The sequence below is a fragment of the Pseudomonas rhodesiae genome, assembly GCF_007858255.1.
Taxonomy (GTDB): domain Bacteria; phylum Pseudomonadota; class Gammaproteobacteria; order Pseudomonadales; family Pseudomonadaceae; genus Aquipseudomonas; species Aquipseudomonas rhodesiae.
Genome location: NZ_VFEU01000007.1, coordinates 224,716 through 280,736, shown reverse-complemented (window position 1 = coordinate 280,736; position 56,021 = coordinate 224,716). Strand labels below are relative to the sequence as shown.

57 protein-coding genes and 1 pseudogene (2 of these 58 only partly in view) are annotated in these 56,021 nt (G+C 63.7%); 47 read left to right on the top strand and 11 right to left on the bottom strand.

The window, feature by feature from the left end; genetic code table 11:
• The 4 genes from FIV35_RS13690 to FIV35_RS13675 all read right to left on the bottom strand — a co-directional run.
• On the bottom strand, positions 1-181 hold the beginning of the coding sequence (locus FIV35_RS13690) for an ABC transporter permease (protein ID WP_034096712.1). The gene continues 599 nt to the left of window position 1, outside the view; 181 of the gene's 780 nt are visible here — the first part of the coding sequence; its start codon is at positions 179-181; its stop codon lies beyond the left edge, outside the window.
• Positions 178-1,110, bottom strand: a complete 933-nt coding sequence (locus FIV35_RS13685; RefSeq protein WP_034137625.1) for an ABC transporter ATP-binding protein — start codon at positions 1,108-1,110, stop codon at positions 178-180. Before FIV35_RS13685 ends, FIV35_RS13690 begins: the two co-directional genes overlap by 4 nt.
• A gap of 134 nt (positions 1,111-1,244) precedes the next feature.
• Positions 1,245-1,862, bottom strand: coding sequence for a glutathione S-transferase family protein (locus FIV35_RS13680; RefSeq protein WP_034137624.1), 618 nt, complete (start codon positions 1,860-1,862; stop codon positions 1,245-1,247).
• A gap of 44 nt (positions 1,863-1,906) precedes the next feature.
• Positions 1,907-2,566 carry a transglutaminase-like domain-containing protein gene (locus FIV35_RS13675; protein ID WP_034096709.1) on the bottom strand — a complete coding sequence of 220 codons (660 nt, stop codon included), beginning with the start codon at positions 2,564-2,566 and terminating at the stop codon, positions 1,907-1,909.
• A gap of 192 nt (positions 2,567-2,758) precedes the next feature.
• Between FIV35_RS13675 and FIV35_RS13670 the strand changes: the two genes are divergently transcribed.
• Both FIV35_RS13670 and FIV35_RS13665 read left to right on the top strand, forming a co-directional pair.
• Positions 2,759-5,206: an acyl-CoA dehydrogenase gene (locus tag FIV35_RS13670; protein ID WP_034137623.1), complete on the top strand. Its 2,448-nt coding sequence runs from the start codon at positions 2,759-2,761 to the stop codon at positions 5,204-5,206.
• A gap of 74 nt (positions 5,207-5,280) precedes the next feature.
• Positions 5,281-5,688 carry a PA2817 family protein gene (locus FIV35_RS13665; RefSeq protein WP_034096707.1) on the top strand — a complete coding sequence of 136 codons (408 nt, stop codon included), beginning with the start codon at positions 5,281-5,283 and terminating at the stop codon, positions 5,686-5,688.
• Between the two features lie 26 nt (positions 5,689-5,714).
• Here FIV35_RS13665 and FIV35_RS13660 read toward each other — a convergent pair whose 3' ends face one another.
• The gene (locus FIV35_RS13660; protein ID WP_034112741.1) at positions 5,715-6,647 is read right to left on the bottom strand and encodes a LysR family transcriptional regulator; all 933 of its coding nucleotides are present in this window, start codon (positions 6,645-6,647) and stop codon (positions 5,715-5,717) included.
• 89 nt (positions 6,648-6,736) lie between these two features.
• On the opposite strand from FIV35_RS13660, the gene FIV35_RS13655 reads away from it, so the two are divergent.
• The gene (locus FIV35_RS13655; protein ID WP_034137664.1) at positions 6,737-7,363 is read left to right on the top strand and encodes a serine-tRNA(Ala) deacylase AlaX; all 627 of its coding nucleotides are present in this window, start codon (positions 6,737-6,739) and stop codon (positions 7,361-7,363) included.
• A 31-nt stretch (positions 7,364-7,394) separates the two neighbouring features.
• Here FIV35_RS13655 and FIV35_RS13650 read toward each other — a convergent pair whose 3' ends face one another.
• Positions 7,395-8,969 carry an alkaline phosphatase D family protein gene (locus tag FIV35_RS13650; RefSeq protein ID WP_034137622.1) on the bottom strand — a complete coding sequence of 525 codons (1,575 nt, stop codon included), beginning with the start codon at positions 8,967-8,969 and terminating at the stop codon, positions 7,395-7,397.
• Positions 8,966-9,520, bottom strand: a complete 555-nt coding sequence (locus FIV35_RS13645) for a GNAT family N-acetyltransferase (RefSeq protein WP_034096704.1) — start codon at positions 9,518-9,520, stop codon at positions 8,966-8,968. Before FIV35_RS13645 ends, FIV35_RS13650 begins: the two co-directional genes overlap by 4 nt.
• 190 nt (positions 9,521-9,710) lie before the next feature.
• On the opposite strand from FIV35_RS13645, the gene FIV35_RS13640 reads away from it, so the two are divergent.
• The 6 genes from FIV35_RS13640 to FIV35_RS13615 all read left to right on the top strand — a co-directional run bounded on the left by FIV35_RS13640 (position 9,711) and on the right by FIV35_RS13615 (position 16,922).
• Positions 9,711-10,118 (top strand): ExbD/TolR family protein, encoded by a 408-nt coding sequence (locus FIV35_RS13640; protein WP_034096703.1) that lies wholly within the window; start codon positions 9,711-9,713, stop codon positions 10,116-10,118.
• 2 nt (positions 10,119-10,120) lie between these two features.
• Entirely contained in the window at positions 10,121-10,846 is a 726-nt protein-coding gene (locus FIV35_RS13635) for an energy transducer TonB family protein (RefSeq protein WP_034137621.1), read from the top strand.
• Positions 10,847-10,870: 24 nt separating this feature from the next.
• Positions 10,871-13,150 (top strand): TonB-dependent receptor, encoded by a 2,280-nt coding sequence (locus tag FIV35_RS13630; protein ID WP_034096701.1) that lies wholly within the window; start codon positions 10,871-10,873, stop codon positions 13,148-13,150.
• A gap of 18 nt (positions 13,151-13,168) precedes the next feature.
• The gene (locus tag FIV35_RS13625) at positions 13,169-13,816 is read left to right on the top strand and encodes a MotA/TolQ/ExbB proton channel family protein (RefSeq protein ID WP_034112732.1); all 648 of its coding nucleotides are present in this window, start codon (positions 13,169-13,171) and stop codon (positions 13,814-13,816) included.
• Between the two features lie 53 nt (positions 13,817-13,869).
• Positions 13,870-15,087 carry a phospholipase D-like domain-containing protein gene (locus tag FIV35_RS13620; RefSeq protein WP_034137620.1) on the top strand — a complete coding sequence of 406 codons (1,218 nt, stop codon included), beginning with the start codon at positions 13,870-13,872 and terminating at the stop codon, positions 15,085-15,087.
• 95 nt (positions 15,088-15,182) lie between these two features.
• A complete protein-coding gene (locus FIV35_RS13615; protein WP_034137619.1) occupies positions 15,183-16,922 on the top strand; it encodes a dipeptidase in 1,740 nt (579 codons plus the stop codon).
• Positions 16,923-17,426: 504 nt separating this feature from the next.
• Here the strand turns inward: FIV35_RS13615 and FIV35_RS13610 are convergent.
• Positions 17,427-17,927, bottom strand: coding sequence for a DUF305 domain-containing protein (locus FIV35_RS13610; protein WP_003098996.1), 501 nt, complete (start codon positions 17,925-17,927; stop codon positions 17,427-17,429).
• A 450-nt stretch (positions 17,928-18,377) separates the two neighbouring features.
• Between FIV35_RS13610 and FIV35_RS13605 the strand changes: the two genes are divergently transcribed.
• The 11 genes from FIV35_RS13605 (at position 18,378) to FIV35_RS13555 (ending at position 28,688) form a co-directional block, all read left to right on the top strand.
• Positions 18,378-19,124 (top strand): hypothetical protein, encoded by a 747-nt coding sequence (locus tag FIV35_RS13605; RefSeq protein WP_003098991.1) that lies wholly within the window; start codon positions 18,378-18,380, stop codon positions 19,122-19,124.
• Positions 19,125-19,242: 118 nt separating this feature from the next.
• Positions 19,243-19,455, top strand: a complete 213-nt coding sequence (locus FIV35_RS13600; protein WP_003090093.1) for an AlpA family transcriptional regulator — start codon at positions 19,243-19,245, stop codon at positions 19,453-19,455.
• Positions 19,456-19,497: 42 nt separating this feature from the next.
• Positions 19,498-20,373: a ParA family protein gene (locus tag FIV35_RS13595; RefSeq protein ID WP_003098988.1), complete on the top strand. Its 876-nt coding sequence runs from the start codon at positions 19,498-19,500 to the stop codon at positions 20,371-20,373.
• Positions 20,357-20,626, top strand: coding sequence for a hypothetical protein (locus FIV35_RS13590; protein ID WP_003050422.1), 270 nt, complete (start codon positions 20,357-20,359; stop codon positions 20,624-20,626). The genes FIV35_RS13595 and FIV35_RS13590 overlap by 17 nt, the downstream gene beginning before the upstream one ends.
• Entirely contained in the window at positions 20,619-22,298 is a 1,680-nt protein-coding gene (locus tag FIV35_RS13585; RefSeq protein WP_004350508.1) for a ParB family protein, read from the top strand. The genes FIV35_RS13590 and FIV35_RS13585 overlap by 8 nt, the downstream gene beginning before the upstream one ends.
• 14 nt (positions 22,299-22,312) lie before the next feature.
• Positions 22,313-22,873 (top strand): DUF2857 domain-containing protein, encoded by a 561-nt coding sequence (locus FIV35_RS13580; protein ID WP_003090097.1) that lies wholly within the window; start codon positions 22,313-22,315, stop codon positions 22,871-22,873.
• A 3-nt stretch (positions 22,874-22,876) separates the two neighbouring features.
• The gene (locus FIV35_RS13575; RefSeq protein WP_003116837.1) at positions 22,877-24,115 is read left to right on the top strand and encodes an STY4528 family pathogenicity island replication protein; all 1,239 of its coding nucleotides are present in this window, start codon (positions 22,877-22,879) and stop codon (positions 24,113-24,115) included.
• A gap of 429 nt (positions 24,116-24,544) precedes the next feature.
• Positions 24,545-25,336: a PFL_4669 family integrating conjugative element protein gene (locus tag FIV35_RS13570; RefSeq protein WP_003098981.1), complete on the top strand. Its 792-nt coding sequence runs from the start codon at positions 24,545-24,547 to the stop codon at positions 25,334-25,336.
• Positions 25,333-25,860 (top strand): DUF3158 family protein, encoded by a 528-nt coding sequence (locus FIV35_RS13565; protein ID WP_003098978.1) that lies wholly within the window; start codon positions 25,333-25,335, stop codon positions 25,858-25,860. Before FIV35_RS13570 ends, FIV35_RS13565 begins: the two co-directional genes overlap by 4 nt.
• A gap of 73 nt (positions 25,861-25,933) precedes the next feature.
• Positions 25,934-26,374: a single-stranded DNA-binding protein gene (locus FIV35_RS13560; protein WP_003098976.1), complete on the top strand. Its 441-nt coding sequence runs from the start codon at positions 25,934-25,936 to the stop codon at positions 26,372-26,374.
• Positions 26,375-26,657: 283 nt separating this feature from the next.
• On the top strand, positions 26,658-28,688 hold the full coding sequence (locus tag FIV35_RS13555; RefSeq protein ID WP_003116834.1) for a DNA topoisomerase III: 2,031 nt from the start codon (positions 26,658-26,660) through the stop codon (positions 28,686-28,688).
• 723 nt (positions 28,689-29,411) lie between these two features.
• Here the strand turns inward: FIV35_RS13555 and FIV35_RS13550 are convergent.
• Positions 29,412-30,047, bottom strand: coding sequence for a cation efflux transmembrane domain-containing protein (locus FIV35_RS13550; protein WP_003098972.1), 636 nt, complete (start codon positions 30,045-30,047; stop codon positions 29,412-29,414).
• Between the two features lie 411 nt (positions 30,048-30,458).
• On the opposite strand from FIV35_RS13550, the gene FIV35_RS29775 reads away from it, so the two are divergent.
• The gene (locus tag FIV35_RS29775) at positions 30,459-30,668 is read left to right on the top strand and encodes a sterol desaturase family protein (protein ID WP_014747696.1); all 210 of its coding nucleotides are present in this window, start codon (positions 30,459-30,461) and stop codon (positions 30,666-30,668) included.
• Positions 30,669-31,128: 460 nt separating this feature from the next.
• On the opposite strand, the gene cadR is transcribed toward FIV35_RS29775, so the two are convergent.
• Positions 31,129-31,527, bottom strand: a complete 399-nt coding sequence (cadR, locus tag FIV35_RS13535) for a Cd(II)/Pb(II)-responsive transcriptional regulator (RefSeq protein ID WP_003098965.1) — start codon at positions 31,525-31,527, stop codon at positions 31,129-31,131.
• Here cadR and FIV35_RS30455 point away from each other — a divergent pair.
• The 26 genes and pseudogenes from FIV35_RS30455 to FIV35_RS13405 all read left to right on the top strand — a co-directional run.
• A pseudogene (locus FIV35_RS30455) lies at positions 31,526-31,852 on the top strand (heavy-metal-associated domain-containing protein); the annotation flags it as partial. The gene cadR and the pseudogene FIV35_RS30455 sit on opposite strands and share 2 nt — an antisense overlap.
• A 33-nt stretch (positions 31,853-31,885) precedes the next feature.
• Positions 31,886-34,531: a heavy metal translocating P-type ATPase gene (locus FIV35_RS13530; protein WP_425311436.1), complete on the top strand. Its 2,646-nt coding sequence runs from the start codon at positions 31,886-31,888 to the stop codon at positions 34,529-34,531.
• Between the two features lie 3 nt (positions 34,532-34,534).
• Positions 34,535-35,035: a signal peptidase II gene (gene lspA, locus FIV35_RS13525; protein WP_034137618.1), complete on the top strand. Its 501-nt coding sequence runs from the start codon at positions 34,535-34,537 to the stop codon at positions 35,033-35,035.
• A 342-nt stretch (positions 35,036-35,377) separates the two neighbouring features.
• Positions 35,378-35,683, top strand: coding sequence for a hypothetical protein (locus FIV35_RS13520; protein ID WP_223656317.1), 306 nt, complete (start codon positions 35,378-35,380; stop codon positions 35,681-35,683).
• A 337-nt stretch (positions 35,684-36,020) separates the two neighbouring features.
• Positions 36,021-36,233: a hypothetical protein gene (locus FIV35_RS13515; RefSeq protein ID WP_003116833.1), complete on the top strand. Its 213-nt coding sequence runs from the start codon at positions 36,021-36,023 to the stop codon at positions 36,231-36,233.
• A gap of 21 nt (positions 36,234-36,254) precedes the next feature.
• Positions 36,255-36,647, top strand: coding sequence for a hypothetical protein (locus FIV35_RS13510; RefSeq protein ID WP_003098949.1), 393 nt, complete (start codon positions 36,255-36,257; stop codon positions 36,645-36,647).
• A 213-nt stretch (positions 36,648-36,860) separates the two neighbouring features.
• A complete protein-coding gene (locus FIV35_RS13505) occupies positions 36,861-37,598 on the top strand; it encodes a DUF5983 family protein (RefSeq protein ID WP_003098947.1) in 738 nt (245 codons plus the stop codon).
• A 96-nt stretch (positions 37,599-37,694) separates the two neighbouring features.
• Positions 37,695-37,973: a hypothetical protein gene (locus tag FIV35_RS13500; protein WP_003108989.1), complete on the top strand. Its 279-nt coding sequence runs from the start codon at positions 37,695-37,697 to the stop codon at positions 37,971-37,973.
• A gap of 287 nt (positions 37,974-38,260) precedes the next feature.
• Positions 38,261-39,073: a hypothetical protein gene (locus FIV35_RS13495; RefSeq protein ID WP_006226009.1), complete on the top strand. Its 813-nt coding sequence runs from the start codon at positions 38,261-38,263 to the stop codon at positions 39,071-39,073.
• A gap of 141 nt (positions 39,074-39,214) precedes the next feature.
• Entirely contained in the window at positions 39,215-39,568 is a 354-nt protein-coding gene (locus FIV35_RS13490) for a DUF3085 domain-containing protein (RefSeq protein WP_006226010.1), read from the top strand.
• Positions 39,569-39,934: 366 nt separating this feature from the next.
• Entirely contained in the window at positions 39,935-40,864 is a 930-nt protein-coding gene (locus FIV35_RS13480) for a DUF3577 domain-containing protein (protein WP_006226011.1), read from the top strand.
• 58 nt (positions 40,865-40,922) lie between these two features.
• Positions 40,923-41,612 carry a DUF3275 family protein gene (locus FIV35_RS13475; RefSeq protein ID WP_006226012.1) on the top strand — a complete coding sequence of 230 codons (690 nt, stop codon included), beginning with the start codon at positions 40,923-40,925 and terminating at the stop codon, positions 41,610-41,612.
• 94 nt (positions 41,613-41,706) lie between these two features.
• Positions 41,707-42,033: a hypothetical protein gene (locus FIV35_RS13470; protein WP_006226013.1), complete on the top strand. Its 327-nt coding sequence runs from the start codon at positions 41,707-41,709 to the stop codon at positions 42,031-42,033.
• Positions 42,034-42,135: 102 nt separating this feature from the next.
• Complete coding sequence (locus FIV35_RS13465) at positions 42,136-42,477, top strand: hypothetical protein (protein WP_006226014.1); 342 nt, start codon at positions 42,136-42,138, stop codon at positions 42,475-42,477.
• A 104-nt stretch (positions 42,478-42,581) separates the two neighbouring features.
• Positions 42,582-43,232: a hypothetical protein gene (locus FIV35_RS13460; RefSeq protein WP_008266552.1), complete on the top strand. Its 651-nt coding sequence runs from the start codon at positions 42,582-42,584 to the stop codon at positions 43,230-43,232.
• Between the two features lie 64 nt (positions 43,233-43,296).
• The gene (locus tag FIV35_RS13455; protein ID WP_003124464.1) at positions 43,297-44,406 is read left to right on the top strand and encodes a DUF6094 domain-containing protein; all 1,110 of its coding nucleotides are present in this window, start codon (positions 43,297-43,299) and stop codon (positions 44,404-44,406) included.
• 50 nt (positions 44,407-44,456) lie between these two features.
• Positions 44,457-44,777 carry a hypothetical protein gene (locus FIV35_RS13450; RefSeq protein WP_003098896.1) on the top strand — a complete coding sequence of 107 codons (321 nt, stop codon included), beginning with the start codon at positions 44,457-44,459 and terminating at the stop codon, positions 44,775-44,777.
• Positions 44,778-44,866: 89 nt separating this feature from the next.
• Complete coding sequence (locus tag FIV35_RS13445; protein WP_003098895.1) at positions 44,867-45,172, top strand: hypothetical protein; 306 nt, start codon at positions 44,867-44,869, stop codon at positions 45,170-45,172.
• A 136-nt stretch (positions 45,173-45,308) separates the two neighbouring features.
• Positions 45,309-47,588: a helicase-related protein gene (locus FIV35_RS13440; RefSeq protein ID WP_003098893.1), complete on the top strand. Its 2,280-nt coding sequence runs from the start codon at positions 45,309-45,311 to the stop codon at positions 47,586-47,588.
• A gap of 138 nt (positions 47,589-47,726) precedes the next feature.
• Positions 47,727-48,326 carry a PFGI-1 class ICE element type IV pilus protein PilL2 gene (gene pilL2 / locus FIV35_RS13435; RefSeq protein ID WP_003098890.1) on the top strand — a complete coding sequence of 200 codons (600 nt, stop codon included), beginning with the start codon at positions 47,727-47,729 and terminating at the stop codon, positions 48,324-48,326.
• Entirely contained in the window at positions 48,323-48,967 is a 645-nt protein-coding gene (locus tag FIV35_RS13430; RefSeq protein WP_003098888.1) for a hypothetical protein, read from the top strand. Before pilL2 ends, FIV35_RS13430 begins: the two co-directional genes overlap by 4 nt.
• A 12-nt stretch (positions 48,968-48,979) precedes the next feature.
• Positions 48,980-49,717: a TIGR03759 family integrating conjugative element protein gene (locus FIV35_RS13425; protein ID WP_003098886.1), complete on the top strand. Its 738-nt coding sequence runs from the start codon at positions 48,980-48,982 to the stop codon at positions 49,715-49,717.
• A complete protein-coding gene (locus FIV35_RS13420) occupies positions 49,699-50,289 on the top strand; it encodes a transglycosylase SLT domain-containing protein (RefSeq protein WP_003109780.1) in 591 nt (196 codons plus the stop codon). Before FIV35_RS13425 ends, FIV35_RS13420 begins: the two co-directional genes overlap by 19 nt.
• A complete protein-coding gene (locus FIV35_RS13415) occupies positions 50,286-50,834 on the top strand; it encodes an integrating conjugative element protein (RefSeq protein ID WP_003109779.1) in 549 nt (182 codons plus the stop codon). Before FIV35_RS13420 ends, FIV35_RS13415 begins: the two co-directional genes overlap by 4 nt.
• Positions 50,835-50,838: 4 nt before the next feature.
• Positions 50,839-53,031, top strand: coding sequence for a type IV conjugative transfer system coupling protein TraD (gene traD, locus FIV35_RS13410; protein ID WP_003116813.1), 2,193 nt, complete (start codon positions 50,839-50,841; stop codon positions 53,029-53,031).
• Complete coding sequence (locus FIV35_RS13405; RefSeq protein WP_003109778.1) at positions 53,028-53,777, top strand: TIGR03747 family integrating conjugative element membrane protein; 750 nt, start codon at positions 53,028-53,030, stop codon at positions 53,775-53,777. The genes traD and FIV35_RS13405 overlap by 4 nt, the downstream gene beginning before the upstream one ends.
• Before the next feature lie 40 nt (positions 53,778-53,817).
• Here FIV35_RS13405 and FIV35_RS13400 read toward each other — a convergent pair whose 3' ends face one another.
• A protein-coding gene (locus tag FIV35_RS13400; RefSeq protein WP_003116812.1) for an AAA family ATPase crosses the window boundary here: on the bottom strand, positions 53,818-56,021 show its 3' portion. It continues 421 nt past the right edge of the window; 2,204 of the gene's 2,625 nt are visible here — the last part of the coding sequence; the start codon falls outside the window, past its right edge — the gene reads right to left on this strand; its stop codon occupies positions 53,818-53,820.

The following is a 56,021-nucleotide window of genomic DNA, read 5'->3' as shown; positions in this document are numbered from 1 at the left end:
AGGTGAAGCCACCCATGTCGCCGATCTGCCGACCGATCAGGTTCCCGAAGATTACAAAGTACAAGACCATGGTGATTGCAGGCGGCAGCAACGTCTGCGGCCAGATCCGGGTAAAGCGCTTCACTTCGCGATAGACGATGGTCTGCAGGGCGACGAGGTTGGGTTGCAGTTCGGAACTCATACCGCCACCTTCGCCAGATTTTTCTCCACCAGGGACACGAACAACTCCTCAAGGCGATTGGTTTTATTACGCAGGCTCAGCACTTCGATGTTCTGGGTCGCCAATTGAGTGAACAGCGCGGTGATGCCCATGGCTTTGTCCACCTGGACTTCCAGGGTATGGCTATCCACCAGGCGGCAGGGGTAGCCGAGCAGTTGCGGTGCGACGGTCAGATTGTTCTTCAAGTCCAGCAGGAACGTTTCCACATGCAACTGGCTCAGCAGGTTACGCATGCTGGTGTTCTCGACGATGGTGCCGTGGTCGATGATGCCGATATTGCGGCAAAGCTGCTCAGCCTCTTCCAGGTAGTGGGTGGTGAGGATGATGGTGATGCCCTTCTCGTTCAGCTCGGTGAGAAAGGTCCACATCGAACGCCGCAGCTCAATGTCCACGCCGGCGGTGGGCTCATCGAGGATCAGCAGGCGCGGCTCATGCACCAAGGCGCGGGCGATCATCAAACGCCGCTTCATGCCGCCGGACAGCGAACGCGAAGGCACGTCGCGCTTGTCCCACAGGCCCAATTGGGTGAGGTACTGCTCGGCGCGCTCCTTGGCGATTTTCGCCGGGATGCCGTAGTAGCCCGCCTGGGTCACGACGATGTCGAAAGTCTTTTCGAACTGGTTGAAGTTGAATTCCTGGGGCACCACACCGATGCAACGCTTGAGCGCCGCCGGGGACTGGTCCAGGTCGTTACCGAAAATATTCACCGTGCCGCTGGTTTTGTTGACCAGGGTCGACAAGATGCCGATGGTGGTGGATTTGCCGGCACCGTTGGGGCCGAGCAAGGCGAAGAAGTCACCCTCAGCAACGTCCAGATCGATACCACTCAGGGCCTGGAAACCGTTGCCGTAGGTTTTGGTTAGCTGCCGGATGGACAGAGCGGAACTCATATCGGATTACGCACCAGAGAAGGGAATAGAAAGAGTAGATGAGGGCGCACCGCCCTTAGTTCAACGACAGCGCAGGACAGGCATGGTGCTTGGCCGCGCCGCACAAGTACAGTCACCCGTATTAATAGTAGGTATTAAGTCAACGCGGTCATGACGGCTTTTCGGTAGGCCGGGCGTTGCTGCAAACGCTGGTACCACGCCTCCAGATGCGGCATGGCCGGCCGTTCGATGGGCATTTCAAACCACGCGTAGATAAAGCTGCCCAGGGGAATATCGCCCATGCCGATGGCGTCGCCGGACAGGTAGGGATGTTCGGCCAGCGCCTTGTCCACCATACCGAGCGCGTCAATGCAGGCGTTGCGCCCGGCATTGATGGCATCCCAGTTCCGTTGCTCCGCTGGGGTGCGCACGATGCCCCAGAACACTGCTTTGAATGGCTCGGCGAGGGTCGAGGTGGTCCAGTCCATCCACTTTTCCGCGTTGGCGCGGGCCTTGAGGTCGGTCGGATACCAGCTCGCCCCGTGCTTGGCGCACAGGTAGCGCACGATGGTATTGGATTCCCACAACACGAAGTCGCCGTCTTCAATCATCGGCACCCGACCATTGGGGTTCAAGGCACGGTACTGCGGCGTGTCGACCACCCCAAAAGCGCCGCCCGCATCGATGGCCTCATAGTCCAGGCCGAGCTCCTCGGCGCACCACAGTGCCTTCCTGACATTCGATGAATTTTTACGACCCCAGATTTTCAGCATGACCGCGCCTTAGTGGGTGGGTGGACGCAGCAGCATACGCCGGTTCACGAGCGGCTTAAATCCGTCTGCAAGTCGCCGAGCAAGGGAGGCAGCCCATCGTCAAACAGGTGCGGGTAACATTTCTGCAGGTGGGAAAAGAAAAAAGCCTCCGGCACATCGGTAAATTGCCCATGGTCCACCACGTATTCCATCGAGCGCTGGCCTTGGCGATTGAAGGGGTGGAAAACGCTATCGTTGATACCGTCGAACGCCAAGGGCGGCACATCGAAAAGTTCACACAGCTGGGCATTGAACGCCGGCGTGGCCTTGACCCAGCGACCGTGCAGATACAGTTCGGTGTACCCATGCATGGCGAACACATCACTCTTGAGCAATGCGATCAGGCGTGGGGTCGACAGGTGGTTGCGCACGTCCGCCAGGCCGATGCGCGCGGGGATGCCGCAATGCCGGGCGCAGGCGGCGAGCAAAGTGGCCTTGGGCACGCAGTAACTCTCACGGCTGGCCAGGGCGAAACTGGCACTGAGGGTGCGCGGATCGCGACTGAAGGTGTAGGGGTTATAGCGAATCGCCTCACGCACGGCATAGTAAAGACTGACCGCCTGGTCACTTAAATCCGCGCTGGTTCCGCGATGTTTTACCGCGAACTCCACCACCGCAGGGTGGTCACTATCGATGAAGCGGCTGGGACTCAAGTACGCATTCATGATGTTTCATCTCCGAGGCAAGCCTGGAGTTTAACCACAGGCTCACCCCACGGATAACGACGATTCGGCCAAATGTCGGCGCCCGCTGCAGGTGGCTGTCAGCACAACTGGTTACACCCTGACCACCGCGTTTTCTCGGATGCCGACTAAGCTCCTTGGTGGTTTCGCCCTTGGTTTCACGGAGGATTGAATATGCTGTTGTTGTGGATACTGGTTCTGGTGGTCGGCATTGCCTACCTGGCACACCGCCGCACCGCGCCCCTGCCCGCCCTGGGAGTGGTCGCCGTTTACCTGTTGGCGATGGGCGCCTGGAGCCACGCACCGGGCTGGTTGTTGGTGATCCTTTGGGTGCTGCTGGCCGTCGTCGCGGCGCCGCTGCTGCTGCCGGACCTGCGTCGCCAATATTTCACCAAGCCGCTGTTCAGCTGGTTCCAGAAAGTCCTGCCGCCGATGTCCGAAACCGAGCGCGACGCCATTGACGCCGGTACGGTGTGGTGGGACGGCGAACTGTTCAGCGGGCGTCCCGACTGGGACAAATTGCTCGCCTACCCCAAGGTGCAGTTGACTGAAGAAGAACAAGCCTTCATCGACGGCCCCACCGAAGAACTCTGTGCGATGGTCAGCGACTGGGAAATCGGCCAGGCCATGGACCTGCCTCCAGCCGCCTGGGCGCACATCAAGACCCACGGTTTCTTCGCCCTGATCATTCCCAAGGAATACGGTGGCAAGGGCTTTTCGGCCTACGCCCACTCACAGGTTGCGATGAAGCTCGCAACCCGCAGCGGTGACCTGGCTTCCACCGTAATGGTGCCCAACTCCCTCGGCCCGGCCGAATTGCTGCTGCATTACGGCACCGACGAACAACGCAACCACTACCTGCCGCGCCTGGCGCGTGGCGACGATATCCCCTGCTTCGCCCTGACCGGTCCGCTGGCCGGTTCCGACGCCGGCGCCATGCCCGATACCGGCGTGATCTGCAAAGGTGAATGGCAAGGCCAGGAAACCATCGGTCTGCGTTTGAACTGGGAAAAACGCTACATCACCCTTGGCCCGGTCGCGACCCTGCTGGGGCTGGCGTTCAAGGCCTACGACCCCGACCACCTGTTGGGCGAGGAAGAAGACCTGGGCATCAGCCTGGCCTTGATTCCCACCGACACCCCCGGTGTTGAAATCGGCCGTCGCCATCTGCCTTTGGGCGCGGCCTTTATGAATGGCCCCAACTCCGGCAAGGACGTCTTTATCCCCCTGAGCTACCTGATCGGCGGCCAGGAAATGCTCGGCAAGGGCTGGATGATGCTGATGAACTGCCTGTCGGTAGGCCGTTCGATTTCCCTGCCGGCGGTGGGCACCGGCGCCGCGAAGTTCACCAGCCTGGTGACCGGCCAGTACGCCCAGGTACGTGAACAGTTCAACGTGCCGCTATCGGCCTTCGAAGGCATCCAGGAAGCCCTGGCCCGTATCGGCGGTAACGCCTGGCTGATGGACAGCGCGCGGATGCTCACCGCCAATGCCGTCGACCAGGGCGAAAAACCTTCGGTGCTGTCGGCGATTCTCAAGTACCACCTCACCGAGCGGGGCCGCGAATGCATCGGCCACGCCATGGACGTGCATGGCGGCAAGGGCATCATCATGGGCCCGAACAATTACCTGGGCCGCAGTTGGCAAGGCGCGCCGATCTTCATCACCGTGGAAGGCGCGAACATCCTGTCGCGCAACCTGATGATCTTTGGCCAGGGTGCAATCCGTTGCCATCCCTTCGTGCTCAAGGAAATGGCGCTGGCCGGGCGTGAAGATAAGGACCAGGCACTCAAGGAATTCGACAGCCTGCTGATGCAGCACATCGGCTTCGCTGTCAGTAACGCTGCCAGCACGCTGGTGCTGAACCTGGGCATCGGCCACTTTGAGAAAGCACCGGGCAACCGCCTGAGCCAGGGCTACTTCCGTGCATTGAACCGCCAGGCAGCGGCGTTTGCGCTGCTCGCCGACCTGAGCATGATGTTGCTGGGCGGCGAATTGAAACGTCGCGAACGCCTCTCGGCGCGTCTGGGGGATGTACTGAGCCACATGTACCTGGCATCGGCGGCACTCAAGCGCTACCACGACCTGGATTCGCCGGATCACTTGGAACCCTTGTTCGTCTGGGCCATGGAGGAAAGCCTCGGTGAGTCGGAGCGTGCATTGGATGAACTGCTGAGCAACTTCCCGAACAAGGTGCTTGGCTGCCTGATGCGGGTAATCGTATTCCCGTTTGGGCGTCGCCATACTGGCCCGTCGGATGCGCTGGATGCCGAAGTGGCCGCAGTGATCGGTCGTGCGAAAGGCGACCCGACCCTGGAAGAATTGCTGGCCGGCTGCTATCGCCCGCAATCGGCGGAAGATCCGGTGGGCGCGCTGCAACATGCCTACGATCTGCTGAACGCCAGCCACCCGCTGCAAAAGAAACTGCATACCGCGCTCAAAAGCGGCCAGCTCAAACCGGCTGCCGGCGAGCACGCCATCGACGCGGCACTCAACGCCGGCGTGTTGCAGGCGGCTGAAGCGCAGACACTGCGCGACGCCGAAGCGGCACGCCGCAAGGTGATCGACGTGGATGATTTCAGCAAGGAAGAACTGGCCCAGGCTGAGGGCAAAGTCCGCTGATACGAGCGGTCATATAATTACGGGCGCGTGAGCTATATACTCTCGCGCCCGTTTTTGCTTTGAGGACTTATCTCGTGTCCAACGTCGTTGCCGATCATCTCGTCTTGCTCGACCACCTGCGCAGCATCCTGGTAGCCGTCGGCGAAGCCGAACAGGTGCCCGAGGAAAGTCACGCCCTGTTCCTGGAGCGCTTCGACGAACTGCGCGCCCTGTTGCCCATCGACCCAATCGAAAGCCAGTACCTGGGCCAAGACCTGATGAGTCAGGTCATCCTGCGGTACCCGCAAATTGCCCACCTCGTACCGCGCGACCTGCTGTGGTTCTTTGGCGGCGACTGCCTGCACTTCATGCCCGATGAAGAACTGGACCTGTACCAGGCCCTGGAAGAACGTCGCTACGAAGCCGAACAGAACGACGAACCGTTCGACTGGAACCAAGAAAAGCAGCTGCTAGCCATGCCGGACGACCAGAGCAAACACTGATCTGCCAGGAGCGAGCCTGCTCGCTCCTAACGTTTTCTCAGCGTCGGCTCCTTGGCCATGCACGCCACCAGGTAATCGATAAATACCCGTAGCTTCGGCGGCAAATAGCGTGTCGGCGAATGCAGCAGCCACGCCTCGCCGTGGTACGACGCAATAAAATCCCACGCCGGCAACACCTGCACCAAGCGCCCCTCCTCCAAGGCATGGCGCGCCGTGAAATACGGCAGGCTGCCAATACCCACATGCTGCAACACCGCATCCAGACGCACGCCGGTATGGTTCGCGGCATAACGCCCGCGTACCGCGACGGTCACGGCCTTGGTGCCCTGACGAAACTTCCAGCGTGAATCCGCCGGTGTCTCGCCAAGATAAATGCAGCTGTGCGCCGCCAGATCATGGGGATGGCCCGGCGTACCGTGCTCGGCCAGGTACTGCGGTGTCGCACAGAGCAAATGTTCGATCGGCAACAACTGCCGGCCCACCAGCCCCGGCGGCGGGCTGTCGGTGATGCGGATACTCAGGTCGACGTTGTCGTCGATCAGGTCCACATGGCGATCCTCAAGGATCAGCTGCACATCCACCTGGGGATAGCGTCGCAGGAATTCCGGCATGTGCGGATGTACGACAAACCGCCCCACCGCCTTGGGCACGCTGACCCGCACCAGCCCCTCGGCTTCATGGGTGAACTGGCCACTGATCTCCATCACCGAACGCGCCGCGTTGACCATTTCCTGGCAGCGCTTGAACACCTCTTCACCGCCCTCGCTAAGGCGCAGTTTGCGCGTGGTGCGTTGCAGCAAGCGGGTCGCCAGCGCCCGCTCAAGACGCGAAATACTGCGACTCACCGCCGAAGGCGAAACGCTCAGTTGGCGCGCCGCTTCGGAAAAGCTGCCGGCCTCTACCACTTTGACGAACATCGCCATTTCCCCCAACAGGGGCAACGGAAGATTAATGCTCATGACGCACAGGTCCATTGATAATTGAACGGATTATCACCCATTCGAGCAGTATTTATACTGCCCGTAGAACCCTGATGCGGATGCAGATGATGACCGAACGCCTGTTTTTTACCCACGACCACCTGACCGCCGAGCTTGAAGTGCTGAGTTGCACGCCCCACGACGATCACTTCGCGGTAATCCTGCAATCGACCCTCTTCCACCCTCAAGGCGGCGGGCAGCCGTTCGACACCGGCTGGCTGGGCGAAAGCCAGGTGCTGCGTGTCACCCAGGAGGCCGACCGCGTGGTGCATTATGTCGACCGCCCTGTAGAACCCGGTCCGATCACCGCAAGGGTCGATGAACAGCGCCGCGCCCTGCACACGCGCCTGCATTCGGCCGGTCACTTGATCGGCAACGTCGGCGAAACCCTCGGCTGGATGCCGATCAAAGCCCACCACTGGCCGGGCGAAGCCAAAGTGACGTTTATCCGAGGCGAAGCGGCGCAAGCCATGCAGGCCGAGGCGATTCAACAGCAGCTCAACGAATGGATCGCCACCGACTATCCCCGTCATATGGCCGTGGACAACGGCACTCGCGAAGTCGGCTTCGGCGAACTGCCCGCCTACGCCTGCGGCGGCACGCATGTGCAGACATTAAGCGAATTGGGCCAAGTTACCATCCAGGCCCTGTCCGAGAAAAAGGGCGCGCTGTCGGTGCGCTATACCCTGGATTGAAGCGTGTGTTGAGCGTTCACCCATTACGCCCTCAAATCGCGACCGCCCCTGCTCTCCCCGGCTCCACCGCGAACGATTTGAGGGTCGACACCGTCGCCGCAGGGTCCTGCGGGTCACTGATGACACGCAGGTGCGTAAGCATCTGCCGCTCCTGCATCTCCACCGAAACGTAGCCGCGCTGGCGGCTGTCGAAAAACTTCACATGGGGGTTCATGGGCAGGATTTTGCTGAACGCCTCGAACGGCGGCCCATCGGAAGTCACCGAGGTGCCGACGAATTCGGTGGCGATCACCGGCGAATCCGGGTCATTGCCATCGACGTGTAGGTCGTTGGCCCAAAACGAGTGGATATCACCGCCCCAGAACACCGGGTTGTTCACCCGGTTGCGCTGAATAGACGCCAGCATCCTTGAACGATTGGCCATGTAGCCATCCCAACCGTCGGTCCAGCGCCCCGGCTTGTGGTTGGTCAGGTCCCGTTGCACCAGCGGCGCCACCAATAAGTCTTGAGCGATCACATTCCACTGCGCCCTGGAGTGGGCAAAGCCCTGATCCAGCCAAGCCTCTTGCTGCCAACCCAGCATCGTGCGACCAGGATCGCGCAACTCGCTGCACGGGTTAGTCACCACATGCCCCTGATGACTGCCATTGGCCAACACGCAGGGTTGCTCGGAGCGGTATTGCCGACCATCGAGTACATGAAAACGGGCGAGTCGTCCGTAGTCCAGGCGCCGGTAAATGCGCATATCGGCGCCTTTGGGCTGGCTGCTGGCGCGCAGCGGCATATGTTCGTAATACGCCTGATAAGCCGCCGCCCTCTGCTGGAGAAATGGCGCCATCGGGGTTCTCGGGTCCTGGGACCAACGGTTGGCGTAGTCGTTCTGCACTTCGTGGTCGTCCCAGGTCGCCACGCTGGGGGCGGCAGCGTGCAGGGCCTGCAAATCCGGATCGGTTTTATACAGTGCATAGCGGTTGCGGTAATCGCTGAGGCTCACCGCGTTGCCACTGCCATGGGCGCGAAATACCTTGCCTGACTCCGGCGCGTAGGAACTGTCGTAGATATAGTCGCCCAGGAAAAACACCAGGTCCGGCTGCTCGGCGGCCAAGTGGCGATACGCACTGAAATAGCCACGCTCCCAATGGGAGCACGAGACAAATCCCACACGCGCCGATGTCATTGCCTGCAACGGTGGCGCCGTACGTGATTGCCCCACCGGGCTCTGGGCGCCCAGCCCTTCAAACTGATACCAATACGGCCGCCCCGCCTGCAGCCCTGCCACCTCCACATGCACCGAATGCGCCCAGCGCTCGCTGGCCATGACCTCCCCCTGGCGCACGATGCGCGTCATCGCCGCATCGCTGGCCACCCGCCAACGCACCGGCACCGCGCGGCTCAAGCCACCGCGTCCGTCTACGGCATTGAACCGCGGCGCCAGCCGCGTCCAGATCACAAAGCCATCCGGCAGCGGATCCCCCGAGGCCACCCCGAGGGTGAACGGATAGTCCACCCCGGCACTGCGGGCGAATGGACTGAGGATCGAAAACGTGGTGGCCACCGCCAGCCCGGCCAGCACCCGACGTCGCCCCTGATCGACCGGGCCGTTCATACGCGGTGCTCCCACTCAGAACGCAGGGCGGCGAACACCAGCATGTCCTCATGCACACCGTTCTTAAGAAACGCCCCGCGCAGACACCCCTCGTAGTGCAGACCGATTTTTTCCATGACCCGCGCCGATTCTTTATTACGGCTGAAGCACTGACTGCCCACGCGGTGCAGCCCCAACGCCTCAAACCCATAGGCCATCAAGGCAGTGGCGGCCTCAGCCGCAAACCCTTGGTTGCGCTCAGACGCCGCCACCCAGCCGCCCAAGTGCCCATACCCGTGTGCCGCGTTGATGCGCAGACTGACGACGCCGATCAATTCATCATCGTCGCGCCGGTGCATACCCAGGCTCAGCAACCCCGTGGCGCGAAACTTTTCCTGCATCCCCTCGATAAAATCCTGCGCGGTTTGCAGCGTGTAGGGCGACGGAATGCTGGCCGTGTTATCGGCGATCTTCGGCCCGTTGGCCAGGGCGCATAACCGCTCGGCCTGGTGCGGTTCCAGTGCGTGCAGCAGCAGGCGCGGGGTCGACAGATACGGCAATTGGCAACTCATTCCTAAGGGCCCTCAATGTAAATTTTTTGAGAATGCGCGCCTTGGATTTCAATTCTGTTACGCCGGAAAAATGACCCTAGAGTCTTCTGTAAGACCCGTCCTAGAGCCCTCAAAACGTCAACTAAAGTTAACCAATCGGTCATTTTTGCTTGTTAGCGTGTCGCCCCTAATTCAATAACGGGGTAAGGGAATGAGAACCTGGGACGAACCGAAAAAACGCAAGGCGCACATCGAATTGATCCCGATGATCGACGTGATGATGTTCCTTCTGGTGTTTTTCGTACTCGTGAGCCTGAACGTGATTCCGGCCCTCGGCATGAAGACGCAACTGCCCAGCGCCAGCAGCTCGCAGCAGCTCAAGCCGCAGAACAAATTCATCCTGACCCTGGGCGTGGAAGGCCAGTTGCAACTCGACGGCAAGGACCTCACCGTCGACGCCCTGGTACCGGCGCTCAAAGCCGCAGAGAAGCCCGATACCAAGTCGACGATCATCGTCAACAGCGATAAGGGCGTGGAGGTTTCGCGCCTGGTGGAAGTGATGGACACCCTGCGCCTGGGTGGCTTCACCTCCGTGTCCATTGCCACGCGTAAGTCCTGACCATGTACGTTCTGTTTCGTGTGCGCCAACTGCTGGGCAGTGTCCCGGCCGTGATCGCCCTGGTGCTGATTGCCATGGGGATCCAGTCCCAGACATTGAAGGTCGAGCCGGTGTATGACGAGTCGGCGGTCGAGCTGGCCCTGGTCGATCCGGAGCCAGAGCCGCCAGTCATCCCGGAACCGGTGGTTGAGCCGCCACCACCGGTGATCGAGGAAGCCGACGCCGAGCCGGCGCCGCCGCCTCCACCGCCTAAACCGTTGCCAAAACCCGAACCCAAGCCCAAGCCCAAACCGCTGCCCAAACCGGTAGTGGCGAAAGCCGCGCCTACTCCGCCCCCGGTTGCCGCCGCCAAACCGGTACCAGCCGTAACCGCCCCAGCGGCACCTGCGCTGGCACCGCCCGCGCCGCCGAAAGTCGACGGCCAAGCCTTGGAGGGTGGCTATCTCAAGGGCCTGCGCAACGAGTTGGACACGTACAAGCAGTATCCCACCGGCCGCCAGGCATCCCTCGAACGCCCGAGCGGCGAGGTGGTGGTTTGGTTGTTGGTGGATCGCCAGGGCCGCGTGCTGGATTCCGGCCTACAGACCCAGGCGTCGAGCATGTTGCTCAACCGGGCCGCCATCAACAGCTTGCGTCGTATCAAGCAAGTCAAGCCGTTCCCCGAGCAAGCCTTCGGGGGCCGCAATGAGCAGCGCTTCACCGCCACCTTTAACTACAGCGTGCAATAAGCACCCGACACCAGGACGACACTGATGAGGTTCACACGGATTCATCTGGCACTCGTTGCCGCGAGCATGGGGCATGGCATGGTCATGGCCGACACCAACGACAGCGATGTCGGCACCATTGGCGTGCAAGGCAAGGCCACGGCGGGTGGCGGCTACATGGTGCAGGAAGAAAGCATCAAGGGCCGCTCCACGGTGACCAAGGAAGCGCTGGATAAACAGACCGCCACCGGCAACGCCGTGGACAAGCTCAAATACACCCCGGGCCTGAACATCTCCAGCGAAGACAACACCGGGCTGTCGGGCTTTCGCTTCACCATGCGCGGCCTCAACTCCGACCAGGTGGGGATGTCGGTGGATGGCATGCCGATCAACGACTCGGGCAACTACGCGCTGTATTCCAACCTGCTGGGCGACCCGGAAAACATCGAGCAGATCTTCGTCACCCAGGGCTCAGCGGAGGCCGACGGCCCGCACATCGGCTCCAGCGGCGGCAACATCGGGATCGTGACCGTTCGCCCAACCAAAGAAACCGGCGCATTCGTCAAACAGATCATGGGCAGCAACGCCACGCGCAAGACCTTCGCGCGGCTAAATACCGGAGAGATCAACGGCCTGAGCAACTGGCTGTCGGCTTCGCATACCGAAGGGGACATGTGGCGTGGTTCCGGCGCCGTGCGCGCGGATAAAGTCGAGTGGAACAGCTTTTTCGACGCCGGCGATGGCAACACCGCCAACCTGATCCTCAAGTACCACGAGCAGGACAACAACAGTTACAGCCAGTTGACCAAGAGCCAGTTCCAACAGAACGGCCGCAAGTTCGACCCCTACCCCGCCACCCCATCGGTGGGCAGCAACGGCAAGGTCAACAGCTATTACGCCCTGGCACAGAACCCGTTCCAGACTTTTACCGGCGTGCTCAACACCCAATTCAAACTGGCCGACAACCTGGCCCTGTCGGTGATCCCGTATTACTACTGGGGCAACGGCAGCGGGGTCGGTTCGTCCAGCTATGCACTCAACCGCGGCTCCAACGTCGGTGGGGTGTTCGACCTGAGCAATTTGCCGACCGCCGCGCAGTACAACGCCGACGGTTCGTCCACCACCGGCGTTTACTACCGTCCTTCACGCACGCAGACCTGGCGCCCCGGCATCACCACCAAGCTGAACTGGGACCTGGAAGAGCACAGCCTGCAATTCGGTTACTGGTATGAGCGCGCGCGCCAAAGCCAGACCCAGCCGTTCATTGCCCTGAAAAACAGCGGCAAGCCCAGCGACACCTGGCCGGATGGCGATGCCGTGGTCGATGCCAACGGCAACACCGTACAGGGTCGCGACCGCTTTACCGTGACCCCGGCGCAGAAGGTCTGGGCCCAGGACACCTGGTACATCAACCCGGACTGGACCCTGGTGGCCGGCCTTGCCTACATGAACGTCAAGCGTGACGGCACCAACCACGGCAGCCTCACCGAGCAAGCCGAAAAACGTAACCAGACCTACAACAAACTGCTGCCCAACGCCGGCCTCAAATACCAGTTGGATGAGCGGGACCAGTTGTTCTATAGCCTCTCGCGCAACATGCGCATCCCGCAGAACTACGTGCTGTACGACAAGGGCGCCGGCTCCATCGACGCCAAACCGGAAACCAGCTGGAACCACGAGCTGGGCTGGCGCTACACCGATGACGACATGACCGTGGCCGCCACGCTGTTCTACATGCAGTTCAAGGATCGCCAGGTCTCCTCCAAGGACATCAACGGCGACTTCGCCGATATCAACGCCGGCTCCGTCAACAACAGTGGCCTGGAACTGGAATGGAGCGGCCTGCTGCCCCACCACTTCAACTACTACACCTCCTACACCTACACCAAGGCCGAGCAGCAAGACGACCTCACCGTTTATAACGCCGGCAAAGCCATCCTGTTGCCCACCAGCGGCAAGCAGTTCGCCAACGTGCCGAAGAACATGCTGGCGGCCAACATCGGTTATGACGATGGCCACTACTACGGCACCTTCGGCGGCAAATACACCAGCAAGCTCTACGGCGACCTGACCAACGACGAAGCCATCTCCGGCCGCACCGTATTCAACGCCGGTGCCGGTATCTACCTGCCGGTGGACAAGAAAGTGGTGAAGGACGCGACCCTGCGCCTGAACGTCGACAACCTGTTCGACAAGAAGTACCTGGACGGCGTCTACACCACCAAGACCAACTCCGCCAGCTACAGCGGTTTCCGCGACGGCGACCCGGCGTACATCGTAGGCCTGGAACGTACCGTGACGGTTTCCCTGGAAGCCAATTTCTAACTTGCGAGGTCAGTGAACATGGACATGAATTTGCTCCACGACATCACCTTCTATGTGATGTACGCCGCGATGGCGATTGCCATCTTTATCACCATCGAGCGCGGCATCTACTTCGCCTATGTGCGCCGCCAGGCCCGCGCCCTTAACAAAGTGCTGGGCGCCAATGTGCACAGCGAACGCGACTTGCCTCAGGAGTTGGCCCGTCGCCATAGCCTGCCGTTGGATATGGTCTTGCCAGTACTGGCACAAAAAGCCTCCCACGGCTCGCGCAAAGACCTGGATGACGTAATCGAAACCCAGTACCTGAGCACTCGCGCACCGTTGGCCCGCAGCCTGTGGATCATCGAAACCATCACCACCGCCGCGCCTTTGTTGGGCTTGCTGGGCACCATCCTCGGCATTATCGACACCTTCAAGGCGTTGGCCACGGCGGGGGTGTCGGACCCTGGGCAGATTTCCGGCGGCATCGGTACGGCGTTGTTCGCCACGGGCTTGGGGATTGCCATCGCGCTGTTCTGCGTGGTGTTTCATAACTTCTTCCAAGACAGCCTGGAGCGCATCAACGATCAGTTGAAAATCCTGCTGATCCGCGCCGCCACTGGCGCCCGCGTGCAGAGCGAAACGCCGCACCTGGTGCCGACGCCGTTGCACAGCCGCACCGCATAACCGTTTGCGCGGGCGCGCAATGCGCCCGCTTCTATTTATTAAAAGAGAGTCTTATGTCCGTCTCCTTGAAAATGCGTATCGCAGGCCTTGCCGGCTTGCTCCTCAGTCCGCTTGCCCAGGCGGACTTTTCAATTCCAGGATTTGAATTGGTACACACCGTACCAGTGGACACTGCCCTCGGCACCGCCGATCTACGTCAGCCGGGCCCGGTCTGGATCGAACTGTTCGACGGGGCGAAAAACACCATTGATATCGGCCAGTTCTACGCGGCCGATCATCCCGGGTCGGTCATGGACAAGGTCATCGACCACCTGGAAGCCGCTGGCAAGCGCGGTGTGAAGATTCGCTTTTTGATGGAAGAAAAAGGCATCAAGTTATCGGAGGGTTCAACCCTGGAACGCTTGCGTGCGATCCCCAACCTGACCTTCCGCGTGTTGCCCTACGGGCAAGTCAGCGGCGGCATCATCCACGCCAAATACATGATTGTGGATGGTCGGCAGGCATTTGTCGGCAGCCAGAATTTCGACTGGCGCTCCCTGGAACATATCCATGAAACAGGGTTGCGCATCAGCGATGCCACCGTGGTGGGCCAGGTGCAGGCGATTTTCGATCAGGACTGGCAAGCCCAGCAGGCGCTGGCCGAGCACCGACCGGTGCCATTGCCGGCGACCGGCCAGGCGCCTGCACGCACCGGCAATTACCTGGTGGCCAGCCCGCAGCGTTACAACCCGCCGGGGGTGGGCGACTCACAGCTGGAATTGCCACGCTTGTTGGCGGAAGCGAAGAAAGAAGTCCGCGTGCAATTGCTCGACTACGCACCGCTGTCCTATGGACCGGACAATACGCGCCCTTACTATGCAGTGATCGACAATGCCGTGCGGGCCGCGGCCGCGCGCGGTGTGTCAATCAAGTTGATGGTGTCCAACTGGAACACCGACAAACTGGAACTGCCTTACCTCAAGAGTCTGGCCGTGCTGCCCAACGTGCAGATCAAGATCGTCACCCTGCCCGAGGCCAAACAGGGGTTTATCCCCTACGCGCGGGTGATTCACAGCAAGACCATGGAGATCGATGGTCAGCTCGCGTGGGTGGGCACCAGTAATTGGCTGGGCGGCTATCTGGATAATTCGCGCAACCTGGAGGTGGTGATGCGCAGCGAAACCATGGCCAAGCGTGTCGGGGATTTGCACCGACAGTTGTGGGACGGCCCCTACGCTAGAGCCCTGAACGTGACCGATGAGTATCCAGCGCCCCACCCTGGCCAGCATTGACCCGATACACCTGAGTGGTGGTAGTGTGTAGAAATGTTTCTGACAGTTTGATCAGAAACGTCCTACTCACTACTGGCAAAGGAATGCGACTTTCCATGCACTTTCCACTCAAGCAATTGGTGGCTGCGAGCCTGTTCGCGGCCACGCTAACGGCAGTCAGCACCCCGGCATTCGCCAATATCACCGCCGAGCAAAGCACGGCGATTCTCAAGCACTTCGGCGAAACGCCGGTCAGCGATTTCCGCGGTTTCCTGGCCACCCTGAGCAAGGGCGATCTGGGCAAGACCGCCGATGTGGGCCCGGCGATCAACGCCTTTCTCGACAACAAAACCCTGAGCGCCGAGCAGCAGAACGAAATCAACCGTTTGCTGGGCATTTACACGCGGATCAAATACGGCAAGGCCGCTCTGGAGACGCTGCGGGAACTGGTGGAAATTCCGACCTTCAACGTAGACGGCGTACCGCAGTACCAGAACCCGGAATTCCTCAAGATCGCCGACAAGATCCAGGCCCTGGCCAAAGCTTTCAACCTGAACTTCCGTAACGTCGACAACCGCGTGTACGAAATTTCCCTGGAAGGCAGCGGCGATGAAGTGGTCGGCATCCATGCCCACGCCGATGTGGTGCCGGTGACCCCGGAAAATTGGGTGCTGAAGGACGGCACCAAGCTCGACCCGTTCAAAGTCACACTGATCGGTGATCGCATGTACGGCCGCGGCACCGAAGATGACAAAAACGGCATCGTGGTGGCGATGTATGCCATGAAGGTGATCAAGGAAGAGAAGCTGCCGCTGGCGCGCCAGTTCAAGCTGCTGGTGGACACCACCGAGGAAACGTCCGGCGACGCCATCCCGTATTACTTCGAACACAACCCGACCCCGCAGTACAACCTGGCACTGGATGGCGGTTACCCGGTGGTGATTGCCGAGAAAGGCTACGGCACGGTCATGGCCACGTTCCCGCGTCGCAAAGGTGACGGCAGCGGCGCGGAAATCGTGGCGATGACCGGCGGCATGGCCACCAACCAGATTCCATCGGCATCGGTTGCCACGTTTGTCACCGATCAGCCGGCCGAACTGGCGGCTAGCCTGCAAAAGGCCGGCGCGGAATATGCCAAGCGCAACGGTGGTGATTTCGAAGTGGCCGCCAAGGTTGAGGGCAAGGATGTGAAACTAACCGTCACTGGCGTGTCGGCGCACTCGTCCGAGCCGGAGTCGGGTGTCAACCCGGTGGCGCGCATGCTGGAGTTGATCCACAGCGTCGACGGCAAGATTGCCCTCAAACACAACCACATCACCGATGCCGCGCGTTATGCGTCGGACAATTGGGGCCTGGATTACCTGGGCGGCAAGTTGGGCGTGGGCTTTGCCGACGACTTTATGGGCCCGCTGACCACCTCGCTGACGTTCGTCGGCCAGGACGACAAAGCCTTCAAGCTAGCGGTGAACCTGCGCGTGCCGAAGGGCAAGTCGCCGGAAACGCTCAAAAAAGAAATCGCCGACAAACTCAGCGCCTGGGACAAACACAGCAAAGTGGCGGTGGACTTCACCTATTCGATTGCCGAGCCGATGTACCGCAACCCGGAAGGCGAATGGGTCAAAGCGTTGCTGGCGGTCGCCACTGAAAACCTGGGCATGGAACATAAATTCGGCACCTCGGCCGGCGCCACCTCGGTGCATGAACTGCCCAACGGCGTGCAATTCGGCCTGGCTCGCCCGGAAGTGAAGTACACCGGGCATACCGACAATGAGTTTAAGACGGTCGATCAGTTCTTGCTGGACTTGCAGATCGTCACTGAAATGATGGGGCGCGTCGGGCAGTTGCCGAAGCTGTAATAGCAAAAAGCCCGCCGTGTTGGCGGGCTTCTCCAGCTTGATAAAAATCAAGCGCACACAAAAACGCCGATCATCGCTGATCGGCGTTTTCATTGAATATGGAGCGGGAAACGAGTCATGCACTAGAGCGCTAAGTCTCTGTTTCCCAATCACTTTCTCCACTGTGGTGATCAGCGAAGAACTCAATTATAGCCTTGTTTTTCGCCCTCGGCAACAAAGTTCATCCAACCACTTCCACCAGCGTCCAAGGATGATCCATCCACCCGTCGTTACGCCTGATGCGTCCAGCTGCTGAGCGGGTTCGCTATCGAACTCCAACTTGCGACGATCATGACTTGCGCTCGCTCCGCAGGCAGCGCGGGGTGGTGTCGCGTGGACTACCTGGCACCTGGACGGCTGTAGGACACAACCGCCGGCATCGGAACACCGCAAGTCCTCATCTTTACATCGCTGCGGCTAACTTCGCCGGAGCGCAACGCGGCGCCAGTGTAGTGGCAGCCAGCCTCAACGAAGGCGTGCAGCAATCCGGTTCATCTGCTCGATCTCCGCGCGCTGGCCATCGGAAATCGCTTGGCATAGGTTGACGAGTTCCGGATCTGAGAGCTGCGCCTCGCGGCACATGAGGATCGCTCCCGAATGGTGCGGGACCATAGACGCGATGAACTGTCGATCGCCGATTCCGGTTTGAGCACGGGTAGCGGCAAAAGAACCGAGTGTGAGAACGGCAAACAAGCCGTACAGCACGAGATTGAGCCGCCGGTTTGGAAACATGCCGGGCATTGTCGCTAGCATGAAGATGCCCATTGGCGCCCACATAGTGACCGCCATGTAGAGCATGTTGAGATTGTTTCTGAAGTCCCTGGCGCCGTCGATCATGCTGAACATTACGAAGTACATGACGACGAGGCCCAACACCATGTTCACCCAGAACTTGGCGTATGGTCGGCCGTGCTTACCCATCTGACCGGATGTGTGATGTTGATGTTCATGGGAATGTTCAGCCATCTCCGTCTCCTATGTGCTGGGGCAACCTGGCAGGGTCACTGGTACTGCGGCAGATACTTTGTCGATATATCAGCATGTGGAGCGATGCATCACTAACCGCTGATTTCCAGTCCCCAACTGGACGTAGGGGCGTCGAACGCTTCAACTCGCTGGTCTTGAACCGTCTGGATATCAGACCATACCAAATCGGTCTTGATGGGCTTTGCGCCACCTATGACGCTGGTACCGTGAGCGCCAATATCGAGCTTGCGTCCTCATCGCTCGATGGGCCGGCAACTGATCGATTCTTGCATATCAAGCAAGACAAGGCCACCTGCGGCGGACGCCAATGGCCTCCTCCGCCTTCGCTTAGGGCATCGCCTCAAGCGTCCGTCGCAGGCCATAACGACACAACAGCCCTTGGGCAAGAAAGGAGCCGGTGATGTAGCGCACCCGAAAGGAGACGAAGACATGCACAAGGACATTTCAACATCAAAGGTGTTCTATCGTCCCATCGAGGCGGCCATCCGATGGGCTGGGTTGCTGCGGTATCTCCCGATGATCCTGGCCACGATCGCGTCACCGCGTGTCCTGCCTCGGTCGCTGAACTGCCCTCGATGGAATGAGTGCCGGCTGCACTCGGAACGTATCTATGACGGCATCCTCAACGGAGAGCTGCCCTACGGCAAGAACGGGATCACGCTCAATGATCCGAACCTGCTCAATTCTCTGGATCTGACTGTTCGCCATGTCGATCTAAAACGCTGGATGCGCACCCACTATCCCGAGCACCGGCCAGGATTTCTGTTCAGCCGTGGCGAACGCATGGCGCATCCTTTCATCACCATGGAAACAGGACAGGCGATCCTCGTGGAGCGGCTGGCCCTTCAGGCCGCGCTTGAACAAGCCCGACGTGAGATGCGAGAACTGCAGGAGCAGCACGACACGCTACTCAAGCAATCCTCGGTGCTGTTGGCATCCAAGCAATGCGAGATCAGCGAACGGGCGGAAACGACCTATCTCAACATCATTGGAGGGATGTTGACGCTGATGCTGAGCCAGTCGCCTTCAGGCGTGCCCTATTCCAGCTTCAAAACGCAGGAGGCCCTTGTCTCTGCATTGGTCGCCCACTACGGCGGCACCATGGGCATCACTGAGCGCACCTTAAACGGAAAGTTCGCCAACGCTAAGAGGTACGTTCGTAGCGCAAGCGCATGAGGTTATCCAGCTTGTATGTGCAATCGCGGAGATTGCATTTGCAATGTCTTTCCGCAGCCAGGTCTATTGAATAGAGGTCACGCCAACAAACGCCACCGAGCGTTCAGGAGTGACCGCCATGTCGCAGACCCCTGTACTCCCGCCGAACGAGCGCCGCATCCTGCGGCTCGATGAAGTCGAAGCGAAGTCCGGCTTCAAACGCGCCCACATCTACAACCTGATGAAGAAGCGCCAGTTCCCTCAGGCGCTGCGCCTGGGCGTGCGCGCTGTCGGCTGGGATTCGATCGAAATCGACCAGTGGATCGCCGAGCGCCTCAACCACCGGACCTGACCCGCTCTCCCGCGGACTTCCCATTCCCAGCCGGAGAGCGCCATGCAGGTCGTGTCCATCATTTCAACGAAGGGCGGCGTCGGCAAGACCACGACGGCCGCCAACCTGGGCGGGCTCGCCGCGGACGCGGGCCTGCGCGTGCTGCTGCTCGATCTCGACGTGCAGCCCACCTTGTCCTCCTACTACGAACTGACCCAGCGCGCGCCGGGCGGCATCTATGAGCTGTTGGCCTTCAACGAGCGCGACCTTGGCCAGCTCGTGTCCCGCACGATCATCGCGGGCCTGGACCTGGTGCTGTCCGACGACCACCGGGGCGAGCTGAACACGTTGTTGCTGCATGCGCCGGATGGCCGCCTGCGGTTGCGGCATCTGCTGCCAGCACTTGCTCCCCTCTACGACCTGGTGCTGATCGACACCCAGGGCGCGCGTTCCGTGCTGCTGGAGATGGCGGTGCTCGCCTCCGATCTCGCGCTGTCGCCCGTCACGCCGGAGATCCTCGCGGCACGCGAGCTGCGGCGCGGCACCATGCAGTTGCTCGAAGACATTGCGCCGTACCGGCACCTGGGCATCGAACCGCCGCCGCTGCACTTGCTCATCAACCGCGTCCACCCGGTGTCCGCCAACGCACGGCTGATCCAGCAGGCCTTGCGCGACCTGTTCCAGGACAGCGCCGGCATCCGCGTGCTCGCCACCGACGTGCCGGCCATAGAAGCGTATCCACGTGCCGCAACGCGCGGCCTGCCGGTGCATCGGGTCGAGCACCGCCAGCCGCCCGGCAGAGTCGCCCCTGCCGCGCTCGACACGATGCGCGCGCTCGCCAGCGAGTTGTTCCCGCAATGGCAGGACCGACTGGCTCAAGTATCCGGCCGCCCGCAGCGACCTCTTGATCCTGGGAGGCCCCATGGCGAACGCACATGAGCTGGCCCGCGGCCACAAGCGGCTGCGCGCCCTGATCGAGTTCGCGGTCGGTGAGGGCTGGCACGTCAAGCGCACGCCGGGCGGGCACCTCAAGTTCACCAAGGCCGGCTGCGCGGCGATCTACACGAGTTCGACAGCGAGTGACCACCGGGCCGAATTGAACGCCCGTGCGCAGATCCGCCGCGCCGAGCGAGAGGCCCGCATGGCGCCGGCCGGCGGTCGTGGGGACTGCGAGGGGTGCGGCCATGGCTGACATGACCTCGCAGGACATGGCAGGCAAGCTGCTCGCGGCCGGCTTCGAGCGCAGCGGCCCAGCGGCTACGGCCTTGAGCGACCCGATCGCGGACACGCCCATGGTCGTGACGCTGGACCAGTTGCGGCCCTACGACCATGACCCGCGCATGAAGCGCAACCCGGCTTACGAGGAAATCAAGGCATCCATCCGCGAGCGCGGCCTGGACGCGGCGCCGGCCATCACGCGCAGGCCCGGCGAGGACCACTACATCATCCGCAACGGCGGCAACACGCGACTGGCGATCCTGCGCGAACTCTGGTCGGAGACCAAGGAAGAACGCTTCTTCCGCATATCGTGCCTGTTCCGACCATGGCCGGAGCGCGGTGAAATCGTCGCGCTGACCGGGCATCTTGCCGAGAACGAACTGCGCGGCGGCCTCACGTTCATCGAGCGCGCGCTCGGCGTCGAGAAAGCACGGGAGTTCTACGAGCAGGAGAGCGGCGCCGCCCTGAGCCAGTCGGAACTGGCCCGCCGCCTGGCGGCCGATGGCTTCCCCGTCCAGCGGTCGCACATCACCCGCATGGCCGACGCGGTGCGCTACCTGCTGCCCGCCATTCCCACTGTGCTCTATGGCGGCCTGGGGCGCCACCAGGTCGAGCGGCTGTCGGTCATGCGCACGGCCTGCAAACGCACCTGGGAGCACTACGCCAAGGACCGTTCGCTGCCGCTGGACTTCGACAGTTTCTTTCAGGAGGTGCTGGCGCAGTTCGACACGCAGGGCGACGAGTTCGCGCCGCAGCGCGTGCAAGACGAGCTGATCGGCCAGATGTCCGAGCTGCTGGGCATCGGCTACGACGTGCTGGCGCTGGACCTGACCGAATCGGAAAGCCGCCACCGGGCGCTGGTCAGTGACCCGACGCCACCTGCGGCGCAGCCGGCGTTGCCTTCGCCCACCGCCGGCACGCCGACTCCGCCGGGCGCAGCATCGTCCATCGCCACGCCTGCAGCGGCGGCCGGTCCTCCACCCGCCAGCCCTCCGGCGTCCGAGCCCACCTTGCGCCACGACGACACGGCGGTTGGCGAAGCGGCCACGGGAAGCCAGCCGGCCGCACCGGGCGATCTGCTTCGCGAGCACATCGTCTCGCCAGCACCGACGACAGAACGGCTCCAATCGATCCAGCGCATGGTCGCCGACCAGTTGGGCGATGCGCTGCCGCCCGACTTCTCGGCGAGCGTGCTGCAGTCCATCCCGGTGCAAGCCGGCGGACTCTATCCGATCTCCGACGTCTGGTACATCGACGCCGGCCTGGACACGCCCGATCGGCTGCGCATCCACATCGCGCAGTTCGCGCGCGAGATCGCCGGGGAGGCAGGCCTGGACGAGTGCATCGAGGATCGCGCCGATGGCATCGGGTTTGCGTGCCGCGCCCGCGGCCAAGCCCCGTCGCCGCTCGGCCGCGCGGTGCTGACGCTGCTCACTTCCCTGACGGGTCAGCCCGTCGCCGAAGCGGGCCTGGACGGCGCGCAGCTCGCCGCCGACCTGCCGACCCTGTTGCACGGCCAGAGCCAAGGCCATGGCAGCGGCGCAAGGCGCTTGAGCGACACGGCGTTGGTCAAGCTCTTTCGGCTGCTGCGCCTCGCCCGGCGTCTGCTGGACCTGGAAGCCGGCACCACGGCGCCCGGGACGTGAGCGAGGGAGGCCGCATGTCCACATCGCATCCGCTCAACCAGGCCGTGATTGCCCAGGCGCTGTATGACCTTCGCAACGGCCAACTGCGCCGCTGCAAGGCCATGGGCTTCGGCGAGGCCGAGCTGGATGCGCTCAAGCACCCCGCGCTGATCAGCGTGCTGGCCAACGCCAGCGTCTCGTGGTGCTCGGTCACGGTCAACCGCGAAGTGCTGCAGCGCCTGCTCAACCAGGCACAGGACGTGGAGAAGGAAATCGCCACGGTCGATCGCATGCTGCGGCTGGGGGCCAGCACGGAGATGGTCAGCCGCTTCTATGGCCTGACCCATCAGGAAGTCGCCCTGCGGCGGGAGATCCTCGGCCTGCCCAAGCGCAAGGGGCGCCACCCCGTCCTGGACGAGACCCAGGACACCGAACTGTGGCGGCAATGGAAAGCCGTGACCAGCAGCAGGAACGTCGATCTGGAGGACGAGACCTCGATTCTCGATGCGGCCATGGACCTGGCCGAGGGCATGTCGCTGCCGCTCTCGGTGGTCTGGGCCGCGATCAGGAACTGGGTCGATCAGGGATTGGGCTAGGCCATGGCCGTGGACGACACCGCCCCACGAGCCCAGCGCCCTGGCCCCATCGCACTCGCCGACCTGTTCGACGCTGCGCTGAAGGACCTCGCGCCCAAGTCCAGCTCTGGCGCTCCCGCGTCCCTGCCTGCTCCAACGCCCACGCCTCCTACGTCCGGCGACGCCTTCCTGTTCAGTGGCAATCGGCACGAGAGCGTGCCGCGGCGGCTGTTCCTCGACCGCCGCCTGACACCGCTGGAGCGCAACGCCTGGCAGGTGTTCCGATTGATGCTCAACGACGATGGCGTCACGGCATTTCCCACCTATGAGCAGTTGCGCCCCTGGCTGGCGTCGATGCCCTGCGCAGGCCAGGCCTCCCATGAGACCGTGGCGCGGGCGCTGACGCTGCTGCGCCTGACGCGCTGGCTGAGCCTCGTGCGACGACGGCGCGACCCCAAGACCGGTCGCATCCTCGGCAACCTCTACGTCCTGCACGACGAACCGCTGACGCCGTTCGAGGCGATGCAACTCGACGCCGACTACCTGGCCCTGGTCAGCCAGTCGCTGGGGCATTCGGCCAAGGCCGTCCAGGTGGTGGGACTCAACACCCTCCAGGAGATCGCGGACGACCCGATGCTGTCCGGACGCACCTTGCCGTCGCGGCTGCAAGTGCTCGCCGAGCGCCTGGCCGACCAGGGCATCACCGCCTCCGAAAGTTATCCACAGGAGGATGCGGTCCACGATTCCGAAGAAGGGCCCGCGAGCCTTCTTCGGAATGGCGATCGCCCATCTTCGGAATCCGAAGCAGGGCCGAAACCCGCGCCAGACGGCGCTCTTCGGAATTCGAAGCAGGACCGTACAGTACGTAGTAGTCGTATTGATGAAGTACGTACTACCGCGCAGGCGCGTGCGCTGGGCGACCTGCAATGGCCCAAGCGCTTCGCGGAACTGAAGGCGGAACAGCAGGCCGGAGCCAAGATGGCGTTGCAGCAGGTGGACGCTGCCCTGCGGCAGGCCGTGCTGGACGAATGGGCCGCACGGTGCGGCAAGCATGGCATCCGCAACCCCGCCGGTTATCTGTTCGGCATCATCCAGCGCGCCATGCGCGGCGAGTTCAATGCCTGGGCCAAGCAGACCGGCCCGGCACCGCCAACACCATCGGCGGCGCGAGCGCCACCAACCGAGCCGCCGCGCAACGTCGTGCCGCCCGAGGTGGCCCGGCAGCACATCGAGCGCCTGCGCGATCTGCTGCGCAAATCCTGAGCACAGGGCTTGTCAAAGCCGTGAAGTAGATCTCCATGGCGGTCGGCAGAAACGGTCCCCTGGGGACGGCTGTGCGGTGAAGCGCCGGGCGACGGCGCGACATGCTGCGCAAAACCTGAGTAGAGCGCATGCAAGACCATGAAGCAGACCTCCATGGCGCTCAACGGAACGGTCCCCTGGGGACGGCTGCGCGGCGAAGGATCGTGTCGAACGGCAGCGCGACGTGCGGTGCAGCACGCATACCGTCAACAACCGAGGACGGGAACGCCGATGTGAGTGCCCATCTGCGGAGCGGTCCCCAGGGGACCGTTGCGCGCTGCGCCGCCAGCGCGCACAGAACCGGGGGTCGGCTCATTTCGGTTTGTTGACTGACTGCCTTCCGCTGCATGCGGATGCTGGCGGCTCCCTGTCCACCAGCGAGCGATCACCATGGCAACCAGCAACGAACCATTGCAACTCAACCTCGGCTCCCTGCGCAGCGCGATGTCGCTGACGCTGCACACCCACCACGCCTCGCGCATCTGGCATGGCCGCGCCGCCGCCGAGGGGCGACCGGGCATCGTCGGCCTGAACGGCTACATCGCCGTCATGAACAAGATGAAGCGCGGCTCGGAGCAGGACGACCCATACAGCGACTGGTGGATGCTTCGCATCGAAGACAAGCTCGACCAGACCAGGACCACGCTGCAGACGCTGCGCGACCAGGTGGACCAGGCCCTGGCCGGCGTGCCCGCCGCGTTGACCCTGGGCGAGAACCTCAACGTGCAGCCCGTCAAGCTTCCGCTGTTCGTCAATGCGCAGTTGGGCTTTGCCGCCGTCTATCTCCTGGCCGACTACGACGACATCGCGCGCAAGCTGATCCTCGCCCACCACACCGCGCTGATCGATCGCTCGACGTTGGAGCGCTGGCTCAACGAAGGTGCCCACGCGCTGCGCAGCCTGTTCAGCCTGGCCCAGCAATACCGCTACTCGGGCTGCACCCGCGACGACTTCGCGGCCAAGAACGCCGCAGCTCGGGCAGCATTGGAGAAGTTCGGCGAACTGCCGCAGGACGTGCTCGAAGGCATGCGCCGCTCGAAGTTTGCGCCGCCCGTCGTGCGCCGTGGTCTGCAACAGCGTGGTGATAGCGCTGCCGCAGCCGCATCTCCCACCGACGAAGGCGCTGCCGCCGATTCGGCCGAGGCCAAGTCCACAGCCGCCGGCGAGGACGAACCGGCATGAGCGACCCGAACCGCGAACCGCGCTACTTCCGTCGTCTGGAACAGCCAGCCTTCATGCGGCTGGAACACGCGGCCTCTCTAAAAGGCCTTTTAAAGCCTTTTAAAGGTAAAGGGGACTTCGAGGCCTGGGCCAGCCAGTGCTTCGCCATGCGCGACGAGTTGATTGCCCTGGCGCAGCGACAGGTGCTGCCACAGGCGTGCGGGCATCCCTTCCACCTGCTTCCCGTCGAGCTGGCCCAGCAGACCACTGGCGCAGGCACGACCTTTCTTCGCTGGCGCAAGCACGATCGATCGGCCATGGGCGTGGCGTTGTGGCAGGAGCTGATGGCGAGCCCCAGCACGCCGGTCAACCTGCTGCACGACCTGCACGAGATCGAACTGCAGCGCGTCATGCTGAACATGCAGATCAGCCTGCTGCACACCCTGGGCAGGCAAGCACAGGAATGCGCCAGCAAGGCCGCGCAGGCGGACAACACCTACCTGCGCCGGCTCGCGTCCGTTCCTGCCGCAGTGCGCGATCGGTGATTGCGCCTGCCATCCGAGCACGCGCCCGAGCCCAACGAGGCACGGGTATTTCAACCACCACGGAGATTCCAACATGAGCACACAATTCATCGGCGAGGGCAACATCGGATCGCCTCCCGAGTACCGCGAATTCCCCAATGGCAACGACGATCCTCGCCGGTTGCTCCGGCTGAACGTGTACTTCGACAACCCCGTCCCCACCAAGGGCGGCGAGTTCGAGGACCGCGGCGGCTTCTGGGCGCCGGTGGAACTCTGGCACCACGACGCCGACCGCTGGCAGCAGCTCTACCAGAAGGGCATGCGGGTGCTGGTCGTCGGCCGCATGGAGCGCGACCCCTGGACGGACAACGAAGATCAGCCGCGTGAGACTTGGCAGGTCAACGCGCGCAGTGTCGGCATCCTGCCGTACCGCATCGAGTCTGTGGCCCTCAGCCCGAAGCCACAGGAGGCAGAGCCGAAGCCCCAGGCCACCCAGGAATCGACGGCGCCGAAAGAGACCAAGCGCAGGAAGTGATCGGGCATGGAGGGCGGCTGCCGCAGTGCTTCGCCGCCCTCCATGCGCTGCGAATTATCCCCAGGGGATAGCTCCACCAACGTCCACCGAGTTCCACGCGCGCTCCCGGAAATCGCGGCTCTCGGCCCGCACACTTCCGGCCACGCACCTTCCCCGCACTCGCCATTTCATCGGCGTGAAAGCGGTCGCTGCCGCATGCGGCTTGTTTGCTGCTGCCAGGGGCTGCGCTCGGCATCCTCGATCCCAGCAACTCCATGAACAACAGGAATCGGGATGGACGGATATGCGGCTGTTCTTGTGCGAGAAGCCCTCCCAGGGCAAAGACATTGGCCGGATTCTCGGCGCCACGCAGCGCGGTGAAGGCTGCCTCAACGGTTCCGGCGTCACGGTCACCTGGTGCATCGGCCATCTCGTGGAGGCGGCGCCGCCCGAGGCCTACGACGAGCAGCTCAAACGATGGTCCGTTGAGCAGTTGCCCATCATTCCCCAGCACTGGCGGGTCGAGGTCAAACCGAAGACCGCCACGCAATTCAAGGTCGTCAAGGCGCTCTTGGCGAAGGCGACTCACCTGGTTATCGCCACCGATGCCGACCGCGAGGGCGAATTGATCGCCCGCGAGATCGTGGAGCTTTGCGGCTACCGCGGCCCCATCGAACGCCTGTGGCTGTCGGCGCTCAACGATGCGTCCATTCGGGCGGCACTGGGCAAGCTGCGGCCTTCGGCCGAGACGCTTTCGATGTACCACTCGGCGCTGGCGCGCTCCCGTGCGGATTGGCTCGTGGGCATGAACCTGAGCCGGCTGTTCACGGTGCTGGGGCGACAGGCGGGTTACGACGGCGTGCTGTCGGTCGGCCGCGTACAGACCCCGACGCTCAAGCTCGTTGTGGACCGCGACCGCGAGATCGCGCGCTTCGTGTCCGTACCATACTGGGCCATCGCCGTGTCCCTGTTCGCAGGCGGTTCGACTTTCGCCGCGCAATGGGTTCCACCCGATGCGTGCACCGACGACGCAGGCCGCTGCCTGCGGCAGCCGGTCGCACAGCAGACCATGCAGCAGATCCGCGCTGCGGGCAGTGCCCACGTCGTGTCGGTGGAGACTGAGCGTGTCCGCGAAGGCCCGCCGCTGCCGTTCGACCTGGGCACCTTGCAGGAAGTGTGTTCCAAGCAGCTTGGGCTGGACGTGCAGGAAACCTTGGAGATTGCCCAAGCCCTGTACGAGACGCACAAGGCCACGACGTACCCCCGCTCGGACTCCGGCTACCTGCCCGAGAGCATGTTTGCCGAAGTGCCCACCGTTCTCGACAGCCTGCTCAAGACCGATCCCTCGCTGCGCTCGATCATGGGCCAGCTCGACCGCTCGCAGCGCTCGCGCGCCTGGAACGATGGCAAGGTCACGGCGCACCACGGCATCATCCCGACGCTCGAACCGGCGAAGCTCTCCGCCATGAGCGAGAAGGAACTGGCCGTGTACAGGCTCATCCGGTCGCATTACCTGGCGCAGTTCCTCCCTCACCACGAGTTCGACCGCACTGTGGCCAAGTTTTCGTGCGGGGGGCAGAACCTGGCGGCCACGGGCAAGCAGGTTGTCATCCCGGGTTGGCGCCAGGTGCTCGCCGAGCCGCAGGCCGAAGACGGTGATGGCGAGGGCGATACTGCGGTCCGCGCCCAGGTGCTGCCCGCGCTGCCGAAACTGTATGAGGGCCTGGCATGCCAGGTGGCCGACGTCGATCTCAAGGCACTCAAGACGCTGCCGCCCAAACCGTACACGCAAGGCGAGTTGGTCAAGTCCATGAAAGGCGTCGCCAAGCTGGTGTCCGATCCCCGCCTGAAGCAGAAGCTCAAGGATACGGTTGGCATCGGCACCGAAGCGACGCGGGCCAACATCATCGGCGGCCTGATCGCTCGCGGCTACCTCGTGAAGAAGGGGCGCGCCATCCGCGCCTCGGATGCGGCTTTCACTTTGATCGATGCCGTGCCTGCGGCGATTGCCGACCCTGGCACCACCGCCGTCTGGGAACAGGCGCTCGACATGATCGAGGCCGGACAGCTCACCCTGGACGTGTTCATCGGCAAGCAGGCCGCGTGGATTTCGCAGTTGATTGCGCAGTACGGCAGCGCCTCCCTGTCCATCAAGGTTCCCCAAGGGCCGGCATGCCCGCAGTGCGGCGCACCCACGCGCCAGCGCAGCGGCAAGAGCGGCCCGTTCTGGTCGTGCAGCCGCTACCCGGACTGCAAAGGCACGCTGCCAGTCGAATCCGGCAGCTCCAAGCGCGGCGCCTCGCGCCCGCGCCGTAGCGGCCGCAAAGGCTCCTGACCGCCCCCGTTCCCCGTGAGCCGTGCCCGCCTTCGGCGGCGTGGCCCCTGTCCCGCACTCCGCCGCATGCCCTGCGGGACGCCCAGCGCGCAACGCCTTCTTGATCCGTGTGCGCGTCCCGCCCAGCCGTCCCCGGCCGCGGGACCTGAAGGTAGCTTCTCTGCGAGCCGCACCACGCGCGTTCTGTTGATCTGCGTTTCTTCCGCCCTCTGCGAAGGGTCTCCCGGTGGCTTGCCAGGCTGCACGAGCCACCGGGAGACCCTTCGTGGTCAGCGGTAATCGGTGCCGGTGCCCGCCGGTGCAAAAACGGGCTCCCTTTGTGCGCGGATGTGCGCCAGACGATGCCGGCCCCAGCCACGACATGGGCCGGGTGTGATTGCTTGATGAGCAGACGGTTCTAGCGACGACCGGGCCTGCCAATCAGCCCACGGGTGGTTCCTCTTTTCTCCCGAGCCGAAGGCCGTTGGGCCTTCGGCGCCATTCTCCTGCCCATCAACGTCCCGGCCCGGCCATTGGCCTGGGCCACACGAACAGGAGAGACGACATGCACCCTCAACCTTGCGCACCGCTGCTGTACGGCAGACGGAGGTCGAGAACGGCATGCCCGCCTATCGCGCGGCCATCGCCAATGGTACGCTCGGCTGCAGCCGAGGCCGTAGCCCAAAGGCTGGACTACCTCTTTTGCAGAGGTAAACCTCGGGATGAACTGGGCGAAAACATGCCTTATGTGCCCGCCTTACGGCGAGCTGTTTCCGATGCTTCGCGCAGGATTTCCCGCCCCCCATTCGCTGCGATTGCGGCCACGATGACGCCCAGCACCAGATCCGGGATGTTCGACCCGAACCCCATCACCAGCACCCCGGACAGCACAATCGCACCATTGACGATGGAGTCGTTGCTGGTAAAGATCGCTGACGCCTTGAAGTTCACATCTTCCCCGCGATGGCGGCGCAGTAGTCTGAGGCACACTAGGTTCAAAGCCGCGTTCAGCGCGGCCATGGCCATCATGGCTGGGCCGACAGGCTCTTCCCCTCCAGCGAAGCGGCGTAGGACTTCCAACAGCAGCAGCGCGGCCAGGCCGATTAGCAAGAAACCCGACAAGCGGGCCGCGCCCACCTTGACCGTTGCCGCACGACCGACGGCATACAGGCTAACCGCATAGACCGACGCATCGGCGAGGTTGTCCAACCCGGCGCCCATCAGCGCCGTAGAGCCAGCCCAGATGCCAAGGGCAATGCCGGCGGCGGACTGCGTCAGGTTGATCAGCAACACAGTCAGAAGAATCTTTCGGTCCTTCGCATCGCTCGCATCTAGGCGGCCCAACTCGTCGTTTTCGTGATTTCTGTGGTTTTCAGCCATGCATTGTTCCTTCCAAATCGATGGATGCTGAAGCCTGTAGCGGCTGGAGAGTCAAGGCGCAGATGCAACGAACTTGCCACAGGGTCTTCCCGGACGCCCTTGACTCTACCGTAGCTAGAAGGTTTTCCAATCCAGTCAGAGCTTTAGGACAGAACAGATGAGCACCAATGCGCCCCCTTCATTGCGACTGTCATCCGGTATGGCTGCTATCCACTGATCCGTGGCGCCACTGCGGTTGTGCTCTTCGGCGAGCTCGCGACCGGCCGGCCGTCTTTTCCGACGGAGCTACTCACAGTGATCGTCGCGCTCGCTTGTGCCGCCTTGCTAGAGGGCGGGCGGCCTTTCCACTCCCCGTTGAGCCAGTAGCGGCGTTCCAAGCTGTGGTTGGCCGTCGGCGCATGGCTCGGCTTCTTGGTCGTGCATCTGGCCTTCCAGCACTCCAATCTGGGATACCGGGTCGGGCCGTTGGGATTGTTGATCGGGGTGGCTGAAGCCCATCGCTGGCATCACAAGCGTGAGCACGAAGACGCCCAAGTCAACTACGGCGATTTCTGGATGCCCGGGGGCCACTTGTTCAGCGCTTTCCGGTCGCAAAAGCACACGCTGGGCGCCAAAGAGTGACACTCAAGAAAGATGGACTTTCCAATGGACTACGGCCCGCAGCTTGTCTATCCCTTCCGGAGCCGGCCAGCAGCGGCAAACGCTTGCGCTGCTGGCTATACGATCTTGCCCACGTCGCATTCTTGCGCGAGTCGGGCCTTGCGGCTTCTTGCGAAGCGATCGCGAGTTGCGTGGCGTGCCCATGAGTCGGGCCGCGTCGTGGCGCACTGCTACCTTGGCCTGCACCTGCACCTGCACCTGCGCAGCCACGCCGCGATGCTCGGTCTGGCCTGGAGAACCCGTAAGGTGGCGGAGATTGCGGCGCGCAGGTCGTCCGGCTCGCGCTGGCTCCTGTGGGCCACGCCCTCGGTCGCACGCCGTCTCAAAACGTCAGAACCGCGCGCTTTCGCATGATGGAGCGCGGCACGTGGCTCTCAGAACTGGACCCGATCACTTCCAGCACCGATGACACGCTCGAGCTTCAGGCGGGCTCGGCCAAGCTGTTGAGAATGCCGCACTCGCGCGAGGTTCGGGCGCTATCGCAGGAGCGTCGCAGATCCATTAACTCGCGCTCCAAGGCGCGCAATTCCTTCATCTTGGTCCGCACTTGCGCGATATGAGCGTCGACCAGCGCGTTCACCTCGCCGCAGCCCAACTCTGGCCGATCCCGTAAGTTCAGCAGTTGACGGATCTCATCCAGCGTCATGTCCTTCGCCCGGCAGCGGCGGATGAACAGCAAGCGCTGCAAATGGACTTCGTCATAGAGCCTGAAGTTGCCCTCGCTACGTGCAGGCTCGGGCAGCAAGCCTTCTGACTCGTAAAAGCGCACGGTCTGCACCAAGCAATCTGCCTTCTTGCCCAGTTCACCGATCCGCATCATGGTTGCTTCCTATAAAAAACTTGACTCTATATCTACTAGAGGTTTTCTAATGATGGCATCCGGGGAAAACCTTGTCAATGAAGAGCGATCTATGAACAAAGAACCTTCCAGCCCATGCGCCTGCTCCGGCGGCAATGGCCAACAGACGGCGTGCGCCAGTGAGCAGGCCAGCACTGAAACCACCGTTTTCCACGTGAGCAACATGGATTGCCGCAATGAGGAAGCACTGGTGCGGCGAACGCTGGAGGGCATGCCCGGTGTCGAGCGGCTCCTGTTCGATCTTCCGCAGCGTTTGTTGACCATTTCGCACCGCGAAGTCTCGGCCGATGCCTTGGAGCAAGCGCTGAATTCGGTGGGCATGAAGGCTCAGGCTGTCCGAGACGCCGCCGTGTCGACCACCTACCGCATCGAGAACATGGACTGCCCGAGCGAGGAGAAACTCATCCGCTCGCACCTCGGGGCAGTCGAGGGAATTCAGGACCTCGACTTCGACCTCGCTGAGCGCACCCTGTCGGTGAAACACCTCGCTCAGGCACGCGCGCAGATGGAGCAGGTCCTGGCCTCGATCGGCATGCGCGCCAAGGAGCAGACCTTCGGCCACACGGGGCCGATCGAAGCCGCGGCTGTGATCCCATCCTCGGCCCTGCAGCAGCAACCAACCGCTGCCGTTTCCGCGCCGCCGATCGGCGAGCGGGTGACGTACCGGATCGAGAACATGGATTGCCCGACGGAAGAAGCGCTGATCCGCGACCGGCTGGGCAAGCTGCCGGGTGTGACCGCGCTCGACTTCAATCTGATGCAGCGTGTGCTGGGAGTCCAGCACACGCTGGCGACCTCAGCGCCGATCGAGAAGGCGCTTGCTTCCATTGGAATGCAGGCTGCGCGGCAGGACATGCAGACAGCCACCACGGTACTTCGCATCGCGAAGATGGACTGTCCGACCGAGGAAAGTCTGATCCGCGGCAAGCTGCAAGGCATGCCGGGCGTGCAGGGAATGGATTTCAACCTGATGCAGCGCACGCTCACGGTTCGGCACACACCCGACGCGATCAAGCCGGCAGTCGAAGCCATCGAATCGCTGGGCATGGAAGCCGAGGTCCAGAGGACTGATGAGCCGCGCGATGCCCCGGTGGCCGCGCACAAGACCAATTGGTGGCCGATGGCGGTTTCGGGCGTTGCGGCGGTGGCCGCCGAAGGCGTGTACTGGGTCAACGACGGCAATCATTGGGCCGTGATCGTGCTGGCACTGGTTTCGATCTTCACCGGCGGCCTCAGCACCTACAAGAAGGGCTGGATCGCGCTGAAGAACCTCAACCTGAACATGAACGCCCTGATGGCCATCGCGGTCACCGGCGGCATGGCGATCGGCCACTGGCCGGAGGCCGCCATGGTCATGTTCCTGTTCGCGTTGGCGGAAGTGATCGAGGCGAAGTCGCTGGACCGCGCCCGCAACGCCATTCGGGGGCTGATGGACTTGGCGCCCGAGACCGCGACCGTGCGGCAGGCCGATGGCTCATGGACAGAGCTGCCGGCCAAGGAGGTCGCAAAGGGCGCGGTGGTCCGCGTGCGTCCTGGCGAGCGCATCGCACTGGACGGCCTGATCACCTCGGGTCGATCGGCCATCAACCAGGCGCCCATCACCGGCGAGAGCCTGCCCGTCGAGAAGGCCGAAGGTGACCAGGTCTTCGCCGGAACCATCAATGAGACCGGCTCTTTCGAATACAAGGTGACCGCAGGCGCCAGCGACTCGACGCTCGCGCGCATCATCCATGCCGTGGAGTCCGCGCAGGGCAGCCGTGCGCCCACGCAGCGCTTCGTCGACCAGTTCGCCCGCGTCTACACGCCGGCGGTGTTCGCGGTGTCCGTGCTGGTTGCCGTCGTGCCGCCGCTCGCCTTCGGCGGCGCATGGTTTGACTGGGTCTACAAGGCCCTGGTACTGCTGGTGATCGCCTGCCCCTGCGCTCTGGTCATCTCCACGCCGGTCACCATCGTCAGCGGCTTGGCCGCTGCCGCCCGACGCGGCATCCTGATCAAGGGTGGCGTCTACCTGGAGGGCGGGCGCAAGCTCAAGGCGTTGGCCCTGGACAAGACCGGCACACTCACACATGGCAAGCCCGAGCAGACCGACTTCGTGCCGCTGATCGGCGAGGCGCAGGAAGTTGCCGCCTGGGCCGCAAGCCTCGCGGCACGCTCGGACCATCCTGTGTCTCAGGCCATCGCCCGCAAGGCGAACCGTGACGGCATCGCGCTGCACGAGGTCGACGACTTCGCGGCGCTGCCTGGCCGCGGCGTGCGCGGCCGCGTCGCCGGGCGCATGTTGCACATGGGCAACCACAGGCTCGCCCAGGAGCTGGGCCTGAGCGAAGCGACGCTCCAGGCTCGGCTGGAGACCCTGGAGCGCCAAGGCAAGACAGCGATCCTGCTGATGGACGATGCGACCGTGCTCGGCATTTTTGCAGTGGCCGACACCGTGAAGGAAACCAGCCGTGAGGCGGTGGCCGACCTGCAGGCGCTGGGTGTGCGCACGCTGATGCTGACGGGGGACAACCAGCACACGGCCGCGGCCATCGCTGCCCAGGTCGGAATCTCTGAAGCCCGTGGTGACCAACTGCCCGAAGACAAGCTCAAGACCATCGAAAGCCTGGTCGGCGGCGAGGGCCAGGTGGGCATGGTGGGCGACGGCATCAACGATTCGCCCGCGCTCGCCCGTGCCGACATCGGCTTCGCCATGGGCGCGGCCGGCACCGACACCGCGATCGAAACAGCCGACGTCGCCCTGATGGACGACGACCTGCGCAAGATCCCCGCCTTCATCCGGCTGTCGCGTAGCACTGCGGCGATCCTCACGCAGAACATCGTTCTGGCCCTTGGCATCAAGGCGGTGTTCCTTGCGTTGACGTTCACAGGGCATGCCACCATGTGGATGGCTGTGTTCGCTGACATGGGGGCAAGTCTTTTGGTTGTCGTCAATGGGCTGCGCCTCCTGAAGTTCAAGGCGGCATGAACAATGGATGAACCATCTCTTCGCAAGACGCAGTGGTACTCACTCGCGATCGTTATATTCGCCGGCGATCAGGCAGCTAAGAGCTACATTGACGCGACAACTCCCTTGGGTTGGTCGCACGAGGTGGCGTCATTCTTCAACCTAGTTCACGCTCTCAATCCCGGCGCGGCGTTCAGCTTCCTTGCTGGCGCGGGCGGCTGGCAGCGGTGGTTTTTTCTGGCGATCGCGTTCGCAATATCGGCATGGCTCGCATGGCTGCTCTCCCGGCCGCTGCGCAAAACGGAAGGCCTTTCGTACAGCCTCATTCTGGGCGGCGCATTGGGCAACGCGTTCGACCGCGCCACGCGCGGGCACGTTATCGACTACATCGACTTTCACCTGCACGGCTGGCACTGGCCCGCCTTCAACATCGCTGACATGACCATCGTGGGCGGGGCGATCGCGCTGGTGGCCCAGTCGTTCATGAGCGTGGAGAACCCGGCCGCCACAAAGGAGTCCCAGTGACATTGGGACGATCCGGAAATTCGCAATGCACACGGTGCAGGACACCAATCTGAAGAGAACGGCCCCCAGCATGAGCGGCCGCGGCTTGGCCCTCATGCTAGCGCCCACCGCCGCTTTTGCTGCAACGCCCTGTTGCGATGGCGGCGATTGCTGCAACGACGTCGCAATGCCTTGCTGTGAATAAACAGCACGCAAGCCAGTTGACCTGGCAATTATGAAAGTCCATCACGGCGATGCTGGCCTTTTTCGTTCCAATGAGCCGTCACGGAGAGGTGATGATGAAGCTATGCCGGGATCCTGCAAGCTTTAGGACGGTCTTCTTTACCGCATAGCGATATGCTGATGTCACCCGTTCGCCTCGCCTGGCAAGTACAAGTAGTTCGTCGCGGTTTTCTGGCCGTGTCCGCCCGCTTCGCTGGCCCTTTTGCCCCAAACAAGCGCAATCATGCCTGCGTTACCACCAAAGTTCGCCCCCGCCAGTTGCTGTTCCTAAAGGGCATCAAGCTCAACGCCATCGCCGACCGGCCAGCGTATTTCGCATCGCTGCGTGCCCGTCGGGGCCAGCCCATCGTCATCCTCGCAGAGCTGGGACCGGACGAGGCATTCGCCCTGTGGAAGCAGCATGTACTGGGCGACAGGCCTCGCTGACCCAGTTTCGCCTCATCCTCCTGACAGCCCCGCACTTATTGCGGGGCTTTCTTTTTTCCGCGTTCGCCAATCGGGGCTGTTGCAAATGCCGATTTCCGGCTGACGCGGCTCGCCTCGCGCATGAAGCTGCCCGCATGTGTCGCTGATTCGTCAGCACCATGCCAGCAGCCAGAGTTTCCAGGCTGCCGCGGATTCTTTCCGCGCTACCCGCCAGTCCGCCATCGCATCGAGTCTGCGGACGCGCGTCACCCGTGACGCCGATGCTTTTTTCTCAACCGCGTGCGGGAGCTGCCATCCCGTGAGGGACGAGGCCCCGCTTTTTCCAAGGAGCCCGTCCATGTCCCAGCAAGCCTCTTTCGGCCAGTTGGCCTTGATCCATTGCGGCAAGTTCCTGCCGCTCGAAATCCTGCATAGCGCCGCCGGCCACTACATCGGCACGCGCGATACAGAAGGTCCCGTTTCGCGGGAATCCTGCCAGTACTTCCGCAGCTATGCCGCGGCTCAACGTGCCCTCGAAAGAGGCGGCTGGTCCCAGCTCGCCACACCCTGATCCAACTGGAGGAACCACGTCATGAACCAGCTTTTGCCCCAGGAAGTCGTCGATCAGATCATGCGGGAAGAGCAGCATTTCGCCGCCGCGCCCCAAGCCTTCTTCGAGGTCTGGAAGCGCGGCGTCGAGATCGCAGGCCCGCAATGGTTTGGCGACGGCACGCGCGAAGGCCTGAACCAGGCAAAGAGCAAGTGGGATCTGCGTCCCGACATGCTGCGTGCCAACGACGCACTCGGCGTCCTGAGCAGCGGGGAACGCATGTTCCTGTCCGCCATGTTCAGCTTCTACAACGCGCGCGAGGGCGGTGCCATGCTCAAGCGCTGCCACTTCCAAGGACTGTCGGACTTCGATGGTCTCGATCTGCAACGCCGCAAGGTCATCGCCGATCTGTTGGTGAACTACAGCGGTTGGTGAGCCGGTCTGCGGCATACCACCGTCTTTTTGTTCACTGCCCATGAGGGACATGCGTCCACGCGGCCATGTCCCTCGATTTTTCTTCCGTCAGCCTGCGCCGATTGGCCCAAAGCCCTCGATCAGTGCCGCCTGACGCTTTTTCCACTTTCAACCCACCGGGGTTCAATTCCCGGTGGCGGGAATTGGCTCCATTATTCAATCTGGAGAAATTCCATGACCCAGAATCCCAATCCCTTTGTACGCGGCTACTGGAATCTGAGAGTCGTCCGAACGCTGTGCATCTGCTACGGGGACGGAAGCCCGCATGTCTGGCGATCCATCCACACGAGCCAAGCGCATCTTTCCGACAACGACCTGATCTCATCGCCTTGCATCGTCACCAGCGACTTCGCGTTGATCAAAAGCGGCACTGACGCCATCAGCGACGAGCTGATTGCTGAATGTGATGCTGTTGAAGGCATCAACGGCGAAGGCGTGGTGGGCGCCGTGGTCTATGCCATCCATGGCGACGACCTCGACGGCCGCCCGGTCCATGTCGGTGATACCTATTCGGCCGAAGCCGCGCGAGACGTGGTGCAGCGGTTGAGTTTCGAGACCGGCTATTACAGCCGGTGCTGGGAAGTCAGCAGCGCGCACATCTGCCAGGAAACCGGCCAGTACCTCGCCAACCTGGCAGACCTCGCCACGCCGGAGGCTTTTCTGTTCATCGCCTTTCGGGTTCCGTACAGCCCGGCGATTGGCGTCAAGCTGATCTCCACGCCCTGGACAGACAAGAACCTGGAATATGCCGAGGGCATCAGTGCTGAGCAGCTTCGACAGGAGCACCGCGACAAGGGCATGCCTGACGACCTGGCGAACATCCTTGAACTGGCCGGCCAGGCAGATGTGCGCATCCTCATCCTCGATGCCGACGCACCCGCGCTACTGGGCTTGCCACTGGCCGAGACCTAGCAGACACGCGACGCGCAAGCCTTCCCCTTTATCCCCCATATGCCAGCCCGCCTCCCACCAGGAGCCGGGCTGGTTCAATTCCATAGGAGCAATCTCATGTTCCCCGATCTCATCTTGCCCACGCCCGACTTCGAGAATCAGCTTGGAGCCTGCGTCAACGCCATGAGCCAGGACGACGCCATCGGCCAGATCCTGGTGTTCGAGCGCATGAGCGGTACGCTGCACATGCGCCATATCGACAGCGCCGATCTGGTGGACACCGACATTGACGACTACGAAATGGTCGTATTCGACGGTGGCAACACAAGCGGCGACACGTGGAAGCACGTGTTCTTCCCGCGTCAGCGAGAACACTACTTCGTGTACGAAGCCTGACCCCCAAGCCCCTTTCGAGGGGCTTTTTCTCGCCCGCAGCGCTGGAAAGCGGGTGCGATGGGGTGCCGTTTCCTGCAAGCGGGCCGCTTACTCCCGGGCCATTCTTGCCCCATGTTCGTCGGCGTTGCCGACACATGCCCAGGCAGCCAAGACCTTCAAGGCTGCAAGCACGGGAAGCCGTGCTGGTCGATGTTTTCCACGGACGTACCGCGTCCATCCACACCACCCACAAGGGACCTCTCCCTTGCGGGCGGGGAATCCCTTGTTTCTTCCTCAAGGAGATTCCCATGGACCGTTCCCTCATCAAATCCATGATGCCTTCGCTAGTCGCAGGCCACGTGCCCCGCAACGTGCGGTCGTTCAAGTACCGCGTGTTCGACGATCAGCCGCAATCTTCGACATTGGGCTTCGCCGTCGACCCCCAGCCCTTCGACGGGAAGGTAGTCGCCATCACCGACGATGCCATCGTCGTCAAGCTCAAGCCGAGCGAGTTCGCTGTGCTCGATTCCAAGCTGGTGACCACCGTCCCCGACGAAGGCGCCAAGGTGCATGTCCAACCCTACGCACGGCGCCGTTTCGATGGGCTGCGGGCGGACACGCCGGAAGAGCGCACCGAGATGACGTCCGACGGCATTCCCTACACCGTCAAGACGCACATCCTCGGCTCCGCGCCGGCCAAGCTGCCCATTCCCGAGCCGCAGTGCATGGAGCTGGGTCAGCTCATCCAGCAGTTGGAGGAAATGCCGGCGCCCGATGGCTTCCGGCGCATCACCCACATGCTGGTCGATGCGGGTGCCCGGGATTTCACCTGGGTCGATCCGACGCCGTCCAAGATCATCGAGACGCCTCCGGCGATCAGCTTCACGGTCTCGACCGCGAAGTTCGAGGGCCGGGTGACGGTGCTGTACGACCGAGGCGGCGACACCTACGTGGTGGAGCTGCATCGCGACGGCGAATTGGTCGATCGGCATGACGAGGTGTATTTCGACATGCTCGGCGAAGTGCTGGAGCGACTCATCGACGACGGACGTTGGCGCCTGATCGATGTGAGCGTGATCGACGCCAAGGCTACCCGGCAGCGCCAGGCGGTGCCGGCATGACGCCGGAAACTGAATCCTGCCGGTTCTACGGCTGACCCGTGGGTCCCGCCACGAAGTTTCGCCCATGGGCCATGTGCCCACAGGCCCTCCATCCATGCGGATGGAGGGCCTTTTCTCTATTCCACATAGGAGATTTCAACCATGTCACTGCGATTCAAAGGCTCCGACCTGCGCCCCGTGCTGACCGAGGCCATCGCCAGCCAATGCCGCGTCATCCTGGTCAAGGACCAGGGCGTGTACTTCCTCGCCGAGCAGGGAGAGCGCCGCCCGGATGGGCGTGTGAAGCTGCTGGCCTATGCCGTCGGCTGCAACCCGGATACCGACCCGTTCGACGACTGGTGGGAACTGGCGCGCGCCGAACTGGGCGGCGACGACTTCGGGGAGTACTTCGACCCGAAGGACGGCGTATTCACGCGCATCCTGCACACCGAAGACGACCTGATGCTGTCGGCCACCGCCACACATCTGTCGCTGGAGGTGGTGCCTCCCGCATAGCGCGGCAACCGCCACTCGACTCTCGCAGCCCCCCACACCGGGGGCTTTCTTTTGCGCTGAGCCGGGCTGCGTGGACAAAGGGAAACGCGCGGATGCCAATTGATTGCTGTCGCGCGCGCGAGGCCCGGCCATGCTGACCCCATGCCTGCTGACGCTGTCAGCGACATGCCAGGCAACCATCGGTCTTCGAGGTTGCGGCGCAGTTTCCACTGCGTGACCGAGCCAGCTCGCACCGCATCCATCCGCGAGCGGCCACCAGTCCCTGGTGGCGGATGCTTTCGCCTTATCAACCCACCGCGGGGTTACGCACCTTTCCCCGCATGCGTGGGCTCGGTGTGTCTCCGCTTTTCCCTATGGAGATTCACCATGAACACCACTTCCAACGAGAAATCGTATTTCGACCTCCACACCTCGGGCATCGGCTACCTCCAGCGTGTCCGTGAGGTGCCCGTCAGGGGCGGCCGCCGTGCGCAGCCCTTCCTGGCCTGCACCATCGCCGCGCTGGTCGGCCCCGCCAGGGACCCGAGCTACCGCTACTTCGACGTCAAGGTCTCGGGTGCCGAGGCCAAGAAGCTCGTTCAGCGCTACATCGGCGTTGACGATTCCAAGCAGCGACCGCTGGTGCGCTTTCGCCTCGGCGACCTCTGGGGCGATGCCTACATCCGCGACAAGGGCGAACAGAAAGGCCAGGCCGCCGCATCCCTCAAGGCGCGACTGCTCAAGGCCGAGCTGATCGAGCGGGCCGAACTGGCTTCGATCGAGCAGCACGAGTTGATCACCCGTGGCATCGGCTACCTCAACCGTCCGAAGGACGTCACCCCCAAGGATGGTGACCCGTTCCTGTCGTGCTCCATCGCCGCGCTGGCCGGACCTGTCGATGAACCGGAATATCGGTACTTCGACACGATCGTCGCCACCCCTGAAGCCGAGCATCTGGTTCGCCGATGCGTGCAGGCCATCGAAGGGGATCGCAAGGTGCTGATCGCCTTTCGTCTGAACGACATGAAGATCGATCCGTACATCCGCACCAAGGGCGAGCACGCTGGGGAACCGGCCGCAAGCCTGGAATCGACGCTGGTCCACATCGGTCTGATCAAGATCGACGGCACCCAGGTCTATCCGACGAGCCAGGCGCATGCCGAGGCAGCGCCAGCGGAGGACGCACCCGCGTCCGAAGCCGCCAACGCCATCGACACTGCCGCCGACGCCGTTTCCTACCAATCTGCCGAGCCCGCCGAGCGCGAGCCCGAATGTGCAGTCGAGGAGCAGGAGCCGGCATTGGCTGCTTCGTTCTGATCCGGCACGGCCCCTCACGGGGCCTTGCCTTTTTCCTATTCGTCCAAGGAGAACCATCATGGCAGCCACATCGGCACCTACGAGATCAGCCCTACCCATCGTCGTCCCGGGCCAGCTCACGTTGCGGACCATCCGGGGCAAGAACGGCCCGTTCACGGTTGGGCGCCTTTCTACCCCCATCGGCGAGTTCGCGGTTAAAGACGCGGAGTTGGAGCAGTACCCCGAAGGAAAGTACGACGGGGATTTCGTCATTCGCTACATCTTCGCGAAGTCCTATCCGGTCGCGGGCGGCGCGCGGTTTGAAGTGCGCGCAAACCTCGACGGCATGACGCTCAACGGCATCGACAAACTGAGTCGTGATGAGGCCCGCAGCTTCGCCACCCAGGAAGTCGATCCACTCGATGAAGAGCTGGGGACGCAGCCTGCGGAAACGCCGGCCAAGCCCGCCAAGGCCTCCAGACCCGCCAAGCCCGCACCCGTGCAGGCCTCGGCGGACCCGCTGGTCGATACCACGCCCTTCGGTGTGGATGCACCGACGCCCGCTGCGGCGGCTGCCCCTGGCAGCACCGAAGAGGGCGACGTTGCTTTGTTCGGCTTGCTCTGGCCGCTGGGCGATTCCGTGAAATTGGATTCGACCATCGACCGCCGCGCCCTGCGCGCGCAGATCGCCCGCCTGGGCGATCTGGGCTACGCGCTGGACTTCAAAACGCAGGAGTGGAGCCGCCAGGCCGAACTGCAACCTGCGTGATCGCAGACACCGCATGCGCGGTGTTCTTCATCCACCCGCCGGGGCTCTTTCCCTATGCGGGGAGGCCCCCGGCTTTCTTCTGGAGGTCTCCATCATGTCCACCATCGATTGCGATACACCCCGTTCTTCGCTGGGTGAACCCGCGTGGCGAGCTGTTTGCAAGACAGCCGCCGAGCACGCCCAGCGTGGTTGTGGCCTGTCCTGGGACCACTGGGTCACGCTTTTCAGTTCGGAGATCGACGCGCAAGCCAGTCGATTGCCGGAAGAGCAACGCGCACAGGCGCTGCAGATCGCACAGGAATGGGGCTACGCCACACCGGCCGAAAGGCAGGAAACCCAGGACTGGAACGCCGAAAACGGCTACTGCTCGCACGGAATCGAACTGGGTTATTGCCCGTCCGGTTGCGATTCGGACTATTGAGGTCCGGCACACGTCATCGCCGCTTGCGCGGCTTTTCTCCACCCCTTGGGGCAGCACCTGCCTCAGGGGCGGTGCTGTTTCCGATTCACCGAGGACATCACCATGAGTCGGCACTACTTCGACACCGTTCACAAGGGCTTTCCCATCACCGTCGTACTGGGCTGGGACCGGCCGGCAAATTACTTCTTCCTATTCATCGAAAAGCCGGCCGAGCTGATCGACGATACCGCGAAGGTCGAGAGCGACGACTTCTTGTACAGCAACCTGCACGAGAGCGACCCGTTCAACCACTACCTGGACTACTACCGAGTGGTCCTGCGCCATTTCCACATCGACGTGCCCGAAAGCATGTTCACCGAAGTCCAACAGGACTGCGAGGGCAACGTTGGCAACCGTGTAGTCAAGCATCAGGCCGACGGCTCGTTCACCGAACAGACGTTCTGAACGCCCAAGCGGATCGAACACCTTATCCGCATTCCTTCATCCCTAACGGGGCATTCGCTGCCCCTGCGGGCGGTGCTGCCCCTCATTTCATCGAGGACACCACCATGCACGCACACACTTCATCCACCACGCTGTTCCACATCGACGAATGCCCGGACGTTATGGCCGACGCTTGCGTCGGCGATGACCAGGGCAACCTGATCTTCCTGTCCATCTGGGCGCGCGACACCGCCGTCCAGCAGTTCCTTGCACGCCTGACCCTCGGGCGCGACGAGCAGGGACTGGACCAGTTCCACGTCATCACCGACCAGGGCGGCAGCGTCCCGGTATTCATCGGCAACGTCGATCGCCTGGAAAAGCGCATCACGCGCGCCTACCGGCGAACGCTGTTCGGTTCGCTGTCCAACGTGTGGCTGTTCGACCGGCGCTGCGTCAAGCCCGACAAGGCCAACGCCAGCGCATTGGCACTGCTGCCACGTGACAGCGCCCACCGGCTTGACCGCCTGTGGATGCTGGTGCGGGACACCTGCCCGTTGCCGCTGCTCGACCACTGGCGCGAGACCGTGCTGGAACTGCTGCAAAGCCGCGAGATGCTGGCCCGCCTTCCGTCCGCCCTCGGGCCGCTGGAAGGCCATCGGCTCGCCATCGACGTGCCGGCGCTGAGCTTGGCGCTGGGCTCCCTGATCCGCAGTGACGCGCTCACCGCCTATCCCTATCCGGCCAAGATTTGGACGCCGGAAGCGGTGGCGGCTTGACCCACCCTCGGAGGCACGCCTTGGCGTGCTTCCGTCATTCATCCCCGCCAACCAGGAGACTTCCATGGCTCTCATGTTCCCGCGGCTCGCCCGCAATTTCGCCAAAAATGGGTACTACCCGACCGACGAACCCACGCTCGAAAGAGCCCTCAACGCACTGATGCCCAGCGACGGGCCGATGTGCATCCTCGATCCCTGCGCCGGTGAAGGCGTGGCAATCGCCGAAGCCTCTCATGCCCTCGGGCGCGAACAGGCCAAGGCGTTCGCCGTCGAATTCGACGCCGAGCGGGCGCGCCATGCCCGCGGCCTGGTCGATCACTGCCTGCACGCGGACCTGATGGACACGATGATCTCCAAGCAGTCCTTCGGACTACTGTGGCTGAATCCACCGTATGGCGACCTGTCCAAGGACGTCAACGGCAACATCGGCTATCAGGGCCAGGGCCGTGCCCGCCTCGAAAAGCTGTTCTATCAGCGTTCGCTGTCGCTGTTGCAATACAGCGGCGTGCTGGTCTTCATCGTCCCCGGCTACGTGCTCGACGCGGAGCTGGTCGGCTGGTTGACGCGCCACTACACCGATCTGCGTATCTACCGAGCGGTGGAAACGCAGTTCAAGCAGGTGGTGATCTTCGGCCGCCGGGTCCGTCAGCGGGAGCTGGCACCCGATGGCGTCAAGGCCGTGCGCAATCTGCTGCTGCAGGTTGGGCTTGGCGAAGTCGAAGCCGAGGAACTGCCGAGCGAATGGCCGTTCCTGCCGTACATCGTCCCCGCCAGTCCGGCCGAGCCGGAGCATTTCTTCCGCGTGACGATGGAGCCCGAACAGTTCGCCGACGAGGTTGGCCGGCTGCAAGGCCTTTGGCCGTCGCTGGACACGCACTTGGGGACCGCGCAGCAGTCGCTGCGTCCACCGGCGCGGGCCTTGTCCCACTGGCATCTCGCCCTGGCTCTGGCCGCGGGCGCGATCTCCGGCGTCGTGCGCTCCCAGACGGGGCGCGTGCTCGTCGTCAAAGGTGACACCCACAAGGACAAGACGCTCCAGCGGGAATTCACCGAACGCGAAGACGGCTCCATCGCCGAGACACGCATCCTCACCGACAAGTTTGTGCCCGTTATCCGCGCGTGGGACATGACGCCTGGCTCCCCGACAAGGGGCGAGGTGCTGACCATTCGCTGATCCACCGGACGCGCTGCCGTCCTGCTGTACCACATCGAAGGAGAAACACCATGTTCCCCAATCCGTTCAAGCGGCCTGCGCCGCGCAAGCAACCCTTGTTCGCACCGAGTACGTTGAAGTTGAGCGAGAAGGTGCATTGGCTGGCTCGGCGAGGCCTGATCGACCCCTTGGCCTATGTCCAGCGCCATGTGCGCGGGGACTGGGGCGAGATCGATGAGGCCACCCGCCAAGCCAACGACGTCGCAATCCAACAGGACAACCTGATGATCTCCCAGTACCGGATCACGCCGGAACTGGTGTTGCTCGTGAAGACCAGCGAAGACCACCAGACCACGGTGGTCCAGCTTCCCGAAGAGCGCGACCTGATCTGAAGGCGCCGCCTCGTCATCCCATCCACTTGACGGAGCCACTTCACTCCGCCAGGGGTGTCGTGGCTCAATAGCCTTTCAAGGAGGAGCCCATGGCATCGCATCGCATCGAAACCTACTGCCAGAGGCTGGCGTTCCCCATCGGGGCGCTCATCTTCAGCCGAGGCATTGATCGCCTTGTCCGCGCGGGTCGCCTGGACCCGATTCCGTACTTCAGGCGCCACACCCGTGGCGACTGGGGTGACGTCAACGTCTGCCAATGGCACGCCAACGGCGTTGCACTTCAATCGGGCGCGTCGCTGGAATCGCACTATGTGATCCACCCGGGACTCGCCATTCGCATCATCACCGATGCGGGGCGCAGCGTCACTGCCATCGTGCTGCCGTCCGAAGACTGAGCACGGTTCACCCGCAGGCCACTCAGGCCAGCATCTTCAACCACCTTCGGCCGCGCGCCGATTTCCTTCCCACCACGGGGCATGCCATTGCCCCGCTGGGGGTGGTGCATGCCCCATTTTTCATTGGAGCATCACAATGTCCTTCGATCTCGAAACCACTGCCGCTGACGCCGCGCCCGTACAGGGCGAACTGCTCGACGCGGAATCATCCCCTCTGACCCTGAGCCTTCAGGATTTCGTCGGCGAGTTCGGCGACGAACTGCTCGACGCCCTCAACAGCGCCAACCCGCCTGTCTATACCGGCCAACCGCAGGCGCACCGGCAGCTCATCGTCGCCAGCCTCAAACGCAAGCTGTTCCCGGCCCAGGCCGAAGTCGTCCACGCCGCCGCCGAGCTGCTGATCGACCGTGGCGAACGCGCCGCGATCGTCAATGGCGAGATGGGCTGTGGTAAGACGACCGTTGGCATCGCCGCGGCCGCCGTGCTCAACGCCGAAGGCTACCGCCGCACTCTGGTCCTGTCGCCACCGCACTTGGTTTACAAGTGGCGGCGGGAGATCCAGGAGACGGTGGCCGGCGCCAAGGTATGGGTGCTCAATGGGCCGGATACGCTCGTCAAGCTCCTCAAGCTGCGTGAGCAGTTGGGCGTGCAGCCCACGGGCCAGGAGTTCTTCGTCCTGGGGCGCGTCAGGATGCGGATGGGTTTCCACTGGAAGCCCGTCTTCACCCAGCGGCGCACCCGCCACGGCGACGTGGCGGCCTGCCCGGACTGCGGCACGGTCATCACCGACCTCGACGGCGAGCCGGTCAACCCGGTCGCGCTCGAAGCCGAGGAGTACCGCAGGAAGTGCAGCCATTGCGCTGCGCCCCTGTGGACGCTGATCCGCCCGCGCAGCCTGTCCGGCAGCGACCAGTCCTCGGCCGTCCTCAAAGCCCTGAAGCGCATCCCGACCATCGGGGAAGTCACTGCGCAGAAGCTGATGCAGAAGTTCGGTGACGGCTTCCTGGCCTCGATGCTGGGCGACAACATCCACGAGTTCATCAACCTCATGGATGGCAACGGCGAGCTGGTGTTTTCCGACCGTCAAGCCACGCGCATGGAACGTGCGATGGCCAACATGGAGTTCGGCTTTGGCGAGGGCGGTTATCAACCCTCGGAGTTCATCAAGAGGTACTTGCCGCAAGGTACGTTCGACCTGCTCATCGCTGATGAAGCGCATGAGTACAAGAACGGGGGCAGTGCCCAGGGCCAGGCCATGGGCGTGCTGGCGGCGAAGGCTCGCAAGACCTTGCTGCTGACTGGCACGCTGATGGGCGGCTACGGTGATGATCTTTTTCACCTGCTGTTCCGAGCCCTTCCGGGGCGGATGATCGAAGACGGCTACCGCCCGACCACGAGCGGCAGCATGACCTCGGCTGCGATGGCGTTCATGCGCGATCACGGGGTGTTGAAGGACATCTACTCCGAGAGCACCGGCACGGCGCACAAGACGGCCAAGGGCACCAAGGTATCGGTGCGCACGGTCAAGGCCCCGGGCTTCGGCCCCAAGGGCGTCTTGCGCTGCATCCTGCCATTCACGATCTTCCTCAAGCTCAAGGACATCGGCGGCAACGTCCTGCCGCCGTATGACGAGGAGTTCCGTGAAGTCGCGATGGACACGGCGCAAGCCGCGGCCTACCGCGATCTGGCGGGTCGGCTGACCGCCGAGCTGAAACAGGCTCTGGCGCGACGCGATACGACCTTGCTGGGTGTGGTCCTCAACGTGCTGCTGGCCTGGCCGGATTGCTGCTTCCGGTCGGAGACCGTGGTGCATCCGCGCACGCGCAACACCTTGGCGTTTGTCCCGGCTCAGTTCAACGAGTTCGAGATCAGCCCCAAGGAGCGTGAGCTGATCGACATCTGCAAAGAGGAGAAGGCGCAGGGCCGCAAGGTCCTGGCCTACACGGTCTATACCGGCACGCGCGACACCACGTCGCGCCTGAAGGTGTTGCTGGAGCAGGAAGGCTTCAAGGTGGCGGTGCTGCGCGCGAGCGTGGATGCCAGCCGCCGCGAAGACTGGATCGCCGAGCAACTGGACCGTGGCATCGACGTGCTCATCACCAACCCCGAGTTGGTCAAGACGGGGCTGGACCTGTTGGAGTTCCCGACGATCGTGTTCATGCAGTCGGGCTACAACGTGTACTCGCTCCAGCAGGCGGCACGCCGCTCCTGGCGCATCGGGCAGAAGCAGCCCGTGCGTGTGATCTACCTCGGCTACGCCGGTTCCTCGCAGATGACCTGCCTGGAGCTGATGGCCAAGAAGATCATGGTCTCGCAGTCCACCTCGGGCGACGTGCCCGAATCCGGGCTCGATGTCCTGAACCAGGACGGTGATTCCGTCGAGGTCGCACTGGCCCGGCAGCTTGTCGCCGCATGACACGTTCCACTTACGGCCCTTCGGGGCCGTTTTTTTTGCCGCTCCCGGTAAATCGGACGCTGCCTGGTTCGCATTGTTTGCTGCCGCTCGCGGCCTGAGCGGCGATGGTGAGGGCTGGATGTTTCAGGACGCCGAGCTATGTGCCCCTCTCCACCGTGGTTTCACTATCCCGAACGCCGCCTTCTGGCGGGATTTCTCGGCCTGCTGTGGTCGGTGCTGGCCGGTGGCTGCGCGACGACGACTGCGCCGGTCGCGCCCGACACCATCGCGGAAGTCTTGGCCGCGCCTGAACCCGAGGCTTCCGAGTACATCCCGGTCGTGCGCTACGCCCGCTACACACTGGTCGAACTGGCACCCATGGCGGCGCAGCGCGACCTGTTGTTGCAGACCATCGACGTGTCCATGCCCGAGGATGCCCGCGCCACGGTCGGGGATGGGCTTCGGCACGTGCTCAAACGCAGCGGCTATGGCCTGTGCCAGACCGCGCATGCCGTGATCGAGCTGTACGCGCTGCCGTTGCCGGCGGTACACCTGCACCTCGGCCCCATGACCTTGCGCGATGCGCTGCTCACGCTGGCTGGCCCGGCCTGGGAACTGCACGCGGATGACCGCGCACGGCAAATCTGCTTCGAGCGGCCCGGCGATCGCGCGGTCGCCGAGTCCCCATCCGAGCCACCCGCCACCGAGGCGGTGCAGACGTTCCCGCTGGCACCCATGGTTTCGGGAGGCCAGCCATGAACGCCCCGCAACCTGCCCAGCGATCGACCGCCGCCGTGGTGGTGCAGAGCCTGATGTGGCTCTGGTTGATCTTCCTCAGCGTCTTGGCGGCCCTGGGCTACCAGGCCCTCAGCGACCAGGCCGACCAGGAGCGGCTGGATTCCCGCCTGCAACGCCTGGAAGCGCAGGCAACTGGCTTGGCCGAGACGATCGAGGCCATCCAGCAGCGCCCGGCCGTCGCGACGGACGCTGACCTCAAAGACACCCGCCAGATTCTGGAAGCACGCGCGGCCCAGGTCGAGAAATCTCTCAGTGGCTACGCAGCGGCCGACGACCTCCAGGCGCTGCGCGCGGAGGTCGAGCAGATCAAGGCGCGCCAAGCCGCCGCGCGTGCCACCGCACCCGCCCAGCGGCGCGCATCGCGCACGTCCGCCGCCTCCAAGACCGAGCTGCCGCCGCTGCCATTCCGCGTCGTCGGCGCCGAACTGCGCGCCGGCCAGCGCAGCGTGTCCGTCGCGCCGAGCATCGGGGACTTCACGCCCGCCCAACTTCAGGTGCTGCTGCCCGGGGATGCGGTCGGCCCGTGGCGCCTGCAGGCGATCGAGGGCAACACCGCAGTGTTCCAGGCCGGCAACCAGACCCGCCGCGTGGCGATTCCCTGACCGGAGCACCCCATGAAGCCGTCGATCCTCCTTTTCGCGGTCCTGGTGGCGTCGTCGCAATGGCCCGCCTGGGCGCAGCAGCCCGCAACGACCTCGGCGCGCAACGCACAGAGCCAGGAGCGCCCGCTGGCCGCCCGCGTGCTGGACGACCGGGTGGCAACCGAATGGGGCTTGCAGCCACAAGAATGGGCACGCTACCGCGAGCTGATGGATGGGCCGCTGGGTATCTACTCGCCCAACCTGGACCCGCTGTCCGCCCTGGGCATCGAAGCTCGCACGGACGAAGAACGGCGCCGCTATGCGGAACTGCAGGTGCAGGTGGAAGCGCGCCGCGTCGAGAAGCTGCTCGCCTACCAGCGCGCCTACGACGAGGCCTGGCAGCGCCTGAATCCGGGGATGCAGCGCGTGAACCTGCCCGACGACAAGCCGGGCGCCGGCCCATCCAGCAGTCCCTTGCGCGGCAGCGGCCGCATGGCGGTGTTCGTCAAGGACGGCTGCGCAGCCTGCGGACAGCTCGTGCAGCGCCTGCAATCCTCGGGCGCGGAGTTCGACCTGTACATGGTGGGCAGCCGCCAGGATGACGCGCGCATCCGCGACTGGGCCAAGCGCGCGCAGATCGACCCGGCGCGCGTGCGCGCCGGCAGCATCACGCTCAACCACGACGGCGGCCGCTGGCTGTCACTGGGCCTGCCCGGCGATCTGCCCGCCGCCGTGCGCGAAGTGAACGGCCAATGGCAGCGCCAGCCGTAGCCATGCCCCTGCGCGCACTGGTGCTCACTGCCGGCCTGTATGCCGTTGCCGCCCTGGCCCAGGAGGTTCCGCCACCGGCTTACCAGCTTGCCGCCCAGCGCGCAGGCATCCCCTCGACCGTGCTCTACGCCGTGGCCTTGCAGGAGAGCGGCATCCGGCGCAACGGGCGCCTGGTGCCGTGGCCGTGGTCCCTCAACGTCGCCGGCCAGTCGCGCCGCTTCGCCACGCGCGCCGACGCCTGCGCTGGCCTGCAGCAGGCGATGCGCGCCACGCCGCACACGCGCATTGATGCGGGCCTGGGCCAGATCAACCTCGGCTACCACAAGCACCGCTTTACCGGCGCGTGCGACCTGCTGGATCCGTATCGCAACCTGGCCGTTGCCGCCGAGATCCTGAAGGAGCAGCACACCCCCGGCGAGGACTGGCTGCTGGCGATCGGCCGCTACCACCGCCCCGCAGGCGGCGAGCCCGCCGCCCGCTATCGGCGCAGCGTGTCGCGCCACCTTGCCCGCGTGCAGGGCACGCGACCAGCCGCCGCGGTCCTCGCGGCGCGCCAGGAGACCTCCCCATGACGAAACCCCATCCCGCCCATCTCGCGTTCACGGGCCTACTCATGCTGCTGTCAGGCCTGCCGCTGGCCTCGCGTGCCGGCGAGCCACTGATCGTTGTCGAGGACCGTGGCGGCACGTCGGCATTGCCGTACTACGAAGCCCTGAATCTCCAGCCGCGCGCCAACGCACCGGCGCGGCCGTCCATCCCGACGCCCCAGGTTCCTGCCACACGGGCGGACGAAGCCGCGATGCTGCCGGTGCGCAGCGCCAAGCTCACGCCCGGCACCGTCGCGCGACGGGTGATCGAAGCGCCCGGCCTGCGGCCGTTCGTGGTCATCGGCGACGACGAGGCTTCCCGGGCCTGGTTGCAGCGCCGCGCCGCCGCTTTGCGCGAACGTGGCGCGGTCGGCCTGGTCGTCAACGTCGAGACCGCGCAGGGCCTGGCGCGGCTGCGCGCCCTGGTGCCGGGCGTGCCGCTCGCGCCCGTGGCCGGCGACGACCTGGCCGATCGCCTGGGCCTGCGGCACTACCCGGCGCTGATCACGGCCACCGGCATCGAGCAATGAAGCCATGTCGGGCAAACAGCCGGTCGAGGTTCTGCTACGCCCAGCGGTGGAGCTATACACCGTCGCGGCGTGTGCAGGCGCCGCGTTTCTGTGCCTGGTGGCCCCATGGTCGCTCGCGCTGAGCCCGGCCATGGGCATCGGCAGCGCCTTGGCGTTCGGCGCCTACGGCGCGATCCGCTACCGCGATGCCCGCATCATCCTGCGCTACCGGCGCAACATCCGCCGTCTGCCGCGTTACGTGATGACCAGCAAGGACGTGCCGGTCAGCCAGCAGCGCCTATTCGTGGGGCGCGGCTTTCTCTGGGAGCAGAAGCACACGCATCGGCTGATGCAGACGTACCGGCCCGAGTTCCGCCGCTACGTCGAGCCGACGCCGGCCTACCGGCTGACCAGGCGCCTGGAGGAACGGCTGGAGTTCGCGCCATTGCCGCTCTCGCGCCTGCCGAAGCTCACCGGCTGGGACGCGCCTTTCAACCCCGTGCGCCCGTTGCCGCCTGTCGGCGGCCTGCCAAGGCTGCACGGCATCGAGCCCGACGAAGTGGACGTCAGCCTGCCGCTGGGCGAGCGCGTCGGGCACTCGCTGGTGCTGGGCACCACGCGGGTGGGCAAGACGCGCCTGGCCGAGTTGTTCGTCACGCAGGACATCCGTCGCAGGAATGCTGCCGGCGAGCATGAGGTCGTCATCGTCATCGACCCCAAGGGGGATGCCGATCTCTTGAAACGGATGTACGTCGAAGCCCAGCGCGCTGGCCGCGAAGGCGAGTTCTACATCTTCCACTTGGGCTGGCCGGAAATCAGCGCCCGCTACAACGCCGTGGGCCGCTTCGGTCGGATCTCGGAAGTGGCGACACGCATCGCGGGGCAGCTCTCCGGCGAAGGCAACAGCGCGGCGTTCCGCGAGTTCGCATGGCGCTTCGTGAACATCATCGCCCGCGCCCTGGTGGAACTGGGGCAGCGCCCGGACTACATGCTGATCCAGCGCCACGTCATCAACATCGACGCGCTGTTCATTGAGTACGCCCAGCACTACTTTGCCAAGACGGAGCCCAAGGCCTGGGAGGTGATCGTCCAGATCGAGGCCAAGCTCAACGAGAAGAACATCCCAAGGAACATGATCGGGCGCGAGAAGCGTGTGGTGGCGCTGGAGCAATACCTCTCCCAGGCGCGCAACTACGACCCTGTGCTCGATGGCCTGCGCTCGGCGGTGCGCTACGACAAGACCTACTTCGACAAGATCGTTGCATCGCTGCTGCCGCTGCTGGAAAAGCTCACGAGCGGCAAGATCGCCCAGCTCCTGGCGCCGAACTACTCCGACCTGGCCGACCCGCGCCCGATCTTCGACTGGATGCAGGTCATCCGAAAGCGGGCCATCGTCTATGTGGGTCTGGATGCGTTGTCTGACGCCGAGGTCGCCGCAGCGGTCGGCAATTCGATGTTCTCTGACCTGGTTTCGGTGGCCGGACACATCTACAAGCACGGAATCGACGATGGCCTGCCCGGCGCAGTGGCTGGCGCTCGCGTGCCGATCAACGTGCACGCGGACGAATTCAATGAACTGATGGGCGATGAATTCATCCCGCTCATCAACAAGGGCGGCGGTGCCGGCCTGCAAGTCACGGCGTACACGCAGACGCTCTCGGACATCGAGGCCCGCATCGGAAATCGCGCGAAGGCCGGCCAAGTGATCGGGAATTTCAACAATTTATTCATGTTGCGCGTGCGCGAGACGGCCACCGCGGAACTGCTGACGAGGCAGTTGCCGAAGGTCGAGGTCTATACAACCACCATCGTCTCGGGCGCGACGGACAGCTCAGACATCCGCGGCGCGACGGATTTCACGTCGAACACCCAGGACCGCATCAGCATGGCCAGCGTGCCGATGATCGAGCCGTCACACGTCGTCGGCCTGCCCAAGGGCCAGTGCTTCGCGCTGCTGCAGGGCGGCCAGCTCTGGAAGGTGCGTATGCCGCTGCCGGCGCCGGACCCGGATGAAGTGATGCCGGCGGACCTGCAGCAACTGGCCGGGTACATGCGCCAGAGCTACAGCGAGGCCACGCAGTGGTGGGAGTTCACCAGCTCGTCGGCCTTGCAGGATGCGGCCTTGCCCGACGACCTGCTGGACGATGCCGCTGCGGCCGAGCCCGGCGCGGTGGCCACCGGCGCCGACGATGGCGCGGGCAACGAGGCCGTGCCATGAAGGATGCCGCCTCGACCGCGCAGCGGGAGCAGAACCATCGCCAAGGCTTGATCGTCGGCACCATCACCTTACCGTTCCGGCTGCTCGGGGTGCTCATTGGCTCGCTGCTGTTCTCGATCGTGGTGGAGTGCGCCGGCATGCACCTGTTCTGGAAGGACCAGGGCTGGCGCCACTCCCAGCAGATGCTGCGGTACGAACTCGGGCACCTGTCCAACCACTTCACGCGCAGCGTGGTGGTACAGGAGCCCGGGCGCACGGCGCACGAGTTGGTGGATACCGGGTACGAGTGGGTGTTCGTGCGCTCGGGGTTGCTGGAGCGCATGAGCCAGACCGCCGAGCGCGTCCGCGCGCCCAGCCACGGGCAGAGCCGCAACTTCCGCTACTACATCAGCCAAGTCTATGTCTGGGCCGAAAGCTACCTGATCGCTGCGGCCTTCACGACGCTCACCTTCCTGGTGCGCCTGCTGGTCCTGGTGCTCACGCTGCCGCTGATCCTCACGGCGGCATTCGTCGGCCTGATTGACGGCCTGGTGCGACGGGATGTGCGCCGGTTCGGCGCGGGCCGCGAATCCGGCTTCATCTACCACCGCGCGAAGGCCAGCCTGATGCCGTTGGCCGTGCTGCCTTGGGTCACCTATCTCGCTCTGCCCATATCGGTGCATCCTCTGGTCATCCTGCTGCCCAGCGCGGCGTTGCTGGGGATGGCAGTCAGCCTGACCGCAGGCAGCTTCAAGAAGTACTTATGAGGTGACACGGGCGGCACGGCTCTGCAAAGCCGTGTGCCGTTCATCGGTTCTGCAGGGTATCAAGAGCAGCATCCAACGCCGTAACCGCCTCGACGACCGTTCTTACCGTCGCCCGATCAAACTCATGATCGCGCTGAGCGTCGTGCACACCGCTATTGAGGTAACCCCATTCAATACTCGTACCGCTGACATTGAGCAGCCGGACCAACGCCCCTACGGCATCCGGCGCACCCGCATGTTGCGCCGCGATACGCTCGACGGCCGACCGCAACTTGGTGCATTTATTGTTCAGCTCCCAAGGCGCGCGGGGCCCGCTCAGCTTGATGTCGATCCGGCCGTCCGCCCGCCGACCCAGCCACGTCCACAGGCGGTCCGTCAGACTCTCCAGCGCCGGCCGGGCCTGACGCAGTGCCTCGCGTTTCTCGTCAGCCGCCAACGCCTGCTGGGCCAGAAGAACATAGTTCTTCGCTGGCGGGTCGCTGTCGACCCGCAGTTCGTGCTCTCCCTGATGCGGGAGAAACTTGTAGCGCTTAATGGCCGCGGCGCGGCGCACGCCCAACTCCTGCTGGATGCGGTGCAGGAACTCCTCTGCGTGCGAGGTGAGGATAACCTGCTTGCCGTGGAGCAAACCGTCCTCGAAGAAGGTACGCCAGATGCCATCGCGATGGTCGTCGTCGATCGCGTTGACGACGTCATCGAATATGACCACGGGGCAGCCCTGCGCGAGGTTCTTGGCAAGCAGAATCGCCAGGCCCAGGCATTTGATGTGCCCTTCGCTGAAGACGATCAACGCGTCGTAGCGCGCGCCCGGCTCGCCGGCGAACTCCACCTCGATCTTGCCGTTCTCGGCCACGGGCAACCACAGCGCGTGCAGCAGATCGCCGGGCGGATCGGCCCGGTTGAATGCGTTGTAGAGATGGCGGGCTTGGTCTCCCAGCCCCTGTAGCAGAACCCCCGGCAGAGCGGTCAGGTATGCCTGAATCTCGGGCAGGAAGCCGTCGTAGGCGGCCTTGACCCGCTGATGGTGCACCACCACCGGCATTTCGTCCGTGGCCGCCTGGATCAGGCCGCGGTTCGCGTCGTCGAATTGGGCCACGGTTTGGCGGGCGGCCGCCAGCTCCTGATCCGCAGTCGTGCGCATGGTCCGCAGCCGTTCGATCTCCAGCTGATGCTGTTGCAGGCGGTCCCGCTCCTGGGCCATCGCGCCGCGCTGGGCATTCACGTCGCGCGCCTGCGCGTCGAAGCCTTCGATGATCTGTGCGATCCGTAAGAGGGCTTGCCAGGCGCGCTGGTCCCCATTCACCCCGCCGCCGAGCCAATTGCCCGCCGACGTGGGAGGCAGCAGTGGCAGGCCCGCGGCCTGCGATTCGGCAGGACAAGCGACCCCAGCCGCCGCCACCACGCGGCGCATTTCGTCACACAGCGCTCGGACCGCCTCGCTCAACTGCGTCCGATGCCCGGCCTCCTGCTGCTGCAGGACGGCCAGTTGCGCGAGCTGCTCCAGGCCCATTCGCGCCCTGGCGAACGGGTCCTGCGCCACGGCGGCCAGTTCGGTTCCACATGCCGGACACGCGGTCGCCCCGTCCGCCAACGCTTGCACGGCCTCGTAGAGCTTCGCGTACGACACCTCGCCGGCGCGGGCCGCGAGTTGCGCGGAAGACGCTTGCCACAGTCCCTGGACGCGGTAGGCCTCTGCCAGCAACGCTTGCAGGCGGGCCTGGGTCACCTCGTGAATGGCAGGCGGGTTGGCGTCCAGCTGAGCCTGGACATACGGTAGCCGTCCTTGCTGCTGCGGCGTACCCAGCAGCCAGTCCACGCAGGTTTGATAGGTCGCGCCAGGTGACATGCGCTGCGCCAAAGCTTGTTCCAGGCCCTCGACCGCTGCGATCTTCTGCGGGTAGGCGGCGATGGTCTGTTCGGAGTTCGCCAACTGCAGGCGACGCTGCGCCAGCTGCGCCGCCTGCACGCCGGCAAGCATCAGGTCCTGATCGAGCGAGGGGTTGAAGCCGCGCACGAACTCGCTGAACTGGTCCACGCCGAACAGGGTGGCGATGAGCTGGCGCTGATCGCTCGGGGTCCGCGCGGCGATTCGGGCGAAATCGTCGAGGCGGTTCTTCTCGATGAAGCAGAAGCGATACTCAGCTTCGTCGGGCTGGACGGCCTGCGCCTCGCCCGCCGCCGTAGACGACAGGACTGGCGCGATGTGGCGGCGCAGGCGAGCGTTGTTGCAGTACGTCCGCTGGT

Bases quoted from the DNA above. Each gene is read 5' to 3' on its own strand.
- FIV35_RS13685 (WP_034137625.1), bottom strand. From the start codon at position 1,110: ATGAGTTCCGCTCTGTCCATCCGGCAGCTAACCAAAACCTACGGCAAC.
- FIV35_RS13680 (WP_034137624.1), bottom strand. From the start codon at position 1,862: ATGCTGAAAATCTGGGGTCGTAAAAATTCATCGAATGTCAGGAAGGCA.
- FIV35_RS13675 (WP_034096709.1), bottom strand. From the start codon at position 2,566: ATGAATGCGTACTTGAGTCCCAGCCGCTTCATCGATAGTGACCACCCT.
- FIV35_RS13670 (WP_034137623.1), top strand. From the start codon at position 2,759: ATGCTGTTGTTGTGGATACTGGTTCTGGTGGTCGGCATTGCCTACCTG.
- FIV35_RS13660 (WP_034112741.1), bottom strand. From the start codon at position 6,647: ATGAGCATTAATCTTCCGTTGCCCCTGTTGGGGGAAATGGCGATGTTC.
- FIV35_RS13655 (WP_034137664.1), top strand. From the start codon at position 6,737: ATGACCGAACGCCTGTTTTTTACCCACGACCACCTGACCGCCGAGCTT.
- FIV35_RS13650 (WP_034137622.1), bottom strand. From the start codon at position 8,969: ATGAACGGCCCGGTCGATCAGGGGCGACGTCGGGTGCTGGCCGGGCTG.
- FIV35_RS13645 (WP_034096704.1), bottom strand. From the start codon at position 9,520: ATGAGTTGCCAATTGCCGTATCTGTCGACCCCGCGCCTGCTGCTGCAC.
- FIV35_RS13640 (WP_034096703.1), top strand. From the start codon at position 9,711: ATGAGAACCTGGGACGAACCGAAAAAACGCAAGGCGCACATCGAATTG.
- FIV35_RS13635 (WP_034137621.1), top strand. From the start codon at position 10,121: ATGTACGTTCTGTTTCGTGTGCGCCAACTGCTGGGCAGTGTCCCGGCC.
- FIV35_RS13630 (WP_034096701.1), top strand. From the start codon at position 10,871: ATGAGGTTCACACGGATTCATCTGGCACTCGTTGCCGCGAGCATGGGG.
- FIV35_RS13625 (WP_034112732.1), top strand. From the start codon at position 13,169: ATGGACATGAATTTGCTCCACGACATCACCTTCTATGTGATGTACGCC.
- FIV35_RS13620 (WP_034137620.1), top strand. From the start codon at position 13,870: ATGTCCGTCTCCTTGAAAATGCGTATCGCAGGCCTTGCCGGCTTGCTC.
- FIV35_RS13615 (WP_034137619.1), top strand. From the start codon at position 15,183: ATGCACTTTCCACTCAAGCAATTGGTGGCTGCGAGCCTGTTCGCGGCC.
- FIV35_RS13610 (WP_003098996.1), bottom strand. From the start codon at position 17,927: ATGGCTGAACATTCCCATGAACATCAACATCACACATCCGGTCAGATG.
- FIV35_RS13605 (WP_003098991.1), top strand. From the start codon at position 18,378: ATGCACAAGGACATTTCAACATCAAAGGTGTTCTATCGTCCCATCGAG.
- FIV35_RS13600 (WP_003090093.1), top strand. From the start codon at position 19,243: ATGTCGCAGACCCCTGTACTCCCGCCGAACGAGCGCCGCATCCTGCGG.
- FIV35_RS13595 (WP_003098988.1), top strand. From the start codon at position 19,498: ATGCAGGTCGTGTCCATCATTTCAACGAAGGGCGGCGTCGGCAAGACC.
- FIV35_RS13590 (WP_003050422.1), top strand. From the start codon at position 20,357: ATGGCGAACGCACATGAGCTGGCCCGCGGCCACAAGCGGCTGCGCGCC.
- FIV35_RS13585 (WP_004350508.1), top strand. From the start codon at position 20,619: ATGGCTGACATGACCTCGCAGGACATGGCAGGCAAGCTGCTCGCGGCC.
- FIV35_RS13580 (WP_003090097.1), top strand. From the start codon at position 22,313: ATGTCCACATCGCATCCGCTCAACCAGGCCGTGATTGCCCAGGCGCTG.
- FIV35_RS13575 (WP_003116837.1), top strand. From the start codon at position 22,877: ATGGCCGTGGACGACACCGCCCCACGAGCCCAGCGCCCTGGCCCCATC.
- FIV35_RS13570 (WP_003098981.1), top strand. From the start codon at position 24,545: ATGGCAACCAGCAACGAACCATTGCAACTCAACCTCGGCTCCCTGCGC.
- FIV35_RS13565 (WP_003098978.1), top strand. From the start codon at position 25,333: ATGAGCGACCCGAACCGCGAACCGCGCTACTTCCGTCGTCTGGAACAG.
- FIV35_RS13560 (WP_003098976.1), top strand. From the start codon at position 25,934: ATGAGCACACAATTCATCGGCGAGGGCAACATCGGATCGCCTCCCGAG.
- FIV35_RS13555 (WP_003116834.1), top strand. From the start codon at position 26,658: ATGCGGCTGTTCTTGTGCGAGAAGCCCTCCCAGGGCAAAGACATTGGC.
- FIV35_RS13550 (WP_003098972.1), bottom strand. From the start codon at position 30,047: ATGGCTGAAAACCACAGAAATCACGAAAACGACGAGTTGGGCCGCCTA.
- cadR (WP_003098965.1), bottom strand. From the start codon at position 31,527: ATGATGCGGATCGGTGAACTGGGCAAGAAGGCAGATTGCTTGGTGCAG.
- FIV35_RS13530 (WP_425311436.1), top strand. From the start codon at position 31,886: ATGAAGGCTCAGGCTGTCCGAGACGCCGCCGTGTCGACCACCTACCGC.
- lspA (WP_034137618.1), top strand. From the start codon at position 34,535: ATGGATGAACCATCTCTTCGCAAGACGCAGTGGTACTCACTCGCGATC.
- FIV35_RS13520 (WP_223656317.1), top strand. From the start codon at position 35,378: ATGTCACCCGTTCGCCTCGCCTGGCAAGTACAAGTAGTTCGTCGCGGT.
- FIV35_RS13515 (WP_003116833.1), top strand. From the start codon at position 36,021: ATGTCCCAGCAAGCCTCTTTCGGCCAGTTGGCCTTGATCCATTGCGGC.
- FIV35_RS13510 (WP_003098949.1), top strand. From the start codon at position 36,255: ATGAACCAGCTTTTGCCCCAGGAAGTCGTCGATCAGATCATGCGGGAA.
- FIV35_RS13505 (WP_003098947.1), top strand. From the start codon at position 36,861: ATGACCCAGAATCCCAATCCCTTTGTACGCGGCTACTGGAATCTGAGA.
- FIV35_RS13500 (WP_003108989.1), top strand. From the start codon at position 37,695: ATGTTCCCCGATCTCATCTTGCCCACGCCCGACTTCGAGAATCAGCTT.
- FIV35_RS13495 (WP_006226009.1), top strand. From the start codon at position 38,261: ATGGACCGTTCCCTCATCAAATCCATGATGCCTTCGCTAGTCGCAGGC.
- FIV35_RS13490 (WP_006226010.1), top strand. From the start codon at position 39,215: ATGTCACTGCGATTCAAAGGCTCCGACCTGCGCCCCGTGCTGACCGAG.
- FIV35_RS13480 (WP_006226011.1), top strand. From the start codon at position 39,935: ATGAACACCACTTCCAACGAGAAATCGTATTTCGACCTCCACACCTCG.
- FIV35_RS13475 (WP_006226012.1), top strand. From the start codon at position 40,923: ATGGCAGCCACATCGGCACCTACGAGATCAGCCCTACCCATCGTCGTC.
- FIV35_RS13470 (WP_006226013.1), top strand. From the start codon at position 41,707: ATGTCCACCATCGATTGCGATACACCCCGTTCTTCGCTGGGTGAACCC.
- FIV35_RS13465 (WP_006226014.1), top strand. From the start codon at position 42,136: ATGAGTCGGCACTACTTCGACACCGTTCACAAGGGCTTTCCCATCACC.
- FIV35_RS13460 (WP_008266552.1), top strand. From the start codon at position 42,582: ATGCACGCACACACTTCATCCACCACGCTGTTCCACATCGACGAATGC.
- FIV35_RS13455 (WP_003124464.1), top strand. From the start codon at position 43,297: ATGGCTCTCATGTTCCCGCGGCTCGCCCGCAATTTCGCCAAAAATGGG.
- FIV35_RS13450 (WP_003098896.1), top strand. From the start codon at position 44,457: ATGTTCCCCAATCCGTTCAAGCGGCCTGCGCCGCGCAAGCAACCCTTG.
- FIV35_RS13445 (WP_003098895.1), top strand. From the start codon at position 44,867: ATGGCATCGCATCGCATCGAAACCTACTGCCAGAGGCTGGCGTTCCCC.
- FIV35_RS13440 (WP_003098893.1), top strand. From the start codon at position 45,309: ATGTCCTTCGATCTCGAAACCACTGCCGCTGACGCCGCGCCCGTACAG.
- pilL2 (WP_003098890.1), top strand. From the start codon at position 47,727: ATGTGCCCCTCTCCACCGTGGTTTCACTATCCCGAACGCCGCCTTCTG.
- FIV35_RS13430 (WP_003098888.1), top strand. From the start codon at position 48,323: ATGAACGCCCCGCAACCTGCCCAGCGATCGACCGCCGCCGTGGTGGTG.
- FIV35_RS13425 (WP_003098886.1), top strand. From the start codon at position 48,980: ATGAAGCCGTCGATCCTCCTTTTCGCGGTCCTGGTGGCGTCGTCGCAA.
- FIV35_RS13420 (WP_003109780.1), top strand. From the start codon at position 49,699: ATGGCAGCGCCAGCCGTAGCCATGCCCCTGCGCGCACTGGTGCTCACT.
- FIV35_RS13415 (WP_003109779.1), top strand. From the start codon at position 50,286: ATGACGAAACCCCATCCCGCCCATCTCGCGTTCACGGGCCTACTCATG.
- traD (WP_003116813.1), top strand. From the start codon at position 50,839: ATGTCGGGCAAACAGCCGGTCGAGGTTCTGCTACGCCCAGCGGTGGAG.
- FIV35_RS13405 (WP_003109778.1), top strand. From the start codon at position 53,028: ATGAAGGATGCCGCCTCGACCGCGCAGCGGGAGCAGAACCATCGCCAA.